The following is a 57671-nucleotide window of genomic DNA, read 5'->3' on the forward strand; positions in this document are numbered from 1 at the left end:
GAGCAAGCTCCCAAAGATCCGCTCGACTTGCATGTATTAGGCACGCCGCCAGCGTTCGTCCTGAGCCAGGATCAAACTCTCATAAAAGTAGTTTGTTAGCTCATTTGCTGGTCTTACTAAATTACTTGTTGACGTTTCGTTTCGTTCAGTTTTCAAAGATCAAACTTGTTCGCTTTTTAACGGCGACTTTTAAATAATACCATACTCAACATTAGATGTCAATAGTTATTTCGTTTTTTTCTTTATGCTCGGAAGCACATCTATTAATATACCAACTCTCTTTATAGATTGCAAGAGTTATTTTAGAAAAATATTATTTTATTTTATGAACTAAAAATTACGTCACTAATATACGTATGTCTATTTTTTTCTAGATCAATGATTTCTTCAGTATTCTTAATTTTAATCAAGGGTCTCGTAAGCGCTTCTGACTTCACAAAGACGATTTCTCCTATCCGATCATCAGAAAGCTTTACCACAGTTCCAACCGATAGCGAAGTAATAGCTGAGGCCAGTACCTTAATGTTTGACATATGAAACTGACCAAATAGATCTTCTTCCATAATCTGTAGTGTTCTAAACGGAGAAAGGGGATGTTGTTTATAATGCCGTTCCGTTGTCATTGCGTGATAGATATCTGCAATTGCCACTATTTGTGAGTGCATATGAACTCGGTTGCCGCTAACGCCGATAGGATAGCCTGTCCCATCTAATCGTTCATGATGCTGTAAAATAGCTAATTTGGTTTCAGGTTTTAATAGTGAATTATTTTTGATCATTTGATAGCTGTTTATAGGATGTTTCTTTATTTCCTTCCATTCATAACCAGTAAGTGGATCTTCTTTGAATAGTGTCTTAGCTGACATTTTTGCCATTCCACAATCAGCAAGACAACCGGCTAAAGCTACTTGTGTGTATTGACCTTTGTCATAGCCTAATCCTTTGGCAATATAGCCAGCGATTAAGCTTACGGAAATAGCATGATGAAAAGGATAGTCATCCTTGTTCGAGTATAGATGAATGATTCGAATCCATTCTCTATCTTCTTCAGATTTCTCAAGTAGAGGAATGATTATTGACCTAATAATCGAAATATCAACATTGAGACCCGCTTGCCATGATTGATATTCCTTCTTATAAAGCTTCACTGCTTGTTGATAGTAGTCTAAAAAGGAGGATGGGGCTGATTCAGGCATAATTATTCCTGAATCTTCATTTCCTGCTACTTTAAAGTGTTCACCATTCTCCAGCTTATTTCTTATTTCAACTTCCTTGACCAAAAAAGCTAGTAAAACTTCTATATGTTCCTTTGTCAAAATAGTTTTTGCTGGAATGAGAGGATGGCTAGTCTTTCCCATCACATCTTTTTGTAAAACACAACCAGTCTGCAAGTCTTTGACTTTTACCTTCAATCTTGCCGCCCCCAAGAAGAAATCTAATTTTTCTATATATTATTTATTATACCAAAAAAGACGCCAAAAATGGCGCCTTTTTCGGAATTCATCAATCTTTATTCAATTTCTTCGGTTGGAGCGGGACTGCTCTGTTCCATTTCTTGTATTTCTTCTATTTCTTCTTCTATTTCTTCTTCTATCTCTTCTTCTTTTTCAACTTTAGCCACAGTGGCAACAGATGCCTCATCGCCAAGTGTCATTAATTTTACCCCTTGTGTATTTCTACCGATCACTGAAATATCTTGTACATCCATCCGGATTAATATTCCACCAGCCGTGATAAGCATGACATCTTCATCACCTTGTACAGTTTCAACGGCAACAACATTATCTCTTTCGCCATTTTTCTCGGTGATTTTACATGTAATGATTCCTTTACCTCCGCGTGTTTGAGTGCGATATTCAGCAGCCGGAGTTCTCTTACCTAATCCATTCTTTGTCACTACAAGAACATCGTGATCCTCTTCAAGAATTTCCATCCCTACTGCTTCATCGTCATTGGATAAGGTAATGCCTTTCACCCCGGTTGCAGTCCTTCCCATCGACCTGACATCCGTTTCAATAAAGCGAATAAGCAAGCCATTTTTCGTTCCAATGATAATATTTTTCTTGCCATCGGTCAGTTTTACCGATATTAATTCATCATTTTCACGCAGTCCTATTGCAATCAAGCCATTATTTCTAATGTTGGCAAATCCTGAAAGAGGTGTTCGTTTGACAACCCCTTGCTTTGTAGCAAAAAACAGATACCAGTTATCCAGAAATTCATCAACACAAATGATGGTATTGATCCATTCATCTTTCTCAATGCCAAGTAAATTTATGATCGGCAATCCTTTAGCGGTTCTGCTATACTCAGGAATTTCATAACCTTTGGCTCTGTACACTTTTCCTTTGTTAGTAAAGAATAAAATCGTGTCGTGCGTAGAGGTGGTTATTAAATGCTTAACAAAATCATCGTCATTTGTCCCCATACCTTGCACGCCGCGCCCTCCGCGTCTTTGACTGCGGTAAGTGGAAATCGGCAAACGTTTAATATAACCATTATGTGTCAAGGTTACGATGATATTTTCTCTTGGTATTAAGTCCTCATCTTCAATTTGTTCGATGCCGCCAGCGACAATTTCAGTCCTGCGTCCATCGTCAAATCTTTCTTTTATTTCAAGCAATTCTTCCCTGATGATTTCAAGTATTTTCTCTTCATCAGCTAAAATGGCCTTTAATTCAGCAATCAATTTTACGAGATCCTGATATTCTTCTTCAATTTTTTCCCGTTCTAAACCGGTCAAGCGCTGAAGTCGCATATCGAGAATGGCTTGTGCTTGCTTCTCGCTTAAATTGAACTGCTCGATCAATCCATTTCTTGCGATTTCGGTTGTATTCGAACCTCTAATCAAGCTGATGATCGCGTCGATATGATCAAGCGCTATTCTCAGGCCTTCCAAAATATGAGCTCTTGCTTCCGCTTTCCTTAGCTCAAATTCTGTCCGTCGTCTAATGATTACTTTTTGATGTTCCAGATAATAATAAAGACATTGCTTTAAATTCAATACTTTTGGTTGTCCATCTACAAGTGCAAGCATGTTGATACCAAAGCTTGTTTGCAGAGCTGTCATCTTGTACAAATTATTTAAAATCACATTGGCATTCGCATCTCTTCGAACTTCCATAACAATTCTCATGCCTGTTCGATCGGATTCGTCTCGTAGATCGGTGATTCCTTCAAGCTTCTTGTCGCGAACAAGCTCCGCGATTCGTTCGATTAATTTTGCCTTATTTACCTGGAATGGAAGTTCATGTACAAGAATGGTTTCTCTTCCATTTGCCTTTGTTTCAACTTCCACACGCGCCCTTAAAATAATCGAGCCGCGACCAGTTTCATAAGCTCTTCTAATTCCGCTTCTTCCGACAATTAAACCTGCCGTTGGAAAATCAGGGCCTTGTATATGCTCCATCAATTCCTGAATCGTAATATCCGGGTCCTTGCTCAGTGTCAATAACGCATCAATCACTTCTCCAAGCTGATGGGGAGGGATATTTGTAGCCATCCCAACAGCAATACCGGAAGAACCGTTGACAAGAAGGTTTGGGAACCGGGCTGGCAAGACTTCCGGTTCTCTTTCGGAGCCGTCATAGTTATCTTTATAATCGATTGTATCTTTATTTAAATCCCGAACTAATTCCATCGAGATCTTTGACATTCTCGCTTCCGTGTAACGCATCGCAGCTGCTGAATCCCCGTCCACGGATCCAAAGTTTCCATGTCCATCGACTAGCATATTTCGGTAACTAAAATCTTGCGCCATCCGCACCATGGTCTCATATACTGCAGAGTCACCATGTGGGTGATATTTCCCGATAACTTCTCCGACAATCCGGGCTGATTTTTTATAAGCCTTATCGGCTGTCATACCAAGATCGTTCATCGCATATAAAATACGGCGATGGACCGGCTTCAATCCGTCCCTGACATCAGGCAAAGCACGTGCCACAATAACACTCATCGCGTAATCTAGGAACGAGGAACGCATCTCATGGCTTAAATTGATTTCTTTTACATTTGAATTAGGTAAATCTGCCATACCAACTAGGGACCTCCCTTATTAGAAAAGCATAAGCGCCTTGTTTAGCCTCGACAAGCAAATGTTCTGATTAAAAAAAGTCCGGTTTTGACTTTTATTGAATCAGGTTATTTGACCTCAGGGGCTAGGCGCTGAAGCTAGACATGATTGAAAAGCGCCTGCTCGCATGCTTTTCTTCTTTCAGTCAAACAATTAAATATCCAAATTCTTTACATATAGTGCATTTTCTTCGATAAAGATTCTGCGTGGTTCCACTTTTTCACCCATGAGCATATCAAATGTTTGGTCTGCCTCTATCGCATCCTCAAGACTCACTTGTAAAAGTGTTCGGCTTTCTGGATTCATTGTTGTTTCCCACAGCTGTTCCGGGTTCATTTCCCCCAAACCTTTATAGCGCTGAATGCCTGGCTTTGGCGCTTGTGGTATTTCAGCCAAAAAGTCTTCCAATTCTTTATCTGAATAGACATAATTATCTTTTTTGCCTTGGCTAATTTTATAAAGTGGCGGCTGGGCAATATAGACAAAACCTGCTTCTAATAGAGGTCTCATATAACGGTAAAAGAATGTTAAAAGTAATGTCCGGATATGCGCACCGTCTACGTCAGCATCCGTCATGATGACCATTTTATGATAGCGTGCTTTAGCTATATCGAATTCCTCGCCAATGCCTGTTCCAAGCGCTGTGATAATCGTCCGAATCTCATTATTGGAAAGGATTTTATCAAGACGGGCTTTTTCAACGTTAATAATTTTTCCTCTTAGCGGTAAAATAGCTTGGAAATGTCTATCTCTTCCTTGTTTCGCAGAACCGCCCGCGGAGTCACCTTCAACGACAAACAATTCGCTGATATGCGGATCACGGGATGAACAGTCTGCCAATTTCCCAGGCAGATTTGAGATTTCCAGAGCACTTTTCCGGCGTGTTAATTCACGTGCTTTCTTTGCTGCAAGACGTGCTCTTGCTGCCATAAGCCCTTTGTCGACAACTTTTCGGGCAAGTACTGGATCTTCCATAAGAATTTTATCAAAATGCTCGGAGAATAATGAGTCCGTAATTGTACGTGCTTCAGAGTTCCCAAGTTTAGTCTTCGTCTGTCCCTCAAATTGTGGATCAGGATGTTTGATGGACACAATAGCAGTCATGCCTTCACGGACATCTTCACCGGATAAATTGCTATCACTATCTTTGAAAATATGATTTCTGCGTGCATAATCATTGATGACCCTTGTTAATGCGGTCTTGAAACCCGACTCATGTGTACCACCTTCATATGTGTTGATATTATTGGCAAATGAGTAGAGATTACTTGCAAAACCATCGTTATATTGAATAGCCACTTCAACGGAAATACCGTCCCGTTCACCTTCAATATAGATCGGTTCTTCGTGAAGCACTTCCTTTGATCGATTCAAATGTTCAACGTAAGACTTAATACCGCCTTCATATAAAAATTCACTTCTTTTTTGTTCACCGCGTTTATCTTCGATGACAAGCTTGAGTCCTCTATTTAGAAAAGCAAGCTCTCTCGTACGGGTTGCAAGCGTGTCAAATTCATATTCTGTTGTTTCCGTGAAAATTTCAGAATCCGGTTTAAATTTGATGGTTGTTCCTGTTTCATCCGTTTCACCGATGACTTTTAAATCAAAACAAGGAACACCGCGTTCATATTTTTGGTAGTGAATCTGACCATTTAAATGGACAAATACTTCTAATTCGGAGGAGAGCGCGTTAACAACGGACGCACCAACGCCATGGAGGCCGCCTGATACCTTATATCCTCCGCCGCCAAATTTTCCTCCTGCATGCAACACCGTTAAAATAACTTCTACTGCCGGTCTGCCCATTTTTTCCTGAATACCTACTGGGATTCCGCGTCCATTGTCTTTAACCGTGATGCTATTATCCTCTTCAATTGTTAAAATAATTTCGTCACAATGCCCTGCGAGGGCTTCATCTATACTATTATCAACAATTTCCCACACGAGGTGGTGAAGTCCTTTAGAGCTTGTAGACCCGATATACATGCCAGGTCGTTTCCGAACAGCTTCCAAGCCTTCAAGAACCTGTATCTGATTTTCATCATATGACTGTTCTTGCAATTCTTTTTGATCCATAGTCAAAAACCTCACCTGCACTTTCCAATCTATTTGGCGCTCTGCCGTCTAAGAACGCCCGCTCTGGCAACGGCAGTTCTAGTTGAATCAGACTTTATACTTATATAATCAGCTCATGGCCTATTGAATTCATTAAACGTTTTTTTAATGTTCCTGGGGCTATCGGAGAAAGATAAATATGAGGCTCTGTGATGATCAGCGATTTAAAGGCACCATTGGCCAGATTTATAACGAGATCGTTTTTTTTATCTAAAAAAGTTTGAATCTCTTGCGAATCCTTTGCAGTCTCTTTTTCAAGGATGGCAATAATTTCGCTTGAACGAATCATCACATCTTCACCTGCATGCACGTACATGCTTTCACCTCATTTCACTCTTCCCATCACTCCATTACGAACAGTAAATGTTGTCGCTTCTCTCAATGTCTGGTGATCTATTCCATCAACGGTTGTTGTCGTCACAAACGTCTGAACTTTCCCTTTAATCGTATTTAATAAATGGGATTGCCGGTAATCATCAAGTTCAGATAGAACGTCATCGAGAAGCAAAATGGGATATTCGCCGATTTCCGAATGGATTAACTCTATTTCAGCAAGCTTAACCGATAATGCAGTTGTCCGCTGTTGTCCTTGCGAGCCAAATGTTTGTACGTCCCGTCCATTCACAAAAAATACAATCTCATCTCGGTGAGGTCCGAGTAACGTGACACCGCGGTCAATTTCCCTTTGGCGAAGCTGATGAAGCTTATCTTCAAACACTCCTACCATCTTTAACCAATCTGTACTTTCCGATACCTCAATCGATGGCTTATAGTGGATTTCCAACGTTTCAAGCCCACGGGAAATACCCGAATGAATTGGTTTTGCCCAATCTTCTAGCATTCGGATAAATTCAAAACGCTTTTTGATTACTTTGATTGCCACATCAATATATTGCTCGGTCAACACTTGAAGAAAGGTATGATCGGTCTGTTTTTTTATTTGCAGCTGTTTCAAATAATGATTTCGTTGCTGTAACACTTTTTGAAACTGACTCATATCATGCAAATAGACTGGAGAAACTTGCCCAATTTCCATATCAATAAAACGACGCCTTATTTGAGGGCTCCCTTTTACTAGATGGAGATCTTCAGGCGCAAACATGACGACATTCATATTTCCTACATACCGGCTTAGTTTTTGTTGTTCGATATGGTTAAATTTAGCCTTTTTACCTTTTTTTGAGATCAATAGCTCCAATGGGACAGATCCCCGTGCTTTTTGAAGCCTTCCCTTTATTTTAGCATATTCTGAATCCCAGCGTATTAAATCTTTATCATTGGAGGTCCGATGTGACTTTGCCATCCCTAATACATAAATAGATTCCATCACATTTGTTTTCCCTTGGGCATTCTCTCCCAAGATGACATTTACATTATTTTCAAAGGAGATCGCAAGCTCCTCATAATTCCGATAATTCACAAGCTCCAATTCTTCAATGTACATGAAGTCAACATCCTTTTAACGGGCAATAACGAACGAGCCGATTCCTGGTATTTTAATTTTATCATTAATGGCAAGCTTTCGGCCTCTTCTTTGGTCTTGTTCTCCGTTTATAAAAACATCGTGTTCACTTAAAAACCATTTAGCCATTCCTCCAGATTGGATGACATCCGCAAGCTTTAGAAATTGGCCAAGCGTTATCGTATCAGTTTCGATCCTGATTTCAGTATCCACGTTCTCACTCTTTTCATGTTTAGTCATTTACTTTATTTTACTAAAGATTGCTCCTCATTACAAAAAAATACGGAAACTATAAGAAAAGCGTAAACGCCTTTGTCAGTCCTTCGAGGTCAAAAGAAAAATCCCACCGCATTGGGCAGGATTTCTCACAGGGTGCTTACGCTTTTCTTTTTCTAGCTTCAGCGCCCAGCGACTAGCAAACTTCAGGATTCTTCCTACGATAAGTCAACATCAATTCGCCTGCGGCTCATTGTGTTTCCTTTATCTCGTCAGAATCCCTAAAAGTTCGTACGTCGCTAAACGGGCGCTTACGCTTTTCTGTATTAAAAAGTTCTTACTGGAAGTATTAGCTGCAAGATGGAATCATCATTAACCGAACGAATGATAAATGGTCTCATTGCACCGGTAAAACTAATAATAATTTCGGTTCCTTCTAGTGCCTTTAATGCATCCATCATGTATTTTGCACTAAAAGATATTTTTAACTCTTCTCCCTCAATCGATTGACTTTGAATATGTTCGACAACATTTCCAATTTCAGGGGTCGTTGAGGATATTTCAATTAATTTTCCTTCTAGCGTTGCCAGTTTAACAACATTATTTCTTTCTCCGCGAGCTAATAGCGAAGCGCGGTCAATGGCGTCAAGAAAATCTTTCGCATGAAGTACTAGTTCTGTTTTGCTGTCTGTCGGAATAAGTCTGGAAGTATCCGGATAATTTCCTTCCAACCTTCTGGAGAAAAATAAAAGATTCTTTGATTTAAACAAAATCTGGTTATCGGTAATTACAATTTCCACAGGATTACTTGAATCGTCCAAGATCTTACTTAACTCAATTAAACTTTTTCCTGGGATAACGGCATTACACACTTCCGCTTGCTCAAAATTAATTGGAGCAGATCGCATTGCAAGTCTATGACTATCTGTCGCTATACATGTAAGTACTCCCTCTTCAATCTGCCAGTTTACACCTGTCAAGATGGGGCGTGTTTCTGAGGTGGACACTGCAAATACAGTTTGTCTGATTAGAGTCTTTAGCAAATCCGTCGGGATAGAAAAGACATTTTCCTCAGAGATTTGTGGAAGATGCGGATATTCATCAGGATCTAAACCATTTAGATTAAATTCAGCTTTTCCAGATTTAATGATTGTTTGATGTTGGCCCAAGACTTCAATTTCAACAGAATCCATCGGAAGTTTACGAACAATTTCTCCAAAGAATCGAGCATTCAATACGACTCCGCCGGTTTGTTTTATTTCAACTAATTCATCTCCATCTTCCTCAGTTGGGATAAATGACTCAATTGAAATATCCGAATCACTGCCTGTAAATGTTAGCCCTTCTTCAGATGCGATAATTTTGATACCCGTTAATATCGGAATGGTTGTTCTTGAAGATACAGCCTTCATCACATCTTGAACACTATCAATCAAGCGATTGCGCTGAATGATGAACTTCATGCTTATTTTCCCCCGTAACTTTTAAATTTGGCTACAAACCAGTATATATTATTATTTTTAAAATAAAAAACAGTAGTAATAGTAGTAGGGCCTGTGAATATGTGGATAACTCTGTGTATGGATTGGAAACACAAACTATCCACATGTGGACATCCTGTGCACGGGACTGTCACAGTTATTCACAGAATCCCCATTATTGAATTTTTAGAGAATCACGAATTTCTTCTACTTTACTTTGAAACTCTGGATCAGTTTGTAAAAGCTTTGAAATTTTTTCGTGGGCATGGATCACCGTCGTATGGTCGCGGCCCCCAAATTCTTCCCCGATTTTTGGCAATGAAAAATCAGTCAGTTCGCGTGATAAAAACATCGCGATTTGCCTCGGAAAAGCAACTGACTTTGTTCTTTTTTTAGCTTTAAAATCTTCCAATTTCACGTTATACTCCGCACCAACAGTCTTTTGAATATCCAAGATCGTTACCACTTTTGGTTTGGAGCTTGGAATGATGTCTTTTAATGCCTCGGCAGCCAAATCTGCATTGATATCTTTATTAATAAGAGATGAATAAGCGACAACTCGGATGAGGGCGCCTTCTAGTTCTCTAATATTGGAATCAATTTGATTGGCTATGTACAGCATGACTTCATTAGGAATATCAAGTCCATCTGCTTTCGCCTTTTTACGCAAAATGGCAATCCGCGTTTCTAAGTCTGGAGGCGTGATGTCAGTAATTAATCCCCATTCAAACCTTGATCTTAATCTGTCTTCAAGAGTGGGAATTTCTTTTGGAGGACGGTCGCTCGAGATAATAATTTGCTTACTTTCTTCGTGCAACGTATTAAATGTATGGAAAAATTCTTCCTGTGTTTGTTCTTTACCTGCTAGAAATTGAATATCATCGATAAGAAGAACGTCCACATTGCGGTATTTATTTCTAAAATCAACGGCTTTATTATCACGAATGGAGTTAATAAATTCATTTGTGAATTTTTCCGATGATAAATAGACAACTTTTGCAGAGGGATTATGCTCCAATACATAATGTCCAATGGCATGCATTAAGTGGGTTTTACCCATCCCAACTCCTCCATAAATAAATAGAGGATTGTATGCATTTGCCGGTGCTTCTGCTACTGCAAGCGATGCTGCGTGAGCAAAGCGGTTTCCAGATCCAATGACAAATGTATCAAAGGTATACTTTGGATTAAGCATATTTTGGTATAAATCGACATGTTCTTCTTTTGCTTTTTTCTTAACAGCCGGGATTGCCTTGCTTTCTTCGCCTTGTTCCGGCGGAATAATAAATTTCACATCTAGTTCTTCGCCGATTATTTCATATAAAAGTCCCGAAATTAATTGGGAATAACGGCCTTCGAGCCAATCCCTTGCAAACTCATTAGGAGCAGTGACAATCATCGTGTCTCCCTTAAGGACATGTGCTTTCGTGAATTTCAGCCACGTATCAAAACTTGGCTTACTGACCTTTTTTTCAATGTTTATCAGGACCTGGTCCCAAAGATCAGCTATATTTTCCAAACTCATACCTCCCTTGCTGTTATATAACTGTTTCCTCTCTTAAAGGATGAAAACTAATAAATATGCACATCTATGAATGTGGAAAACTATATAATAAGGTAAGAAAACGGAATTCGACACAATCCACTGTATGTGGACAAGTTTATCCAGAAGTATTGGATATCTTATCCACAAGATATCCACAAACTGTGGATAAGGGAATTATCCACAAAAAGTATCCAGAGTGAAAACAACATAATCATACCAAATAAAACTAAGCTTAGCAATGCGTATTGAAAATTATCCACAAGACATTTATCCTGGGGAAAAAGATTGTCCACAGGCACTTAATTTGTGCAAAACCTGTCGATAGGTGCTGTGGATAATAAAAACCCTGTCGAAAACTATCCACAACATAGAAAAGCGGAGGACGCCGTTCAGCTCCGACAAGTAAATGTTCTGAGCCGAGAAAAGTCCGATCTTAATTTTTATTGGCTCAGGTTGTTTGACCTCGAGGGGCTGGACAAATAAAAAAGCAGAGGACGCCGATCAGCCCCGAGAGGTAAATGAGGTAATAAAGTATTCGACAAAAAGCGGGGAGTGACAGGCACCTCCCGAAAAGGGTTGACAAGGTTTGGCTGTCTCTTTATAATTATTGAGTATGTCTGTGATTGAAATTTTGTTTTACCCTCGAGGAGGTGTCATACATGAAAAGAACGTTTCAACCAAATAAACGTAAACGAAGCAAAGTACACGGTTTCCGTGAGCGGATGAGCACAAAAAATGGCCGTAAAATTTTAGCAGCACGCCGCCGCAAAGGAAGAAAAGTGTTATCAGCGTAGACCACTGAAACGTCTCAGTGGTCTTTTTTTCTAGTAAATCGACTAAGAAAAGCGTTAATGCTGTGCTGGATATGCTAAATTAGACAAAATGCCGCAAAAAAGAATGAAAAAGAATCCATAATGCAGGTGACAGTATGAAAAAAGCGTTTAGGATCAAAAAAAATGACGATTTTCAAGCAGTGTTTAAAAAGGGAAGATCGGTAGCAAACAGGCAGTTTGTTATATATATATTGAAAAAAGATAAACAAGAAAACTTTAGGATTGGTTTATCTGTAAGTAAAAAAATTGGGAACGCAGTGAAGCGAAACCAAATCAAACGTTATATACGCCAGGCTTTTCATGAGTTGGAAGACCAAGTGAAAAATGGCAATGATTACGTGATTATCGCCAGAAAACCGGCGGCCGAAATGGATTACCATACTGTGAAGAAAAGCTTGGAACATGTTCTCAAGTTGGGAAAAATTTTAAAAAGAGTAAATGGCTAAAAATGTTTTGTGGTTTAATGCAAGTTAACTTTAAAAAATGTTAAAATATCCGAAAGACCGAATAAATTACACGTGATTTTGAGAAAGCAGGGAGGATAACTGGCTTGAAGAAAAGAATAATATTGTTATCAGCGATGCTCGTGCTTGTGCTGATAACTGCAGGCTGTGCAACGATAGACAATCCTAATTATATTACTGCTGAAAGTACCGGGTTTTGGAGTAAATACATCGTTTATCCATTGTCTTGGCTTATTACTACCGTGGCCGAGATGTTAGGCCATAATTATGGATTATCGATTATCATCGTAACCTTATTAATTCGCTTAGCGATTTTGCCGCTGATGATCAAGCAAACAAGAAATTCAAAAGCGATGCAGGCCATCCAGCCTGAAATTCAGAAATTAAAAGAAAAGTACAGTTCAAAAGATGCAAAAACCCAGCAGCAGCTTCAACAGGAAACAATGCAGCTTTTTCAAAAACACAATGTTAACCCACTTGCAGGTTGTTTTCCGTTAATCGTACAAATGCCGATCTTAATCGGGTTTTACCAGGCAATTATTAGAACAGAGGGTATATCGAAAGCCGGAGAATTTCTTTGGTTTGACCTTGGCGCGCCGGATCCAATATATCTGTTGCCAATCATAGCGGGTCTTACAACTTTCCTACAGCAAAAAATTATGATGTCAGGAATGGGAAATACTAATCCGCAAATGCAAATGATGCTTTACATTATGCCAGCAATGATTTTAATTTTTGCTATCAATTTCCCAGCGGCACTTGCACTATATTGGGTAGTAGGAAATATTTTTATGATTGTTCAAACGTATTATATAAAAGGACCTACAATAGAAAATGTGAAAGTAAAAGATGGAGGAGCGGGGGGAGCTAAGAAGTGAGAGAAATCACTGCTACAGGACAAACCGTCGAAGAAGCAGTAGAATCCGCACTGGCTCAACTTAATACAACGAGAGATCGCGCAGACATCAGTATTGTGGATGAGGGGAAAAGGGGACTTTTAGGAATATTCGGTTCCCGGCCGGCCGTGGTGAAGGTTACGGTTCAGCCTGATGCAATCGAAACTGCAATGGAATTTTTACAGACCGTTCTGTCAAATATGGAAATTAAAGCAAAAATTGAACCGGTAAAGGAAGATGAAAGAAATGTCATCTTTAATATTACTGGTGAAAAGATGGGGCTCTTGATTGGAAAAAGAGGACAAACCATCAATTCACTGCAATATTTAACGCAGCTTACTGCAAATCGCCATTCCAAACATTATATTACGGTCATATTGAATCCAGAAGATTATCGTGAACGCCGAAAAGAAACATTAATTCAGTTGGCAGAGCGCCTTGCATCTAAAGCTTATCATACAAAAAAGCCTATTTCGCTAGAGCCAATGCCGAATTATGAACGGAAAATCATTCATACCGCTTTATCAGAAAATCGTAAAGTTCAAACGATTTCTGAAGGTGTAGAACCAAACCGCTACGTGGTCATACAGCCACAGGCGAGGAATATCAGCTAACTAGAGCGCCCGCAAAGCGGCCTAACATAAAGAACTTCTCAAAACGAGAGGTTCTTTTTTTATTGTGAAAAGAATGAAAAAAATGTAAACTTATGGATAACTTTATAGCACTCTTGCTTATTTGAGGGATTGTAGACTATTTTGCAAATAATGACGATAAAATATAGGCTTTTTCTTAAAATTATAGTGGTAAAATGATAGTAAATAAAATAACGGAAGTGGCGGAAATGAAAAAAATGCTTGTTACTGTTAATGGAGAGAATCAAAATCATGATGTAACCATTTATATGGCTACCGTTTTTTTTCTATGGTTGAAAATGTGCGCTCTCTATATTTGGGTGTTCCATATTAATATTCAATCCATCGAGGAAAGCATCATTTTAGCCGCTACATCTCTTGGATCAGCCGCTTTACTCGTTGGTTTTGGTTTTCTTTTTCGAAAGTCTGCTAGAATAAAGGCCTTTTTAACCATTCATTTTCTATTAACCGCATTATTGTTTGGAAATGTGCTATATTATCGTTTTTATATTGATTTTATTACCCTACCAGTATTGCTTCAATTTCAAAACGTCGGCGGTCTAAGTCAAAGTACGGTAGAACTCATAAAGTATTATGACTTGCTTTTGTTCATAGATTCAGTTGTATTAATCATATTATTAAAGAAAAAGCTCATTCCGGCGATTTCTTTGCCAGCAAGGAAAAACATTGGAACGAAGATTATTTTAATGTTAATAACGGTTCCTTTGCTTGCAAGTGTTATTGTCAATCCGGGATTTTGGAATAAATCATATGACAAAGAAATGATTGTTAAATCACTGGGACTGTATCATTATCATTTATTTGATATTTATTTATACTCGAAAGCCTCAGTTAAAGGCGTTTTGGCAGATGGAGAAGAAATAACAGAAATCAGTAACTATGTTGAAAAAAAACAGAATAAGATTGTTCGATCTGATCTCCACGGAGTTGCACAAGGAAAAAATGTCATTGTCGTCTTTCTTGAGTCTACCCAAGCTTTTGTCCTCGATAAACATATTAATCAAGAGGAAGTAACGCCATTTTTAAATAAATTAAAAGCAGACAGCTTATATTTTCCAAATTTTTACCATCAAACAGCACAAGGAAAGACATCTGATGCTGAATTCATCCTCGATAATAGCTTATATCCGCTAGCGGGAGGTTCGGTATTTGTTAGAAAACCGAAGAATGAATACGATTCACTTCCGAAAATATTAAAGCGTTCCGGTTACTATTCCGCCTCTTTTCACGGAAATAATGCTCAGTTTTGGAATCGCTCTGTCATGTATGAGGCACTCGGGTATGACCGGTTTTTTTCGGAAAGTGATTACAATGTTACTGAAGAAAACTCGATTAATTACGGATTAAAGGATCTTCCGTTTTTTGAACAGTCGCTTCCATATTTAAGTTCGTTGCCTCAGCCTTTTTACGCAAAGTTTTTGACATTGACGAATCATTTTCCATTTTTGCTTGATCCTGAAGATCAATTAATATCTGAAATGGATGCGGAACAGGGATTGGTGAATAGGTATTTCACTACTGTGAGATATGAAGATGAAGCGATTAAATCCTTTTTTGATCAAATAAAGGATACCGAACTATACAAGAATTCAATTTTTGTTCTCTTTGGAGATCATTATGGGATTTCAAAAAGTTATAATGATGAACTAGGTGAAGTGCTTGGAAAGGAAATTACAGTTAAAGATCAAGTAGAATTGCAAAAAGTACCGTTAATTATTCATATTCCCGGATTAGAAGGTCGAGTAATTGATTCAGTTGGCGGACAAATAGATTTAAGGGCCACCATCTTTGATTTATTAGGCATGGAGGAGAAAGAAAACTCACTTTCATTCGGAACAAGTTTACTCTCAGACAATCATAATCGCTTAGTAGTGTTCAGAGATGGCACGTTTACAACGGATCAATACATCTTTACTGAAGGAACTTGTTATAGTAAAAAAACGAGTAAAAAAGTTAAGCGTAATAAATGTTCGCCTTATTTTAACCAAGTTCAAACGGAACTAAATTATTCTGATCAAATAATATATGGGGATTTAATCCGGTTTTTTAAAAATTAAGGCTTTCGTTGATTTCCGCTCCAGGCACTTCGCTTTCCGCGGGGCGAGTGGCAAGCCTCCTCGGGCTTCGCCCTGTGGGGTCTTGCCTATCTCGCATCTCCCGCAGGAGTCTTCGTGCCTTCCGCTCCAATCAACGGAATTTGCTAAAAATCAAAATTCAAGCTTAATAGAGCCTGAAGTACACATATAAAATAGATGAATCCATGAAAATAAGTTCTCTATCAATAACATAACGGATGTTTTTGAAAATGATATCGATTATTACCAGAAATACCAGAAACTTATTGACGTTAAAAAAGGAAGACACCCTTATCCAGTTTCATAAAGTAAAGGAACAGTAGAACCTTCTAAAAGAAACAGTTGCTGATGATTTATTGGTTTGGAGAAGCGTCCGCTCGCCCTGCGGAAAGCGAGCGGTAAGCTTCGGAAAACCTGCTCTATCCTATATATATAATAAAAAAACTGTAGACAACTCGTTTATTAGAGTTTGTCTACAGTCTGAGGCTTGGCTCATGCCAGGTCTTTTTTGTGTTCATAAAACTTATCAACAACTACAAAAAGTAGGGGTATTTTTGATGACCGGTTTTGCAATATTGTTATTCACATGTGGATAAGCTAAAATGAAGAGTAGGCAAAAACTGTTTGTGGATAATTTTAAGCAGTGGAAAAATGTTCTTTTGTAGAGGCTGAAATTTTGTTATTCTATTATTTTGGGGATAAATCCTAAAATCTAAATTTTTCGCGCAAAAATAGCGCTGATATATAAAACTGGAAAAGGGGAGAGGTGATAAAGGTGGAATTTGATACAATTGCAGCCATTTCGACTCCAATGGGAGAAGGAGCGATTGCGATCGTGCGCTTGAGTGGAGATGAAGCAATCGGTATTGCAGATCATATTTTTCGTAGTGCTGGCGGCATGCAGCTTGAAGAGGTGCAATCACATACGATTCACTACGGGCGCATTATCGACCCAAGATCGGAAGAAACTGCAGAGGAAGTAATGGTAAGCGTCATGAAAGCGCCGCGAACTTTTACGAGGGAAGATGTAGTAGAAATAAATTGTCATGGAGGCCTAGTCTCTGTGAATCGTGTTCTCCAGCTTGCATTGAATGCTGGTGCACGCCTTGCCGAGCCGGGTGAATTTACAAAGCGGGCGTTCTTGAACGGGCGCATTGATTTATCACAGGCGGAAGCGGTTATGGACTTGATTAGGGCAAAAACAGACCGAGCGATGAACGTGGCGCTGGGCCAAATGGAAGGGCGCTTGTCTAAATTAATTGCCGGATTGCGTCAAGAAATTCTTGAAACGGTGGCGCATGTGGAAGTAAACATAGATTATCCGGAATATGATGATGTTGAAGAAATGACGCATCGCATGCTTGTGGAGAAAGCAACCTATATAAGAGCTGAGCTCGAGAAACTGCTGCAAACGTCTCACCAAGGAAAGATTTTACGTGAAGGATTATCAACGGTTATTATTGGGCGTCCGAACGTAGGAAAATCATCATTGCTAAACAGTCTTGTTCAGGAAAATAAAGCAATTGTCACAGATATTCCTGGTACTACGAGAGATGTTATTGAAGAATATGTAAATGTTCGCGGTGTTCCACTTCGCCTTGTCGATACAGCCGGAATTCGGGAAACGGAAGATATTGTTGAAAGAATCGGAGTCGAACGTTCACGTGAAGTTTTGAAAAAAGCCGATTTAATTTTACTCGTACTCAATTCAGCGGATGATTTTACAAAAGAAGATGAACAATTATTTACTGCTGTCGAAGGAATGGACGTTATTGTCATTGCGAACAAGACGGATTTACCACAAAAAATTGATATGGAACAAGTTCGGATCGCGGCGAAAGAGCATCAAATCATTACGACTTCACTGCTCGAAGAAAAAGGGATTGATGATCTTGAGCAAGCCATTGCTGATATGTTCTTTAAAGGCCAGATTGAGGCAGGCGACATGACCTATGTATCGAACAGCCGTCACATCGCGCTTTTGAATCAAGCGTTACAGGCAATTGAAGACGTGCTCTCAGGAATCGATTTTGGAACGCCAATCGATATCATTCAAATTGATTTAACTCGAACATGGGAACTGCTAGGTGAAATAATTGGAGATACTGTACAAGAAAGCTTAATAGATCAGCTTTTCTCACAGTTTTGTTTAGGAAAATAAAGAAAAGCGGAAGGCGGCCGTTCAGTGGCGACAAGCACAAGGCAGCTTGCGCTTTTCTTAGAAGGAGGAATAATCATGCAGCAATTTGAGGCAGGCCAATATGACATTATTGTAATTGGAGCGGGCCATGCCGGATGTGAAGCTGGTTTGGCTGCTGCAAGAATGGGTGTGAAAACCCTAATGATTACGCTAAATCTCGACATGGTTGCGTTTATGCCATGTAACCCATCAGTAGGCGGACCTGCAAAAGGGGTTGTTGTTCGAGAAATAGATGCACTTGGCGGAGAAATGGCCAAGAATCTGGATAAAACAGCGATTCAAATGAGAATGCTAAACACTGGTAAAGGTCCTGCAGTCCAAGCATTACGGGCACAGGCGGATAAATTCCAGTATCAGCATGAAATGAAAAACACTTTGGAAAATGAGCCGAATTTAACCCTTCATCAAGGAATGGTTGACGAACTGATTGTAGAAGATGGTGAATGTAAAGGCGTGGTTACGATGACAGGTGCCGTTTATCGCGCAAAGTCTGTCATCATTACAACAGGAACTTTCCTTCGTGGCGAAATCATCCTAGGAGAACTAAAATATTCAAGCGGTCCGAACAACCAACAACCTTCCATTAAACTCTCAGAGCATCTTGAAAAACTTGGATTTGAATTAGAAAGATTCAAAACAGGAACACCACCGCGTATCAACAGTAAAACCATTGACTATAGTAAAACAGAAATCCAACCTGGTGACGAAGAGCCGCGTGCATTCAGCTATGAAACAACAGATTTCATTACGGATCAGCTGCCATGCTGGTTAACATATACGAATATGCAGACACATCAGCTCATTGATGCAAACTTGCATCGTTCACCGATGTTTTCCGGTGCCATCAAAGGAACGGGCGCACGCTACTGTCCTTCTATCGAAGATAAGGTCGTTCGTTTTAATGATAAACCGCGTCATCAAGTTTTCCTTGAGCCTGAAGGAAGAAATACTAATGAGGTGTACGTACAAGGATTATCCACAAGTATGCCTGAAGAAGTTCAGCAAGAACTGATTAAAACTGTACCGGGGTTGGAAAATGCCCGGATGATGCGCCCAGGCTATGCGATTGAGTATGATGCCATTGTTCCAACACAGCTATGGCCGACGCTCGAAACAAAAAAGGTGAAAAATCTTTATACGGCTGGGCAAATTAATGGAACTTCTGGTTATGAAGAAGCGGCCGCTCAAGGGATCATGGCCGGAATCAACGCTGCAAGAAATGTACTTGGTAAAGAGGAAGTCATTTTAAGCCGCTCTGATGGCTATATCGGTGTATTAATTGATGATCTTGTCACAAAAGGAACGAATGAGCCTTATCGTTTGTTGACGTCGCGTGCGGAATACCGACTATTACTGCGTCATGATAATGCAGATTTGCGCCTTACAGAACTTGGCCATGAAATTGGCCTAATCTCAGAAGAAAGATATGAAAAATATTTAAATAAAAAAGCAGCCATCGAGGCTGAACTGAAACGGCTACGTTCCATTGTGATTAAGCCAAATGAAAAAACACAGAAATTAATTCGCGAAGCAGGCGGTACTGAACTAAAAGATGGTATACGTGCAGCTAACCTTTTGAAACGGACAGAGATGTCCTATAAGCATATTCACGAATTGGTCCCTGCGGAAATTGATTTGACTGCCGATGTCGTTGAGCAAGTCGAAATCCAATTAAAATATGAAGGCTATATTGAAAAATCCCTTCAACAAGTGGAAAAACTTAAAAAACTGGAAGACAAAAAGATCCCTGAAAACATTGATTACGATGCAATCAATGGGATTGCAACTGAAGCACGTCAAAAGCTGAATCATGTGCGCCCATTGTCAATCGCCCAGGCTTCCCGAATTGCAGGGGTAAATCCTGCTGATATTTCCATTTTGTTAGTGTATATTGAGCATGGAAAAATAGCACGGGTATCCGGAGAATAAGGAATGAATCAAAGATGAATGTTGAGCAATTTACAAACATGCTGGAAGAGAAGGGAATCACGTTAGATTCCAGGCAACTCAGCCAGTTTGAACGGTATTTTGAACTGCTTGTCGAATGGAATGAAAAAATGAATTTGACCGCAATCACTGAGAAGGAAGAAGTGTATTTAAAGCACTTTTTCGACTCAGTGAGTGCCGCTTTTTTCATTAATTTCAATCAACCAATCAAACTATGCGATGTGGGTGCAGGAGCGGGCTTTCCAAGCATACCTTTAAAAATTTGTTTTCCTGAGTTAAATATCACCATCGTTGATTCTTTGCAAAAGCGGATTACCTTTTTAGATCATTTGGCAAAGGAACTCGGACTAAAAGATACTCATTTTCACCACGACCGCGCGGAAACATTTGCGAAAAAAGCAGAGTTCCGTGAACAATTTGATGTCGTTACAGCACGTGCTGTGGCAAGGATGTCAGTGTTAAGTGAGCTTTGTTTACCGCTTGTTAAAGTTAATGGTACATTTGTTGCTATGAAGGCAGCCAGTGCAGAGGATGAGTTAAAAACGGCGGAATATGCTATCAAGCAGCTTGGAGGCAAGTTTTCAGCTGTTCATTCTTTTACATTACCGATAGAAGATAGCGAAAGAAATATCATCGTCGTTAAAAAAACGAAAAAAACGCCAAATAAATACCCTCGAAAGCCCGGGACACCTAATAAAATGCCGCTTGAGTAAAACTTGGCGAATTTTATATAGGAAATAGGGCATCTGTTCGGCAGGATATTGCAAAAAGAAATAGAATGATGTAATAAAGGGAGTGTACAAAAAGAGTTGAGGGGTACTTTTTGGACAGCTTCTATGGGAGTTTCTATTAAGGTGGTGTAGAAGGATGAAACATCCTTTCTCTCGATTATTTGGTTTGGGCGAAAAAGAATTGCCAATAGAAAAAGAGATGGCAGAGGACCGGGATGAAGTAAAAAAAATCCCGGTAACTAAAATTGTTCCAAATCGATTCCAGCCAAGAACTATTTTTAATGAAGAGAAAATTGAAGAATTGGCTAGGACGATTCATACACATGGCATTATCCAACCGATCGTGGTACGCGAATCGGAGGACGGTCAATTCGAAATTATTGCCGGTGAACGCCGATTTAGGGCAGTTCAAATGCTTGGTTGGTTAGAAGTTCCCGCCATCATCAAGAATTTAAGCGATACAGAAACCGCTTCGGTAGCCTTGATTGAGAATCTTCAACGCGAAGAATTGACGCCGATTGAAGAAGCGATGGCATATGGAAAACTCTTAGAAATTCATAATTTAACGCAAGAAGCATTGGCCCAACGGCTCGGGAAAGGGCAGTCTACTGTTGCCAACAAGCTTCGCCTTTTAAAGCTGCCGGAAGAAGTTCAAACCGGATTATTACAAAAAAGTATAACCGAACGGCATGCCCGTGCATTAATTCCATTAAAAGATCCTGAAAAACAAATTCAAATCATGCAGCTTATTATTGAAAAGAATTTGAATGTCAAACAAACAGAAGAACAAGTGGTTAAACTGCTCACAAAAGAAGAGCAAAAACCAAAAACAAAACGTCGTGCAATCAGCAAAGATATGAGGATTGCCTTCAATACCATCCGCCAGTCGCTTTCAATGGTCGCTGACAGCGGAATTAAATTGGACTCAAAGGAAGAAGAGTTCGACGAATTTTATCAAATTACGATAAAAATCCCTAAGAAAAAATAAAAACAGCAAAATACTAGATAAAAGTGAGAAGCTTGTCAAACAAGTTTCTCACTTTTTGTATATAATTGATTCAGAGAAAAGTTTTTTCTATTAAAAAGAGTGATAAAGTCAAATATTTGTTAAAATAGAATACGTGATTGTTATTTTGAAGGAAGTAAAGGGGTAGGTGAGATCGTTGGGGAAGATTATTTCCATAGCCAACCAAAAAGGAGGCGTCGGGAAAACGACCACCTCTGTTAATCTGGGGGCCTGCTTAGCACATATCGGAAAAAAAGTATTACTCATTGATACAGATCCCCAGGGAAATGCTACGAGCGGGGCAGGGATTGATAAAGGAGATGTCCACCAGTGTATTTATGATATCCTTGTAGATGATGTAGATATGAAGGACGTCATTAAGGGAACATCGGTGGAAAATTTATATGTTGTCCCTGCAACGATACAACTAGCAGGTGCAGAAATAGAACTCGTACCGACCATTTCAAGAGAAGTGCGTTTAAAACGTGCAGTAGATCAAGTGAAAGATGAATTTGATTATATATTAATTGACTGTCCTCCGTCGCTCGGACTGCTGACACTTAATGCCTTAACCGCTTCCAACTCTGTGATCATACCTGTTCAATGTGAATATTATGCCTTGGAAGGTCTTAGCCAACTATTAAATACTGTTCGTCTCGTACAAAAGCATCTGAATCATGATTTAATGATTGAGGGTGTGCTGCTTACGATGTTAGATGCACGAACAAACCTTGGTATACAAGTCATTCAAGAAGTAAAGAAATACTTTCAAAATAAAGTATACCGAACAATTATACCGCGTAATATTCGACTCAGTGAGGCTCCAAGTCATGGTGAACCGATTATTGTTTATGATTCAAAGTCTCGAGGTGCAGAAGTATATTTAGATCTTGCAAAGGAAGTGGCTGAAGATGGCTAAAGGTCTCGGAAAAGGGATTAATGCTTTATTTGCAAATATGGATGTAAGTACAGATGAAACGGTGCGAGATATTGATTTGAGAGAAATCCAACCAAATCCGTATCAACCTCGAAAAGTGTTCACTGAAGAGGCGATTAATGAATTAAAAGAATCGATATTACAGCATGGTGTTTTACAGCCGATTATCGTCAGGAAAAATATTAAAGGCTATGAGATTGTCGTAGGCGAGCGGCGCTTTAGGGCTTCAAAAGCGGCTAAGCTTACCAAGATTCCTGCAGTGATTCGTGAATTGAATGATCAGCAAATGATGGAACTTGCAGTTCTTGAAAATCTTCAACGAGAAGATTTAACGCCAATAGAAGAAGCGGCTGCTTATCAAACGCTCATGGACAGGCTCCATATTACCCAAGAAGAATTGGCGAAAAGATTAGGGAAGAGCCGCCCTCATATTGCCAACCATGTCCGGCTTTTATCTCTTCCCAAACACATTCAGCAATATATTACTGATGGAAAGTTAACAATGGGACATGGGCGAACGCTGTTAGGATTAAAGCGTAAAGAGAAAATTGAGACAATTGCCGAACAGACTCTAAAAGAAGGGTTAAATGTCCGGCAGCTTGAAAAACTCGTTCAGCAAATAAACGAAAATGTTCCACGTGAAACACAAAAACCTGCCCCTAAAAAAGACGTTTTTATTAGGGAAAGGGAAAATAGTTTACGGGAAAGGTTTGGAACGACCGTAACAATTAAGCAGACTAAGAAAAAAGGCAAAATTGAAATTGAGTTTTTATCTAATGATGATCTTGAAAGGATTTTGGAAATTCTAGATCAATCTAAATGAAGCTGACCAGGCTCCTTCTATCGAAGTTAGAGAAGGGGCCTGATTTTTATAGGATACTTTAAAATAAACAGGTGAGTATATGGTGCTTCTAGGAACAATAGTCAACGGAATTTGTATCGTCATCGGAACGATGATTGGTAAGTTTCTTAATCGAATCCCGGAAAGAATGAAAACTACGGCAATGCATGGAATCGGTCTTGTAGTAATGGTTCTCGGATTGCAAATGGGCTTTAAAAGTGGAAATTTCTTAATCGTCATTCTGAGCATTGTGATCGGAGCAGTGCTTGGAGAATGGTGGGGACTTGAAGATAAGCTCAATTCTTTAGGATTATGGCTTGAAAAAAGAATTGGCACCTCTGGAAATGGGAGTATTGCCCAAGGATTTGTTACAGCGACTTTAATTTTTGTTATTGGGGCGATGGCGATCATTGGAGCACTGGATAGTGGAATTAGAGGAGACCATCAAGTGCTTTATACAAAGGCAATTATTGACGGATTCACCGCCTTAATCTTAACAACTACCCTCGGGATCGGAGTTGTTTTTTCTGCTATTCCAGTCATTCTTTATCAAGGGGTGATTGCCCTGTTTGCAACACAAATCGACAAATTTCTTCCTGCTGAATTGATGGATATGTTTATAAAGGAAATGACAGCGACGGGTGGCATCATGATTTTTGCGATTGGTTTGAATTTAACGGGAATCACGAAAATAAGAGTGGCAAATTTATTGCCAGGTATTTTAGTTGTGGCCATCATTGTTTGTATTATTTATTTTTATCAACAATCGATCGTATAGGAACTTAAAAAGAAACAGTTCAATGAGGGACTGTTTCTTTTTTTCTGTTTATTCAACGTTTCTTTCCTGGTTCATATCCCATTCTAGCTGTCTGAACATATGCTTTCTTGCATACATTTTGTCTGCTTCACTAATCCCCGCAGCAATTTGCTTTGCCATTTTCATGACAAGGTTAAGACGGGTGTTTTGCAGCACGAAAAATTCCATATAACCGCTCACATTGACTACACCGGTAATATGCATATGACCAACTTCCGGCAACTCTTTTTTTACCCCAGCTCCAGGTTTAAGGGGACCAGAGTCAATTTTAACTACGCCGATATTTTTAAATTTACCAAGACATGCATCAATTCCAATCACATAAGGATCGGTGTGATTCTTGTATATGACATCTAACTTTTCATTTAAATTAACGGCATGAACGGGATCTTCCAATGTCCCATATAAATGAAAACACTCTAATCCTGTTTCTTGAAGAAAAGTTCCTATAAGTGGACCGAGAGAATCTCCCGTTGATCGATCGGTTCCAATGCAAACGACAATAATGGGCCGATGACTCCCGAGGGGGAGAAAATCGATCATACCGTTGGAAATTTTTTTAGTTGCAGCTAAATCATCATAATTCACTTTTACTTCCTCGTGTTCCTTCGGTGGCATCATTATTGTCGCTCCTCTCCATATTCCTTACCATTATACGGAGAAATTTTTCTTTCTATACGTAGGAAAAACACTTGAGTATAGGGAAAATAGAGCTTTTCCTATCAAAATAAGCTTAAAATTGATAAAATAGAAAAATATAATGCCATCTTGAGCAAGGGAAGTAGGTGGAAATCTTTGAATCAACAACTAGAAGAACTTGAAGGAAAAACAATCGTTATTAAAGACAAACTGTTTAATCAAGAAATGTGGATGGGTTTTGGTTTTATAGCAATTAAAATTATTTTAATTCTTATAGTGGCTGCTTTAGTTATTCGTATTGGACGAGCAGCAATCGGAAATATGCTAAAGATTAAAACAAGGACACCATTGAGAATTTCTGAAAGACGAGAAGCCACACTCGTAAAACTTTTACAAAATATATTAACCTATGTGGTTTATTTCATTAGTTTCATTACGATCCTTTCGGCATTGACTATTGACATAACCGGTCTTATTGCCGGTGCGGGAATTTTAGGGGTTGCGATTGGGTTTGGAGCACAAAATCTTGTCAAAGATGTAATAGCGGGTTTTTTCATCATCTTTGAGGATCAGTTTTCAGTTGGTGATGAAGTAAGGATTAATAGCTTTGAAGGGAATGTGCAGGAAATTGGCCTGAGGACAACCAAGGTCCTAAATTGGACGGGGGAATTATATATTGTTCCAAATGGCAGTATTACGGAAGTGACTAATTTTTCTATATATAATAGCACCGCTGTCGTAGATTTTAATATTAGCTACGAAGGTGATTTGAACGAAGTTGTGAGTATGATAGAACGGCTTTTAGCAAGAATGCCCGACAAGTATAGTGAAATTGTTGGAATTCCGAAGTTGCTTGGAATAGAACAGTTCGAAGGGACCGAGATTGTATTACGGGTGACGGCAGAAACCATTCCATCTAAAAATTGGTATATTGCCCGCAAGCTTCGAAAAGAATTGAAATTAGCCATTGATGCATTTCAACTGGAAATGAAAAACGGACAAGATTATCAGGAGGGATGAGAATGGAGCAAAAAGAATTCCATCTTCATGATGTGGTTGAGATGAAAAAACCCCATCCGTGTGGGACAAATCGCTGGAAAATCATTCGTATGGGTATGGATATCCGGATTAAATGCGAAGGCTGCAACCACAGTGTTATGTTGCCGCGTCGAGAATTTTCAAGGAAAATTAAAAAAATTCTACATAAACACGAGGAATAGACTCACCACTTACACTGGCGTTGCACGTATCGTGTCAACGCCGGTGTTCTGTTTACTGTTGTAATTTTCATACATACTAACTATAATTGTGAAAGGATTATCAGGTGGCAATTAGATCATGAATGCTCGATGATAACCACAGAAGAGGAGTGACCAAGATGGCTCTTACAGCAGGAATCGTTGGATTGCCAAACGTAGGTAAATCAACATTATTTAATGCAATTACCAAAGCGGGGGCAGAAGCTGCCAACTATCCGTTTTGTACAATAGATCCAAACGTAGGAATCGTAGAGGTTCCAGATCACCGGCTGCATAAATTAACAGAACTCGTTAAGCCGAAAAAAACAGTACCGACTGCATTTGAATTTACGGATATAGCGGGAATTGTTAAGGGAGCGAGTAAAGGAGAAGGACTAGGGAATAAATTCCTTTCTCACATTCGCCAAGTTGATGCGATTTGTCATGTTGTGCGCTGCTTTGCCGATGATGATATCACGCATGTATCAGGGAAAGTAAATCCGATCGATGATATCGAAACAATCAATCTTGAGCTCATACTTGCAGACCTTGAATCAATTGAGAGACGGATTGAACGAATAGGGAAAATGGCGAGACAAAAAGATAAAGAATCTATGTACGAATTCGAAGTACTGTCAAAGCTGAAAGAAGCATTTGAAGCAGACAAGCCAGCGCGGACAGTGGAATTCACTGAAGAACAGGAAAAACTAGTAAAAGGTCTTCACCTGTTAACAAGTAAGCCTGTTTTATATGTAGCAAACGTCGGTGAAGATGATATTGCTGATCCATCTGAAAATGAATACGTTCAACAAGTGCGCGAATTTGCAGCGAATGAAGAGGCTGAGGTCATTGTTGTATGCGCTAAAATTGAGGAAGAAATTGCTGAACTTGATGACGATGAAAAGGCAATGTTCCTTGATGAACTTGGGATAGAGGAATCAGGACTGGATCAGTTGATCCGTGCAGCATATAATCTTCTCGGCCTTGCAACGTATTTTACAGCCGGCGTTCAAGAAGTTCGTGCATGGACATTCAAACAAGGAATGAAGGCACCGCAATGCGCTGGAATTATCCATACAGACTTCGAAAAAGGATTTATCCGGGCAGAGACGGTTTCCTATGATGACTTGCTCGCAGGCGGCTCAATGAGTGCTGCACGCGAAGCAGGAAGAGTCAGACTCGAAGGAAAAGAATACTTGGTAAAAGACGGAGACGTCATTCATTTTCGCTTTAACGTATAAATATTATAAAAAAAATTCGGTCACCAATTACTTTTATGGTGACCGTTTTTTTATTTTGGGAAAAAATCCTAAACCATGGTGCGTTTAAGAGGACAGAGTTTAGTGCGATTGTACGAACCGAGTCCCCTTGGAGTGTTTAAGAGGACAGATTTTAATGAAAATGGCCCACCCCAGTCCCCTTGGAGCGTTTAAGAGGACAAAGTTTAGTGAAAATAGCCCACCCCAGTCTCCTTGGAGCGTTTAAGGGGACAGCGCTCAGTGAGATTGTCCGAACCGAGTCCCCTTGGAGCGTTTAAGGGGACAGAGTTTAATGAAAATGGCCCACCCGAGTCTCCTTGGAGTGTTTAAGCGGACAGATTTTAGTGAAATTGTCCGAACGAGTCTCCTTGGAGCGTTTAAGGGGACAGAGTTTAGTGAAAAAGCTCTATCCCAGTCCCCATGAACCACCTCCGATCCGCAAATAGAACAATAGCAAACACTGTTTACGAACCAATTTCTTAGAATCCCATAAGAAGGAAAAAAGAACTGCAAGCTAGAAACATATATGTAATAAGAATGAGAAAGGAGATAAACATGCGAGATGTTGTCATCATTGAAGCGGTGAGAACGCCAATTGGCAGAAGAAATGGGGCTTTAAGCAATTTTCGGCCAGATGAGCTGCTTGCTTTAGTTTTGAAGGAAGTTGTCAAAAGAGCGGGTGTGGATCCTGCCATGATTGAAGATGTCATTGCTGGCTGTGTCACGCAAGTAAGTGAACAGGCAGGGGATATCGCTAGAATTGCTTCACTAATTGCTGGATTTCCAATGGAAGTGCCTGGTGTCACCCTCGACAGACAGTGTGGATCAAGTCAACAGGCAGTGCATTTCGCCTCTCAAGCCATCCTAAGTGGTGACATGGATGCGGTCATTGCTTGCGGGGTGGAAAGCATGTCACGTGTACCGATGTTTTCTAACGTACAAGGAGTTAAGCATAGTCCTTTATTAACTGACCAATATGAAATCATTAATCAAGGATTATCAGCGGAAAGAATTGCAGACAAGTGGGGATTTACAAGGGAAGAGCTTGACCAATTTTCTCTAAGGAGCCATGAAAAGGCCATTGCTGCCATGAAAGCAGGTCGATTTGAAAAAGAAATTATGCCATTTGTCGTTGGAAATTCCACCATAGAAAGAGATGAGGGTCCAAGAGAAAATACATCTATGGAAAAACTCGCTGGGTTAGAACCGCCTTTTTTAAAAAATGGCAAAGTCACTGCGGGGAATGCGAGTCAAATCAGTGATGGAGCTTCAGCCATTTTACTTATGTCGAGAGAGAAAGCGGAAGAACTTGGTTTAAAGCCGCGATTTCGGGTTGTAGCTAGATCTGTTGTCGGATCCGATCCTACTTTCATGCTGACAGGGCCAGTTCCTGCTACAGAAAAGGTCCTGAAAAAAGCTGGTATGGAGCTATCTGATATTGATTTATTCGAGGTGAATGAAGCATTTGCTTCCGTACCGCTTTACTGGTTAAAAGAAACAAGGGTCGACCCCGAAAAATTGAATGTGAATGGTGGAGCGATTGCACTTGGACATCCACTTGGGGCGAGCGGGGCTCGAGTCATGACGACACTTCTCTATGAATTGGAACGCTCCGGCAAGCGATTTGGGCTACAAGCTATTTGTGAAGGATTCGGGATGGCCAATGCCACAATTATAGAACGACTGGACTAATGGCTGGGTGAATGCAGGCCATATAAATTAGAGGGGGATTGTCATGGGTCCATCATTAAGAGATGTTTTTGAACAGACTGTAGCTAAATTTCCGCATAAAGAAGGATTGGTTGACCGACGGCTTGGGAAAAGCTGGTCGTATGGCCAATGGGATGCTGAAGTTAATAAGCTGGCCAATGCATTTTTGCTTGCGGGAGTTCAAAAGGGAGATCGGATTTCCACCGTTCTTTTCAATACAGCCGAGTTTGCTACGGCACTTTTTGCATGCATGAAAATAGGTGCTGTTTTTAATCCGATTAATTTTCGATTGATGGGTAAGGAAATTGAGTTTATTTTACAAGACGCGGCACCGAAAATCGTATTGATCGAAAATGCAACATGTGGAGCGGTCGCAAAGGCAGCCGCCAGTCTTTCAGAAGTGGAATTTTGGTGTATTGATGAATGCAGCGAACCATTTGCGCAAGATTATTATGAGCAGCTTTCAGGAATTTCCGAAGAACGGCCTGAATGCGAACTCCATGAAAATGATCTCTATGCTGTGATGTACACATCAGGAACGACGGGTGTACCTAAAGGTGTTCTTCATACTCACCGAGATATGGTGGATCAAAGTTTGATTATGGCAGCGGCCATGCGTGTCACAAAGCAAGAACGAGGTTTGAGTGTGGGTCCAATGTTCCACTGTGCTGAGCTTCATTGTGCCTTTTTGCCACGTCTTCATATGGGAGGCACAAATGTTATCATGCATCACTTTGACGCTAAGGAACTGATTGCGACCATTCAAGAAGAAAAAATCACCACATTCTTTGCTGCACCGACAATGTGGAATATGATGCTGCGAGAAGATTTAGAGAATGTTGATTTATCTACGCTTCGCCACGGGTTATACGGTGGTGCTCCGATGGCACCGGCTCTTGTAAAGGAGCTGCACGAAACGCTGAAGATTGAATTATTCCAAGCATACGGGATGACTGAAATGGGACCGGCAATTGCTGTGTTATTTGAAGATGAACAGCTTTCCAAAGCGGGGTCGGCGGGGAAGGCCTTGATTAATCATGATATCCGCGTTGTTAGAACGAAAGAGGATCTGCCTTCAGAGCCAGATGAGATTTGTGGACCTGGAGAACTTGGAGAAATTATTGTCCGAGGCCCCAGCATGATGAAAGGCTATTTCAACAGACCTGAAGCTTCGGATGAGGCTTTATATAAAGGTTGGTATCACTCCGGGGATATTGGCTATATGGACGAAGAAGGCTATCTATGGGTAAGTGATCGGGTGAAAGATATGATTATTTCCGGAGGGGAAAATATATACTCTCGTGAAGTAGAGGATGTTTTATTTGACCATCCGGGTGTGTTAGATGTCGCAGTTGTCGGTCAACCCGACCCGGTATGGGGTGAAACCGTGATTGCTTTTATTGTAAAAAAAGATCAGACAGTGACGGCAGAGGAACTTGATTCTTTCTGTAAAGACAATGATCGGCTTGCCCGTTACAAGCGGCCCCGTCGCTATGAATTTGTCAGCGAATTACCAAGAAATGCGAGCGGGAAATTGCAGAAGTTTTTACTGCGAGAGGAAATAAAAAGCGAGTGAATTGCAGGTAAATCGAGGAGAATATTAACTCTTATTAAAATTGGTATTTTTTACATGTCATAAACATCGTCTTTCTTCAAAAAATAAACTTGTTTCATGAACTATGAAGAAAGAGGTGTACTACTTGAAAACATTGCGACGAATTGCGTTAGCCTTAATTATTATTGGTGCAATTAACTGGGGGTTAGTCGGATTATTTCGATACGATTTAGTCGGATCAATCTTCGGGGGGACAGATTCCGGATTTGCTAGGTTTATTTTTACATTAGTAGGCATTAGCGGAATCATTTGCCTCGGGTTATTGTTTAATCCTGAAACGGCAGATGTGCCTGAGAGGAAGAAAAGCAGAGGAGTAGCGAACACAAGTTACGCTACAGAATTTGCGGAAGAGCCCGACCTTGACAGGTTATATAATCCTTCTAGGGAAGCATTTGAAGAACAGGATGAAGAAGATCCAAATTCATCGAAATAAACAAAATCCGACGAGAATGAAAATTCTTCGTCGGATTTTTTTGTTCATTCAAGAGTTATGGTCATTGCATTGCATAAAGGAGACTCTTGTGTTATACTTACTCATTGTGAGTAATGAAAATTGCTCCTTGCCCTTTTTCACCAAAAAAGGGCCGCATAGTCCATAAGGAGGTGACCATACGATGAGAAAGTACGAAATTATGTACATTATCCGCCCGAACATTGAAGAGGAAGCGAAACAAGCAGTTACTGAGCGTTTCGATAACATCCTTACTTCTGAAGGTGCTGAGATCATCGAATCAAAAGATTGGGGTAAGCGTCGTCTTGCATACGAGATTTCGGATTTCCGTGACGGTTTCTACCGTTTAATCCAAACGAATGCAAAACCTGAAGCTGTTCAGGAATTCGACCGTCTTGCGAAGATCAGTGATGATATCATTCGTCATATTGTTGTTAAAAACGAAAAATAAACTTTAATGTTTCATGTGGAACATTTTATAAAGAAGTAAATCGGGAAGAGGTTGATTCTGATGATGAACCGAGTTGTATTAGTAGGCCGATTAACAAAAGACCCAGATTTGCGCTATACTCCAAATGGAGTAGCAGTGGCAACTTTTACGTTGGCTGTTAACCGCACTTTTACGAACCAACAGGGGGAGCGGGAAGCTGACTTCATTAACTGTGTAATTTGGCGCAAGCCAGCAGAGAACGTTGCTAACTACTTGAAAAAGGGAAGTTTAGCAGGTGTTGATGGCCGCATCCAGACACGCAACTTTGAAGGCCAAGATGGCAAACGTGTTTATATAACAGAAGTGGTTGCTGATAGTGTTCAATTCCTTGAACCTAGAAGTGCTGGATCACAAAATCGCGGTGGTGACTTTGGAGGAAACCAATTTGGTGACAACCAAAGAAACCAATCTAACTCCTTTGGACAAAATCAGAATCAGCAGCGCGGTAACCAAAACTTTACCCGTACAGATGAAGATCCCTTCTCAAATGATGGACAACCCATCGATATTTCAGACGACGATCTTCCATTCTAAAACCAAAAGTGGAAGCGCCTTGTTTAGGGGCTGAAACTGGACGATATAATCTTAACAAAAAAGGAGGTTATTCTCATGGCAGGTGGACGCAGAGGCGGACGCAAACGTCGTAAAGTGTGTTTCTTTACATCGAACGGAATTACACACATCGACTACAAAGACATTGAATTACTAAAAAAATTCATCTCTGAGCGTGGAAAAATTCTTCCACGTCGTGTAACTGGAACAAGCGCGAAGTACCAACGTAAACTGACAGCAGCAATTAAACGTGCTCGTCAAATGGCACTTCTTCCATTCGTTTCAGGCGAATAATAATTAAATGAAAAAAAGAGCAGTGAGGATTTTCCTTTCTGCTCTTTTTTTTGTATCTAAAAACTTTTAATCTTTCTTATCCCTAAACTTTAAGCGAAATATGTCGAAATAATGAATGTGTTTTAAATAGGAGAAGAGCAGGTGTGGAAAGTGTTCAAATCAATCAAAACAAAAATCATCGGTACCGTCATACTTTTAATTATGCTGTCCGTTGCTGTAATTATCGCGATCAGCAGCACACAAGTTAAGTCTAAAACAGAGGAAAATCTCGTTGAACAAAGTAAAGGGATGGTAACGGAGCTAGGAAACTCCATTCAATATTTTTTGGGACAATATGAAAGAAGTTTGTATCAGCTTTCAAATACAGAGACCGTCATCCAATATGCTAAAGACGGTCATGATAAGAATGGAAATCATAAAAAGGCTTTAGAACAGGCATTTAAAGGATATATTGACATATATGGTGAATCGTCCTCAGTTTTTGTTTCTATGCCGAATAAACATACAAATATTATTCCCTATGTAGACCTGGGTAATTTTGATCCAACTTCTAGGTCATGGTATCAACTATCGATGGAGAAAACTTCGATGGTCATCTGGACCAATCCATATGTCGATGAAGCGACAGGGGAATATGTCATTACAGCCTCCAAAGCAGTTATTGATGGCGGATCAGTTGTCGGAGTTGTAGGGGTAGATATAAACCTCGGTGCATTGACAGAAAAAATCTCCGCGAGCAAGCTAGGTTTTAATGGATATCCTTTTATTCTTGACGCGGAAGGAACAGCGATTGTCCATCCGACAGACCGTGGAGAAAATTTAACTAAGCATACATTTATTGCTGATATGTATAAAGATGATCGAAAAGATGGCGTTATTAACTACACACTAGGTGGAGAAAAACGGTTGAATATATACACAACCATTCCCGAAGTGGATTGGAAGCTAGGTGTCGTTTATAACGAAAAAGAAATTGGTAAAGTTGCAGCAGAAGCTAATAAATCAGTCATGTTAGTGGCGTTGGCAACAGTTTTCATAACTGTGATCGTTTTGGTTATATTAGTAAGTCGAATGATTAAGCCACTCTTTACATTAAAACAAACGATGGAAAAAGTAGCAGAAGGAGATTTAACGGTTCGCGCTGACGTTCATTCAAAAGATGAGATCGGCCAACTGGCTAATGATTTTAATGCGATGATCGACAGTATGAATAGCGTCATTTCCGTTGTGAATGGATCTGTCGAAAATGTTCGTCTATCCGCTGAAAGTTTAAGTGCTGCATCAGAGGAAACAAATGCTGCAAGTGAAGAAATGGCTATTGCAGTCAATGAAATCGCACAAGGAGCTTCTCAATCTGCGGAAGATGCAGAGGAAGTAAACGATCGTTCCAATTTGCTTGGTAATCAAATTAATGAGATTAGTGAAAAAGCCCATAAAATGACTGCCATCGCTGACCGTGCAAATGTAATGAATACAACCGGACAGGAACAAATGCACCATCTAAAAAGTTCTTTTAATGATTGGAAAAGTAATTTACAAACAATGGCAGACGTGGTTGGCCAATTGGACCATAAAGTAAAAGCAATTGGTACAGTGATGGAGACGATTACGCAAATCTCGACACAGACTAATTTACTTGCATTGAATGCAAGCATTGAAGCAGCAAGAGCAGGAGAGCATGGGAAAGGGTTCGCGGTCGTAGCGGATGAAGTTCGCAAGCTTGCTGAGCAATCAGCTCAATCGACAGAAGAAGTTAAAATTACCGTCCAAGAACTCCTATCGGGAGCGCAGCAGGTAGCCATGCAGATGTTAGAAACGAGAGACACCTTTGTAGAGCAGGAAACCGTTGTCCAAGATACAGAAACAACATTTGCAGAGGTGTCAAAACTAATGAATGATATGCAGACATCCATCGATTCAGTCTATCATGAAATTCAACAAGTGGCGGATCATAAAGAAGAAGTGGTAAGGACGATCCAAACGATGGCTGCGACTTCAGAAGAAACGGCTGCTGCATGTGAACAAGTGAGTGCATCCACGGATGAACAGCTGCGTGCCATACAATCAGTGGCAGAATCTGCAGAACAGCTTACAGAGCTCAGTCATGAACTTTTTGATGCAGTGAATCATTTCAAAGTATAAGAAAGACAATGGGAAGAGGTGCCTAGCTCCAGCACCTAGCCAAATCAAGGAATAACGTCTTCAAATGTAAGAAAATCAAAAATGGAGACATCCAAATGGGGAATGACGTCTTCAAATGTAAGAAAAATAAAACTGGAGACGTCCAAATGAGGAATGACGTCTTCAAATGTAAGAAAAACAAAACTGGAGACGTCCAAGCGAGGAATGACGTCTTCAAATGTAAGAAAATCAAAAATGGAGACATCCAAATGGGGAATGACGTCCTCAAATGTAAGAAAAACAAAACTGGAGACGTCCAAGCGAGGAATGACGTCCTCAAACGTAAGAAAAACAAAACTGGAGACGTCCAAGCCGGGAATGACGTCTTCAAATGTAAGAAAATCAAAACTGGAGACGTCCAAGCCGGGAATGACGTCTTCAAATGTAAGAAAATCAAAATTGAAGACGTCCAAGCCAGAATACTGTCATGTAATTTGTGAAAACAAATAAAACGATTTTCGGAGGTGCCGTAATTTTATGGAACCTCTTTTTCGTACTGTAAAGTTGAAGGTTCGCGTAATCATCGTTAAAATAGATAAGGTATACGTTTGCTAGATGAGGTGAAAGAGTGAAGAAAAACCAAAAGCTGATCGAAGGAGCTTCAATGCTGGCTATTTTTATTTTGATGCTGCTTCTTTCACTATTTATTCCATTGGTAAGTATAGTAGTGCAATTCTTTCTCATATTGCCATTCCTACTATATAGTGCAAAATATCCTGTAAAATATGCTGCAATGCTTGTAGTGGCAGCTGTGTTTGTTTCTTTTGTTTTAGGCTCTTATTATGCTGTACCGCTTGCGTTGCTTTTCGGGACAACTGGCCTGATGATGGGCTATTGTATTAGATCCAGAAAAAACAAACTCGTTGTTTATTTAGCATCGAGCATGGTGTTTTTAGCAAATATATTATTGTTTTTTGCGATTGCAGCCAAGTTTTTTGGCATGAACTTTTTAGAGGAAATCTCTGACCTATTTAAATCTTCGGTAACTCAATACACCGATGCCTTAAGCATAATCGGTCAGTCACCGCCACCAGAGCTTCAAGACCAGCTAGGTGAAATGATCAGAATGATGAATTCGATGGCGCCAACCCTACTTCTCATTACAGCTTTTATCACAGTCCTGATCCTGATGGCTGTGAATTTTCCGATCATAAAGAGATTGGGAATAGCGGTTCCAAAGTTCGAGCCATTTCGGTTAATGAAGTTTCCTAAAAGCATCTTATGGTATTACTTAATTGCACTCGTATTGTCCATGCTTATGAAGTTAGAGGTAGGTTCTTATTGGTATATGGCTTTAGTCAATGCAGCTTTTATTCTGCAAACACTGCTGGTGATCCAAGGTTTATCATTTATTTTTTATTATAACCATATAAAAAAATGGCCGAAATTTATTCCCATTTTGGCGGTTATCTTAACGTTAGTCCTACCTTTCACTCTTTCAATTGTGAGGGTGTTAGGTATAATTGATATAGGCTTTAATTTAAGGCAGCGGCTAAATAATAAATGAAAAAAGTAATAAAGGAGCTGAAGGGATGCCTTCATATTTTAAGAAGCACAAAATGAGATATCCATTATACGGTATAATGGTTGTATCAGCTGTACTTCTTGTCTTCATCGGCATTCAAAGTACGTGGATAGCCCTGATCGGCACTTTATTGCTATTGGCATTGTTTTATGCGGCTCTCCATGTAGAGAAGGAAGCAGCAAAAGCAACGGAAGAGTATATTACTACTCTTTCTTACCGCGTAAAAAAAGTCGGTGAGGAAGCTTTAATGGATATGCCGATTGGGATCATGCTCATTAATGATGATTACCAAATTGAATGGACAAATCCATTTATGGCATCATGTTTTAATGAAAATACTCTTGCAGGGCGATCCTTATATGATGTGGGTGAACAAATTATCCCCCTCATTAAACAAGATATCGATACAGAAATTGTCACGATAAACGAAAGAAAATATAATGTAATTCTCAAATTGGAAGAGAAATTACTTTATTTTTTTGATGTAACAGATCAAATAGAAACAGTAAGGCGCTATGAAGCTGAAAGAAATGTCATTGCCTTCATTTTTCTTGATAATTATGATGATGCAACACAAGGAATGGATGATCAAGCAAGGAGCGGGCTAAATAGTACCGTTACCTCTCTATTGAATGAATGGGCGCTTGAACATGGGATTTTTCTAAAGAGAACATCTTCGGACCGCTTTGTCACATTACTGAATGAAAAGATATTACGTGAATTGGAAATGGAAAAATTCTCGATCTTGGATACTGTGAGAGAAACAACGGCAAAACAAAATGTGCCACTGACTTTAAGTATCGGGGTTGGAATAGGTGAATTAACACTGCCGGAGCTTGGTGTTTTAGCACAATCCAGTTTAGATTTAGCCTTAGGACGGGGAGGAGACCAGGTGGCGCTCAAGCTCCCTAATGGTAAGTTGAAATTTTATGGGGGCAAAACAAATCCCATGGAAAAACGGACTAGGGTAAGGGCTCGCGTTATTTCCCACGCGTTGAAGGAATTAATTGTGGAAAGCGATCAAGTCATCGTCATGGGTCATAAATATCCAGATATGGACGCGATCGGAGCTTCAATCGGTATTCGTAAAGCAGCAGAAATGAATCACCGTGAAGGTTATATTGTTGTTAATTTTTCTGAAATTGATACGGGAGTTCAACGTCTCATAGAAGAGATGAAGGCATATCCGGATCTTTATTCAAGGCTCATTACTCCCGAGGAAGCGTTGGAACTCGCAACAGAAAATACCCTTCTCGTTGTTGTGGATACGCATAAACCATCACTCGTTATTGAAGAAAAGTTGCTGAATAAAACAGATCGCGTCGTAGTCATTGATCATCATCGTCGTAGTGAAGATTTTATTAAAAAACCTTTGCTCGTGTATATGGAGCCATACGCATCATCAACAGCAGAGCTTGTAACGGAACTATTAGAGTATCAGCCGAAAAACGGAAAAATAAATTCACTGGAAGCCACCGCTTTATTGTCCGGGATTATCGTTGATACGAAAAGCTTTACGCTTCGAACAGGTTCACGTACTTTTGATGCAGCTTCCTATCTACGCTCACAAGGCGCCGATACGGTTTTAGTGCAAAAGTTTTTAAAAGAAGATGTTGATACTTATATAAAACGATCAAAACTGATCGAAACAGTGGAATTTTATCGTGATGGAATTGCGATTGCGAGTGGCAAAGAGGATGAGATTTATGACCCTGTCTTGATTGCCCAAGCAGCAGATACATTGCTAACGATGGATAATGTTTCCGCATCATTCGTCATTTCGAAACGGGCGGAAGATATTGTCGGAATCAGTGCCCGTTCCTTGGGCGAAATCAATGTGCAAATTCTCATGGAGGCACTTGGTGGGGGCGGACATTTGTCGAATGCCGCTGTTCAGCTGCCAGGAGAAAAAATCGTTGAAGTTGAGTTAGTATTAAAGCAAGCAATAGATGATTATTTGGAAGGGAGTCAAGAATCGTGAAAGTTATTTTTCTGAAGGACGTTAAAGGTAGAGGTAAAAAAGGGGAAGTAAAAAATGTTGCGGACGGCTATGCGCATAACTTTTTAATTAAACAAGGGCTGGCAATTGAAGCAACACCAGGAAATATTAAATCTCTTGATAATCAGAAAAAGAAAGAACAGCAAGTTGCGAACGAAGAGTTGGAAGAAGCGGTAAAATTAAAAGAAACGATTGAAGCATTAACAGTAGAATTGAAAGCGAAGTCCGGTGAAGGTGGAAGACTATTTGGTTCGATTACAAATAAACAAATCGCGGACGAATTGAAAAAAACGCATAATATTAAAATTGATCGACGTAAAATTGGGTTGGATGATGCAATCCGCTCACTAGGTGTAACAAAGGTTCCGGTTAAACTTCACCAGGAAGTCACGGCTACAGTTGACGTACATGTGAAGGAAGAAAACTAAATTTACCACAACTTTAAACACTGATTTCATGATAGAATAGAGCTAGCAAAAAAATGTGATGCGGTTTCGGCCGGTCACATTTTTTATATGAAAGAAATTAAAGTTTTTATATATAAATTAGGAAGTCATTGATGATAAACAAGGCGCTTGCGCATTTCTAAAGGGGTGGAATAGCTAGAATGAGTGATTTATTGGATCGAACGCCGCCGCAAAATATAGAAGCTGAACAGGCTGTCATTGGTGCTATATTTTTGGAACCATCCGCATTGATACTTGCATCGGAAATCCTCATTCCTGAGGATTTTTATCGGAGTTCTCATCAAAAGATCTTTGATTGTATGTTGAAATTAAGCGAGACTGGTAAAGCGGTTGACTTGATTACCGTCACAGAAGAGCTCGCTGCTGCCAAGCTGCTTGAGGATGTTGGGGGCGTTTCCTACTTAAGTGAGATTGCAGTTTCCGTTCCAACAGCAGCGAATATTGGTTATTATGCCCGGATTGTGGAAGAAAAATCGCTTCTTCGCCGTTTAATTAGAACCGCTACAAATATTGCGACAGATGGCTATTCTCGCGAAGATGAAGTGGATGCTCTTCTAAGTGAAGCGGAAAAACAAATAATGGAAGTGGCCCAGCGTAAAAATGCAGGCGCTTTTCATAATATTAAAGACGTGCTCGTTCGAACATACGATAATATTGAACTACTTCATCATCAAAAAGGCGATGTCACAGGCATTCCAACGGGATTTACAGAGCTTGATAAAATGACGGCCGGTTTCCAGCGGAATGATTTAATCATCGTTGCTGCCCGTCCTTCCGTTGGTAAAACGGCATTTGCGCTGAATATTGCACAAAATGTTGGTACAAAGACTGGAGAAAATATCGCGATATTCAGTCTTGAGATGGGTGCAGAGCAGCTCGTCATGCGGATGCTTTGTGCAGAAGGTAATATTAATGCCCAAAACTTGAGAACAGGTGCATTAACAGATGAAGATTGGCGTAAGCTGACGATGGCAATGGGAAGCTTATCTAATTCAGGCATCTATATTGATGACACTCCTGGCGTTCGGATTGGAGAAATCCGTTCTAAATGTCGCCGTCTGAAGCAGGAGCATGGCCTTGGCATGATTTTGATCGACTATTTGCAGCTTATTCAAGGGAATGGACGTTCAGGAGAAAACCGCCAGCAGGAAGTTTCGGAGATTTCTCGTTCCTTGAAGGCCTTGGCGCGTGAACTTGAAGTTCCAGTCATTGCCCTGTCACAGCTTTCCCGTGGTGTGGAGCAGCGGCAGGATAAGCGTCCAATGATGTCTGATATTCGTGAATCAGGAAGTATTGAGCAAGATGCCGATATCGTAGCCTTCCTATATCGGGACGATTATTACGATCAGGAGTCGGAAAACAAGAATATCATCGAAATCATCATTGCGAAGCAGCGTAACGGTCCAGTTGGTACAGTCTCACTTGCTTTTGTAAAAGAATATAATAAATTCGTCAATCTTGAACATAGATATGATGATTCCGCCGTTCCTTCGGGAGCGTAAGGATTAGGGGCACCTCCATTGTGGGGTGTTTTTTTTGTGGTGAATCTACCAATGATCCCCCTTGCATTCTCGATGAATATTAGATACACTTAGATGCATAATTATTCTAATATACTTTTAAAAATACAACGAGAATAACAGAAGGGGTATTAAAGATGAGTACACAAAGCAGTAAAGAGTATAGTAATCAGCCAGTAGATTTCAAACAAACGAAAGAGCCTAAAATAAAAAATATTAACGCCTTCGTCCTTATCTTTTTTGTCATCGTGACGGCTGCCATCTTAACGTATATCGTGCCTGCCGGTGAATATGAAAGGGTGGAAGTGGATGGCCGTAGCATTGTAAATCCAGATTCCTTCCAGTTTACAGATCCATCTCCGGTCGGCTTCTTTAAAATTTTTACAAGTGTTCACACCGGTATGATTAATGGTGCTGGAATTATCTTTTTTGTCCTGATTGTTGGCGGGGCATTTGGTATATTAAAAGCAACGGGTGCAATGGATGCACTGATAATGACGATCTCTAGAAAACTTGCTAACAAAGAAATGCTGCTTATCCCTGTCTTAATGCTGTTTTTTGCGGCGGGTGGAACATTGATGGGGATGTCTGAGGAAACAATCATCTATGTGGCCATTATCACACCACTTGCAATCGCACTTGGCTTTGATGCCATTGTCGGGTTTGCGATCGTTTCACTCGGCGCTAATATTGGATTTATGAGTGCAGTGCTAAATCCTTTTAATGTAGGCGTTGCTCAAAGTATTGCCGAGCTGCCGACATTCTCAGGCATTGGCATGAGACTCGCCTTACTCACCACTTTTTATATAGCTGGAGTCATCTACGTATATCGTTATGCTAGAAAAATAAAAGCAAATCCGCAACTTCGCTATTTGGGTAATTTTCAGAAGAAAAAAGAACATCTTCAACAAGCGGAAATAAAGATGGAAACACGCCATAAATGGGTATTGAGTGTCTTTTTACTTAATTTTATTGTGCTTATTATCGGTGTACTGAAATATGACTGGTATATTACTGAGATTGCAGGTTTATTCCTTTTGTCTGGCATTATGATTGGTCTCATTGGAAAATTATCCGCAAGTAATATTGCCGATGGTTTTATGGATGGTGCAAAAGAGGTGATCGGCGGGGCATTAATCATTGGATTTGCTCAAGCTATATTAGTAGTCTTTCAAGACGGAAAGTTAATGGACTCGCTTTTATATTATGCTTCATCTCTCTTAACTCAATTGTCGCCAGCTTTTAATGCTGTAGGAATGTTTTTTGTGCAACTATTCTTAAACTTCCTTGTACCGTCTGGAAGCGGCCAAGCTGCATTGACAATGCCGATTATGGCACCACTTTCCGATCTAGTTGGTGTTACGAGACAAACTGCGGTATTGGCATTCCAACTTGGAGATGGAATTACAAATTCAATTTTTCCAACAGCGGGGGTCCTAATTGCCGGACTTGCAATTGCGGGTATTCCATATACACGATGGGTGAAATGGGTGTTGCCGTTTATTTTGATCGAAGTGGCGATCGGCGTAGTTTTCCTAATCATTGCCCAAGCGATCCAATATGGACCATTTTAAAAGCAAGCTAAATAAAAAACTATGGAGGATTCATCATGTTGCAAACAATAAATGTTGATTCAGCATTAAAAGACTGGGCGATTGAACAACGCCGGCACTTTCATCAATATCCTGAACTATCAGGACAGGAATTTAATACGGGGTCCTATGTACGAAAGGCGCTGGAGGAATTCGGTATTTCAATAGTAGAAGGATTCTCCGAGCCAAATGTCATTGGTTATTTACAAGGGACAGAAGGTAAGAAAACAATTGCATTACGTGCGGATATGGACGCACTCCCGATGGTTGAAGAAGGGGAGAAACCTTTCAAGTCAACTGTACCTGGGGTATTTCATGGGTGTGGTCATGACGGTCATACGGCAATTCTACTCGCGGTTGCGAAATGGATGAGCAGTAACAGGCATGAAGTGAAGAATAATATTAAGTTTATTTTTCAAAGCTCAGAGGAAGCATCTCCTAGTGGCGCACAGCAGCTTGTGAAAGAAGGCGTATTAGAGGATGTGGATGCAATTTATGGCATTCATCTCATGCAAAATCTTCCGCTTGGAAAAATTGGCTTCGCGACAGGGCCCGCTATGCATCGAGCGATGACTTTAATATCACGATTGAAGGAATCGGAGGGCATGGAGGCCAGCCGCAGGCAACGGTGGATCCAATCTATATTTCTACTCATCTGATTCAGGCATTCCAATCGATTGTGAGTAGAAGTTTACATCCGTTGCAAGCTGGTGTGATTTCATTTGGCGGTGTTCAAGCAGGTAATTCCTATAATGTCATCCCTTCTGAAGCGAAACTGCAAGGGACGATCAGGGCGATGACCTTCGAAGCGGCAGAATTAATGAAAGAAAGAACGGCGCAGCTGACCGAATCAATTTGTGCGAGCTTCGGAGCGAAAGGGCATTATGAATATATTGAAGGGACTCCACCATTATTTAATCATCCAGAGGCGTGTGAATATGCAAAAGACGTGATCGAAAATACATTTGGAGCTGATGTATTTGAGCCAATGGATCCTTCATTAGGTGCTGAAGATTATTCCTATTACTTAAAAGAAATAACAGGGGCATTTATCAACGTAGGGATGCAAAGCAAAAAAAGCCAATATCCTCACCATCATCCAAAATTTGATATTGATGAAGATGCAATGCCAGCTGCGATTGAGCTTATGATTCAATTGGCTCTAAATGCATAATGAACAAGAATGGCTGAACAGAATAATCTGTTCAGCCATTGATATTTAAAGAAAATCATGTTATGATTAAATTTGTTTTCGTTTTATAGTCACACTTATATATTTACCCAACTATAATTATATCAGAAAGATTTTCGGATGTCAAACATTATATTCTTTTACAAGGAGTGTGGGCGGCGATTGAATAAGGAGTGGCAAGAAGAACAGGCGCGAGTGAAAGATATTCAAACTGTAATCGATCAAAAATTCATTCAGCTTCAAGAAAATATGGGTGGGGTCAAGGAAGGGGTTATTGAACTTAGGAAGACCTTCTGGGAGGATGTCACGGTTAATCTTGATGAGCCTGATGATGTGATAGAAACATTTACAAGCATTAAGCAGCAAGCTGAGTTGCTTGCTGAACGGGAAAGAACACACGGACAGTCTTATAAACAGCTTCGCCAGTTAGATCGCCTAAAAAACTCTCCTTATTTTGGCCGGATTGATTTTCATGAGGATGGCGAGATAGCGGCAGATCAAATCTATATTGGAATAGCATCCTTGATGGATGAGGACGACGAGCAGTTTGTGATTTACGACTGGCGCGCACCGATTTCAAGCCTATACTACGATTATTCACCGGGGCGAGCTTCCTATCAAACTCCTTCAGGGATGATTGAAGGAATGATGGAATTAAAGCGGCAGTTCATCATTAAAAATGGCCAGCTAAAAGGTATGTTTGATACTGGTGTTACAATTGGTGACAGCTTGTTGCAGGAGGTGCTTGGCGGTAATGCAAGCACCCAAATGAAAAGTATTGTCGCGACGATTCAAAGTGAACAAAATCAGATTATCAGAAATGATCGAAGCAAGTACTTGATCGTCCAAGGGGTTGCTGGAAGCGGAAAAACATCAGCCGCTCTTCAGCGCGTTGCCTATTTGCTATATCGTTATCGCAATACGTTATCGTCAAATAATATTATGCTCTTTTCTCCGAATCCTTTGTTTAACAGTTATGTCGCAACCGTGCTCCCTGAACTTGGAGAAGACAATATGGAACAGACGACGTATCAGCAATATTTAATAACCAGACTCGGTAAAGAATTTAATGTAGAGGACCCTTTTTCCCAAATGGAATATACATTGACGGCGATGGATGAGCAAGGATATGAGACGAGGATGAAGGCCATCCGTTATAAAGCTAGCTTGGAATTCAAAGAACAAATTGACCAATACGTCACTTATCTTTCGGAGCAGGGACTTATTTTTAAAAATATATTATTTCGTGGCCATAAAATTTTTTCAGCTGAAGATATTGCGAAGATTTTTTATTCGCTGGATCGATCCATTTCTATTCCGAATCGTATGAAGATAACTTCTGAACAATTATTGAAGATGATGGCCAAACAAGAAAGGCAAGAACGAACGAAGGATTGGGTTTTAGAAGAAGCTGAGCTCTTGGATAAAGATGATTATTTAGAAGTGTACAGACGTGTTCAAAAAGAGCAAGAGCAGTCGGAAGAAACGTTTGATGATGCAGAACGGGAACAGCGGATTTTGGCGAAAATGATCGTGAACAAACACTTTAAGCCAATTAGGCAAGCGGTAAAGCGGTTTAAATTTTTAAATATGAAAGCAGTGTATCGCCAGTTATTTCAGCTGAAGGAATCTTTCTTATGGCCTGAAGGCTGGGGCGAGATTTGCACTGCTACGATTGGTCAATTACAGGCAAATGCGCTCTTTTATGAAGATGCTACCCCGTATTTATATTTACAGGATCAATTGGAAGGGCGGAAATCCAATACGCTCATTCGTCATTTATTTATTGACGAAGCCCAGGATTATTCACCATTTCAATTTGAATTTTTGAAACAGCTTTTTCCGCATTGTAAAATGACGATTCTGGGCGATGTGAATCAGGCAATATACGCCCATACAATCAATGCGCCAACGATTCTGGGAACTGACCTGGAAGGAACGGAAAAGATTGTATTAACGAGAAGCTACCGTTCAACGAAGCAGATTGTTGATTTTACGAAGGGAATAATTAGTGGCGGAGAGATGATTGAACCGTTCAATCGTGAAGGGGAAAAACCAGTTCTGAAAGAAGTGGCTGATATTCATTCCCTACATGCGAACATCGAGGCCTGCATTGGTCGGATGAAAGCTAAAGGTCACGAGACAATTGCGGTCATTTGCAAAACAATGGCGGAAAGCCAGGAAGCGTATGACAGTTTGAATAAAAAGCTGAATATCCGTCTCATGGATAAAAACACAAACTCATATGAAAAAGGGATCGTCATACTCCCTGCTTACTTAGCAAAAGGAATCGAATTTGACGCCGTGATTATTTATAATGCATCAAAGCAGCAATACGGGCGGGAATACGAACGCAAACTATTCTATACAGCCTGCACAAGAGCCATGCACGAACTCCACCTCTTCTCCATCGGCGAAAAAACAACATTTATCGAGGAGTGACAGGCACGCCCCGGTTTTTGTCGAAATATGTGTTGCCAAGTTTCGATGGTGTATGTTAATATAGGTTTCATTACAGCAAACCACTTCCTAAAAAGCATTGCGACGACTTTGACTCTCGCAGTGCTTTTTCTCTTTGTATCGTTCCAATCTTATTTGCCCTCTCTTCATGACTTTGTAATACCTCTGTAACAAAACTCGACAAAAGCCAGTATGCATTTTAAAGGATTCCTATATGAAACCCTTCATTTCAAGCGTTTTACATATAAATGTGCGAAAAGTCAATCAATATACATTTATATTACATTCTGTTTAAACGTCCATAATTAAGGTTTAGTTATGATAGATTAATGGAGTGTAAATTTTAGGAAGTGCCTTTTGGCCTATTTATATGTGTAGGTAAGGTAGAAATCTAGGGGGATTTAGAACATGATAGGGAAGTCTTATCAACAAGGAAGTGTTAGGTCAAGCGGTCTATTAAAGATATTTTTCATCATTGGCCTGCTGTTAACATCCTTTATCCTTGTTGCACCAAATGCATTTGCCACACTAAAACTTGAGACAATTTATCACGTGTATATGGATGATGTTTATATCGGTGCAGTGACGGAAGAGGAAGTTGTCGAACAAGCTGCGGATAGAGCGATTGCAAAAGTCAATGAGAAGTATAAGGACTATGATCTTCAAATAGAAAATGAGATTACATATATTTCGGAACAAGTTTTTCGTTCAAATGCGGATAATGACGCTGTCAGCAAACAGATTGAAGAAATGGCAACGGTAAAAGCAGTTGCTACAGCGATAACGGTTGACGAAAAGCCAATTACTTATGTAAAAGATCAATCTGAAGCTGAGTCTGTTTTGAAAATGATAAAACTAAACTATGTTACGGAAAAAGAGCTAAAAGCGATTGAATCAAAGAAAAAAACTGAAGAAAAAGACGAAAACCGCGTTGTAGATGTCCGAATGAAGGAAGACATTCATTTTAAAGAGGAATCTGTACAACCGAAACAAGTTCTTACAGTCGATAAAGCGGTGAAATTACTGCAAAAGGGTACGCTTGAAGATAAAAAGCACAAAGTTAAAGAAGGCGAAGCAATTGAAAGAATTGCAGCTTCATATGATTTAACAACGAAAGAAATATTAAAGCTGAATGAAGGCTTAACAGCTGATGGAATCCTCCAAATTGGTCAGGAAATCAACACGGTTGTAACGGAGCCGCTCGTCCATGTTGTTGTAGAACGGGAAATGTATGAAGAAGAAGCCGTCCCATTTGAAAGAGAGGTCATTGAAGACAGCTCAATGCCTAAAGGAGACACTAAAGAAAAGCAGACAGGCAAAAATGGAACGAGTGGATTTACGTACAAAGTGATCGAGCAAAATGGAGAGCAAACAAGCAAGAAAACGATCAAAGAAGAAACGATTGAAAAACCAGTGAAACAAATTGTCGTGAAAGGAACGAAAGTCATTCCTTCACGAGGTACTGGCAAATTCACATGGCCGGCCAATGGCGGTTATGTTTCTAGTAAAATGGGTATGCGCTGGGGTAAGCTCCATAAAGGAATCGATATTGCCGGACCAAGCAATTATACGATTAAAGCGGCCGATCATGGCATCGTTGTTTCAGCAGGATGGAATAACGGCGGCTACGGAAATAAGATAGTGATCGACCATCAAAACGGTTACCAGACAATTTATGCCCATTTAAAATCAATTAGCGTTTCTGCGGGTCAAAAAGTAGAAAAAGGATCGGCGATTGGCATTATGGGATCTACAGGTGATTCAACTGGTATTCACCTTCATTTCGAAGTTTATAAAAATGGAAGTATGCAAAATCCATTAAATTACTTTTAATATGTCTAGCTTCAGCGCCCAGCGCCTAGCAAACTTCAGGATTCTTCCTACGATAAGTCAACATCGGTTCGCCTTTCAGGCTCACCGTGTTTCCTTTATCTCGATAAAAAGGATCGTCGACTAAAATCGCCACGTCCTGTGGCAACGTCGACACACCCACATCCTGTGGGCGAAGTTTGTACGTCGCTAAACGGGCGCTTCCGCTTTTCTTTACAAAGACAGCTCCCAGAGAGTTTAGGCTCTCTTGGACCTGTCTCTTTTCTTGTGATAAAATATATAGATTAAGAGATAAAACATCATTCACTCGTTCACATATATTGATTAATTTTAAAGGAGATACTAGCCATGGATAAAAAGATTCTTGTAGTAGATGACGAGAGGCCAATTGCGGATATTCTCCAATTTAACCTCAAAAAAGAAGGATTCACCGTACAATGCGCCTATGACGGCGATGAGGCATTGCGTTTAGTCGAGGAAATGAAGCCAGATATGATATTACTCGATATTATGCTGCCAATCCGCGACGGCATGGAAGTGTGCCGGGAAATACGTAAAAAATACGATATGCCGATTATTATGCTTACAGCAAAAGATTCGGAAATAGACAAGGTATTGGGCTTAGAGCTCGGTGCAGATGATTACGTGACAAAACCATTCAGTACAAGAGAACTGATTGCCCGCGTGAAAGCAAATATGCGACGCCACGCCCAAATTGCTCAACAAATGGAAGAAGATGAGAATAGTGATATTACCGTTGGTTCACTTACCATTCATCCGAACGCATATGTAGTTTCAAAGAATGGCGAGACGATTGAGCTGACACATCGCGAGTTTGAACTTCTCCATTACCTGGCTAAACATATTGGTCAAGTGATGACGAGAGAACACTTGCTACAAACTGTTTGGGGCTATGACTATTTTGGAGATGTTCGCACAGTAGATGTGACAGTAAGACGTTTACGTGAAAAAATCGAAGATAATCCAAGCCATCCGACATGGATCGTAACAAGAAGAGGAGTAGGCTATTATTTACGCACACCTGAACAGGAGTAATTCATATGCAAAAAGTAAGCTTTTTCCGCTCCATCCACATGAAATTTGTGCTGATCTATGTCTTATTAATTATGATTGCCATGCAAATTATCGGTGTATATTTTGTCGGTAAACTAGAGGATCAGCTCGTAAGAAACTTTCAAAAAGCGATTGAAGGGCGACTTCCTCTTCTCGAATATAATATTGCTGAAGAAGTGAAAAAGGATCGATCCGCAGATGATATGCCAGCCCTTGAAGATGATATTAATAAGTTGCTCAATGACTTTTTAGCAACTGATATTGAGGAAGTTCGGATTGTGAATAGCCGAAGCTTAATCATTGGAACATCAGAATCGAACAATCAAGGAATCATCGGTCAGAAAACAACCGATGTGATGGTTAAAAGGACACTGGCAGTTGGTGAGAGAGAAGAAAAAATCCAGATTGACAGAAAATCAGGTGGGAGAATTTGGGTGCTTACCTCGCCGATTAAATCAAGCGGTGAAATCGTAGGGGCCATTTATCTCGTAGCTAAAATTGAAACTGTTTATAAACAAATGGAAGAAATCAATAGCATTTTCATTACAGGCACTGCGATTGCCATGTTCATTACTGCCGTGCTTGGAATCGTACTTGCGAGAATGATCACTAGGCCGATAGCAGATATGAAACGTCAGGCGACAGCGATGGCAAAAGGGAATTTTTCTCGTAAAGTGCGTGTGTATGGCGAGGATGAGATTGGACAGCTTGCTTATACGTTTAATAATTTGACGAAGAAACTGCAGGAAGCACAAGCAATGACCGAAGGGGAGAGGCGCAAGCTTTCTTCTGTTCTTGCTTTCATGACAGATGGTGTGGTTGCGACCGACCGTAAAGGAAGGGTTATTTTAATTAATGAACGGGCTGCGGAGATGTTGGACGTTTCACGTGAAACAGTACTGGCTCAACCCATTATTGAATTGCTTGATATTGGTGAAGAATTTACGTTTGAAGATTTACTTGAACAGCAGGATTCTATCATTCTTGATTACAGCACACATGAAAAAAAATATTATTTACGTGCAAATATGTCCATTATTCAAAGAGAAACTGGATTTGTAAATGGTTTGATTGCGGTGCTCCACGATATTACTGAACAGGAAAAACTCGATGAAGAACGAAGAGAATTTGTTTCCAATGTCTCACATGAATTAAGAACCCCACTTACAACGATGCGCAGTTATCTTGAAGCATTATCAGAAGGAGCAATCGATGACAAGGAACTGGGACCGCGGTTTTTAGGTGTCACACGCAATGAGACGGAGCGGATGATCCGGCTGGTGAATGACTTGCTGGATCTTTCTAAAATGGATAGCAGAAACTATGAAATCAATCCTGTTTGGGTGGATTTTGTGAAGTTTTTTAATCATATTATTGATCGATTTGAGATGACAAAAGAACGTCAAGTTACTTTTAGACGACTGCTTCCAAATCATACGATTTATGTGGAAATTGACGAAGATAAGCTAACCCAAGTCATTGACAATATTATTTCCAACGCAATGAAATACTCACCAGAAGGTGGACAGGTAACATTCCGTATTCAAGAGTTTCATGGCGAAATTGAAGTAAGTATCAGCGACCAAGGGATTGGCATTCCGAAGGATAATATTGAAAAAGTCTTTGAGCGCTTTTACAGAGTAGACCGTGCACGGACAAGGCAGTTAGGTGGAACGGGCCTTGGGCTTGCAATTGCTAAGGAAATGATTGGCGCACATGGCGGGAAGATTTGGGCAAGAAGCCTAGAAGGGAAAGGAACGACGATTCTCTTTACCCTGCCTTACGACCCTTTACAAGAGGATGATTGGCTGTGAATTATGAAGCGTTGAAGTCAATAATGCTACTCCTGCTTGTAGCTGCAAGTGGTATTCTTACGTGGAGCTTGTGGACGTACCAGCCGAAGTATGAATATGACGATAAAAAATATGTTCACGAAATATCCATCGCTGACCAAGTGGATGCGGTAAGTGTAATCAAGCCTACAAGAGTTCTTGTTCATATGGATGATTCTCACTTTGGAACAGTAAATGAAAAAAATATCGACAAGCTAATAAATAGTATTAGTTCATGGAATTTCTATGATATTGGCCATGCGAGAAAGTATACTAACCAACAAATTCATCAGCTCTCCCATTCCAAAAATCGCATTGAAATTACGTATCCGGATTTAGTGCCTTTTGATTTATACAAGGGCGTCATCCATTTAGAAACAGATAATTTTCCAAATGCAGCATTCAATCGGATTGTTATTAATTTGGACAATGACACAACGGAAGGGTCGATTTATTTTATTTCTACTAAAGACGAGATCGTTTATGAGAGTCATGTGAATCCCGACCGTATCACTGCCTTAGTAGCGGAAATAAAGCGAAATAAAGATAAGTATGACCCATACTTACCATATAAATTGCCAAAAAGTGAGCGCATCATGTTTTTGCCTTCTGAAAGCAAGGAACTGGTGAGATATAAATATTATCCATTTTATATTGACCCGGAGAAGTTTAAAAATGCGCTATTCAGCGATCCGAGCAAAGTAAGAAGAGTTATTAAGGCCAACGGAGAAAAGTTCACGGACGATTTGAGTCTCATGGATGTTGATTATATGACGAATATGATTTTTTACATTAACCCCGGCCAAAAATCAGGTACCGTTCTCAAAAATACGGACAACCATGTTCTAAAAAGAAGCATTAATTTTATCAATGAACATGGTGGCTGGACTGATCATTATCGCTATTTTAATATCGGAGATTTTGATCAAAAGACGACATTTCAATTATTCATGAATGGCTATCCTGTTTTTAATGAAAATGGAATTACAGAAATTCGTCTTTCTTGGGGTAATGAAGAAATTTATCAATATAAGCGGCCATATTTCTCTCTCGATATTCCGCTTCCAGGACAAACAAAGGTACGGGTCCCTTCAGGTGAAATAGCGCTAAACACTTTGCTTGAAGACGCAGAATTAAATCCTGAACTGCTCCAAGAGCTGATGATTGGTTATAAGCTTGGAAAGGATTCGACTAATCCAAAGGTACTCGTACTCGAGCCATCATGGTATTATCTCTATGCTGGATCTTGGCTACCGTTAGATGTGGATGATGAGAGGAGGAAATTCAGTGGATTGGAGTAGGATAAAGACCATTTTTATTATCGCATTCCTCATCCTCGATCTATTCCTCTTATCGCAGTTATTAACAAAGCATCGGTCCTATCAATTTGAAGTGAAAAGTGACACCTCATTTGAAGAAAATTTGAAAACAGACGGAATTGAATATAAAGAGCTGCCAAAAGATTTTGCAAGCGACCATTATTTAAGTGCAAATACAAAAACTTTTTCTGAAGAAGAAATAAAAGAGGTAAATGGCCTGAAAAACCAGCGTCTTTTTTCTGAAGACGGAACAATCCTTCATGCAGAATTGACAAAGCCAATCAGCATGAAGGATAAAGAAGATTTTTCCGACATCGATGAGTTTGTGAAAACAAATGTTTTATACGGAGAAAAATATGGATTCTGGAATTTTGATAAAGAAGAAGGTACGATTACTTATTATCAAAACTACCATGATCAGCCTTTGTTTATGAACAGGAGTGCACACCTCGTCTTTTTTTTGAACGACGCAAATGAAATACAATCATACGAACAGACGATGCTTGATACAGTCGAGCCAATCAGTGATAAAGAAGAAGTCTATCCAGCTATTCGTGCACTTGAAGCATTGTATCGAAAAGGCGTCTTGAAGCCGAATAGCAAAGTTATCAAATCAGAGCTCGGCTATTATACGCTCGTCAATATGGAAGCAACACAAGTGCTTACACCGACATGGCGTTTCCTTGTCGAGTATGAAGGTCAGCAAGAGAATTTGCTGGTAAATGCCTTTGAGGGACAGATTATCCAGGCGAATCAGGGCAATGAGAAAAATATAATGGAGTGAAATACATGTCAATGCAATTCAGTGTACTGGCGAGTGGAAGTTCCGGGAATGCCGTTTTTGTTGAAACCGAAAGCCATTCATTCCTTGTTGATGCGGGCCTGAGCTGTAAGCAAATGGACAAGCAGTTTCAGCAAATTGGACGTGATCCCGCTAAATTAGACGGAATTTTCGTCACACACGAGCATAGTGACCATATTAAAGGAATAGGCGTGATGGCTCGGAAATATAAACTTCCCATCTATGCAAATGAACGTACATGGCAGGCGATGGACGGACTTGTCGGTGAAATTGCTGTAGAGCAAAAATTTGTATTCGGAATGGAAACAGTGAAAACATTTGGTGGACTTGATATTGAATCATTTGGCGTTTCCCACGATGCCGCAGAGCCAATGTTTTATATTTTCCGTGCAGGCGGCAAAAAGCTTGTGCTCATCACCGATACAGGATACGTCAGCGACCGAATGAAAGGCTTGATTTCGAATGCTGACATGTACGTATTTGAAAGCAATCACGATATTCAAATGTTGCAAATGGGCAGATATCCTTGGAGTGTCAAACGCAGAATTTTGAGCGATGTCGGACATGTGTCCAACGAAGATGCGGCATTGGCGATGAGCGAAGTCATCGGTGACAATACGAAACGTATTTACCTCGCTCACTTGAGCCGCGATAATAATATGAAAGACCTCGCTCGAATGAGTGTACAACAAACACTAGAGGCAAAAGGCATGCCAGTTGGATCCCAGTTCGATCTTTTCGATACGGATCCGTCTATACCGACCAATCTAACAGCTGTTTAAATGTTTAGCGGCAGGATTGCGAAGGGAAAAGAGAATGAAGACAATCGGGGGCGGACCCGAGTGTTTTCATTCTCTTTTTATTATTGAAAGAGAAGTTGTTTGGGATTTTCAACTCTTCGGATTATAATATTGGCATGTAAAGGCAAACTAAAAGATGGAGCTAAAGAAAGGAATGGTGCATAGTGGGTTTTTACGATGATCACAGCCCAAACCGCCATCGAGGCAATAGAGGTGGAAGATCCGGATTTCTTACTGGGCTAATTGGAGGAATCATTGGGGCTTTACTAGTCGCCCTCATTTACCCAGGGATTTTTGGCGGCTGGGGCAATGAAGCAGGACGCAATAATACTTCTATTGAAACAAATAAAGGAAATAATACGACACAAAGCGTTTCCCTTGACGTAACGACAGATGTGACAAAAGCTGTTGATAAAGCAGGCAATAGCGTTGTCGGGATCACCAATATCCAAACGTCCAGCTTCTGGTCAACCGGACAGTCACAAGAAGCGGGTGTAGGATCCGGTGTTATTTATAAGAAAGCGGGAGATACGGTCTACATCGTTACAAACCATCATGTAGTGGAAGACGCCAACCAGTTGGAAGTGACTTTGCCGGATGGGACGAAAGTGGCTGCGAAACTCCGCGGAAGTGATGTTTGGACGGATTTAGCAGTAGTTGAAATCAGTTCACAAGGAATTGGTAATGACCAAATTTCTGAATTCGGAGATTCTGATGCATTGAAAATTGGCGAGCCTGTCCTTGCGATTGGAAATCCGCTCGGACTCCAATTTTCGGGGTCGGTCACCCAAGGTATCATCTCTGGGGTGAATAGAACGGTACCGGTCGATATTAATAAAGATGGGATTCCTGATTGGAATGCAGAGGTTATCCAAACAGACGCAGCGATCAACCCAGGAAATAGTGGCGGCGCACTCGTTAATATTGCAGGCCAGATAGTCGGAATTAACTCAATGAAAATTGCCCAGAGTGCAGTAGAAGGAATTGGATTTTCCATTCCAATCAATTTTGTAGTGCCAATTATTGAAGATCTTGAGAAATATGGAGAAGTGAAACGTCCAGCAATGGGTGTTACATTAAGAAATGTTTCGGAAATAGCCGCTTATCACCAGCAGCAAACATTGAAGCTGCCACATGGCGTAACAGACGGCATTATGATTGAGCAAGTTGTACCTAATTCACCTGCCGAAAAAGCGGGCTTACAAGAACTCGATGTCATGTTCGAATTGGATGGAGAAAAAGTAAGCGATGTACTCGAGCTGAGAAAATATTTGTACAATCATAAAAAAGTCGGCGACTCAATGACTGTAAGATATTACAGAGGCGGTAAAAAACATGAAACAACGGTCAAACTGACAGACGAAACACGGATGTGAATGTGGATAAATGAAAGTGGGGAAGCTATCAACAGCTTTCCCACTTTTTTAATTAGTGGTAAAATGGGCTGTGGATAAGTGAATAAAATAGCGAGCGTATTTTTGAGGAAAAGGAACCTAAGAATTCGCAAATCTTTGATTAATTTATGGGTTGAATGAAATAACGCCAAAAGCCAATAGGAGAGAGGGTTTAACATGATTTATTGTTGTAAAGAACATGTAGAATTAGCACTTGATATCATCGTCGATGAATACGAAACTTCACCTGTTTTAGAAGAGGTAAAAGAAGGTGGCGACTTATCCACAGCCTGTGAATACTGTGATAAGCCTGCTGCATATATTGTGGCGAACTAACATTCGCGCACAAAATGTGGATGATTTTTGTGGATATGTGGATAACTATTGTGCATAAGTTGTTTGTAAACTGTGTGTAACATGTTTGTAATAGAAGAGGTGGAACATTGTGAATATTTCAATCATCACGGTCGGTAAGCTGAAAGAAAAATACTTAAAACAAGGCATCGATGAATACCTCAAGCGTCTTTCAGCCTACGCCAAAGTTGACATCATCGAACTCCCCGACGAAAAAGCCCCCGAAGTATTGAGCGAAAACGAAATGCAGCAAGTCAAAGCAAAAGAAGGCGATCGCATCCTCGCCAAAATCCAGGCCGATGCGCACGTCATTGCCCTTGCTATCGAGGGGAAAATGAAAACTTCTGAGGAGCTGGCTGAGAGGCTGGATCATCTTGCTACATACGGGAAAAGTAAGGTGGTTTTTGTGATTGGTGGATCATTGGGATTGAGTGAGGATGTAATGAAGCGGGCTGATGAGAGTTTGTCTTTTTCGAAAATGACATTTCCGCATCAGTTGATGAGGTTGATATTGGTGGAGCAGGTTTATAGGGCATTTAGGATTAATAGGGGGGAACCGTACCATAAATGAATGAGGTTTCTATGGTAAAATGCGAATGGAGCCTATGAAAAGGTAATTTACCTTGCATAGGCTTAAATATTTTTAGGGTCAATTTTGGAGTGACTTACTTTCATAAAGACAAAAATCTTCATTTATCTTTATTATAATTGTAATCAACAATTTTAAAATTAATAAGTAATTTTTATAGTTTATATCTTCATTGCTATTTGCAGCATTGCCTAATCTACCGTGTGCATATTTATTTCTTAATTGAGGACCATTTTGAAATTTACTGTTGTTCAAGTAGTAATCAAACATATCTTGTTCAGACTTTGAAAAAAGAGATGATTCGAATACTACTAAATTTTCTTGATGCATTAACTTTACTTCCGCTTGTAACATATCAGATAATCTATACATACTAATTACATTATAATGATAAAGTTCATATAATATTTTTATTCTGGCGGGATTTTTCCACATTAAAAATCCATCATTAATAGATATATAATCACTATCTATAAGATATTGAAGCTCTGTTCTTTGATAATCTTTAAATTCATCTATATGCACTTTATGCTTTACTAACAAATCATAAAATGTTGCACTATCTTTCCCTGGATTTTCTAAATATCCAAGAAGTGTTTGGTCTGAAAAAAGATGATAAAAAATTGGATTTAATATATCTTTCTTATAAATATATTTATTTTTTATTAAGCTAGGAACTTGGTTGAGTGGTAGTCCGCTAGATGATAATGCTAACATTTCGTGATTAATCTCACCATAATCAACATAGCATTTAAACTGTTGTAAAACATATTCGATTTCCGGTAAAATATCTCTACATTTTTCCCTATAGGATGAGCCCTTAGAAGGAGCTGTAAAAACATAGTCTGACACAGTAAAATCTTCTTTAAGATAAACTTTAAAAAACCATTCAAGAACATCTTCTAATCTAACATTTTTTTTTTTTAAGAATGAATAATATAATGCCATTGAAGCATCTGATAAAGTTTCACTAATTTTGAAAGCTTCATTAACAGGATAGTCTCTCTTGGCTTTTAGTTGAATAACATCTAGAATTGATGTTCTAGTAGATATATTATTTACAAAATTAATTCTTCCATTACTATCGATAAACTCAAATATCCAAATAAAATTATTTAAAATAGTTTCAAACTCTAATTCCTGTTCTAAATAAGTTTGATCATATACTATCTCAAGCACTTTGCCGTCTAATTTATGCTGCACTAACTCAGGTGCATCTTTTTGAAACACAAATTTATACTCAAAAGATACACCTAAGCTATTGGAAAATAATTCCCTCTCAATGCTTTCTTTTCTTTTTTTAGCCTTCCATCTATGTTCATCTGTTACAGAAAATTCCTTTGTATTATGATTATTAATAATTAATTGTAAATAGCTAGTGTTCGCTTCTGTAGAATCAATATAATTAGTAATCAATGCATTCATCTCATCTTTTGATAGCGATTTAGGGAAATGTAACTGCTTTTTATTCGTTCTAGAATCTACGATATATTTATCGAATAATAATTCTGCATTAGATGGCCTTTCTAACAAAGAATGTTTTACCACTATTTCGTAATACTCCACAAGTTGTGGCTGTTGACATACTTGAGTGATTGAAAAAATATTTTTCGTCAGTATATTAGCAAAAATCTTCTCATCTATTCTCTCTCTCAAATGATATTGCACAAAGAGTTTTAAAAGGTCATCTTTATATTGCCAATGTAACGTTTCGACTAATAACTCAATATTCATTTCATTAATACTCGAAAAATAACGTGCAATGAAGCCTTTTATTATTTTGCAACGTGCTTTTAATTTTTCTTTATGTTCATCTGACCACTGACTAAAAAATACTTTATTATCAATGTAAAGTGTACAATTATACAATTCTAAAATATCATTAATTGAAGGCTCTATGTTTTCGTTAAAGTTTAATATTATTTTTTCCACCCTATTTAAATAACCACCAACAGCTAAGTCAGTTGTGCTAAAAAATTTTACCCGTTTCATACGTACATCTCCTTTAAAATCATAATTAAATCGTTAGTATATAATCCTAATTATAATGAATATAGATTTAAATAAGTGGTTTTTTGAATTCATAACAAGTTAAGTATAGCAACAAAAATGGTTAAAATTCCCAATAACGGTGTATGTAAAGTCTTAATTAAGGGTTCAATTAAACAAACTATAAAAATGAGACTTAAATGCCGTTT

50 protein-coding genes, 1 rRNA gene and 1 pseudogene (1 of these 52 running past the window's edge) are annotated in these 57671 nt (G+C 39.6%); 39 read left to right on the top strand and 13 right to left on the bottom strand.

The annotated features are described in order from the left end of the window. From KHA88_RS09325 to dnaA, 9 genes are all read right to left on the bottom strand, one after another. Nucleotides 1–87 (bottom strand): 16S ribosomal RNA (locus tag KHA88_RS09325); the annotation flags it as partial. A 236-nt stretch (nucleotides 88–323) separates the two neighbouring features. Then, nucleotides 324–1412 carry an HD-GYP domain-containing protein gene (locus KHA88_RS09330; protein WP_213121758.1) on the bottom strand — a complete coding sequence of 363 codons (1089 nt, stop codon included), beginning with the start codon at nucleotides 1410–1412 and terminating at the stop codon, nucleotides 324–326. Between the two features lie 98 nt (nucleotides 1413–1510). Then, nucleotides 1511–4036, bottom strand: a complete 2526-nt coding sequence (gyrA, locus tag KHA88_RS09335; protein WP_213107470.1) for a DNA gyrase subunit A — start codon at nucleotides 4034–4036, stop codon at nucleotides 1511–1513. A 192-nt stretch (nucleotides 4037–4228) separates the two neighbouring features. Next, entirely contained in the window at nucleotides 4229–6151 is a 1923-nt protein-coding gene (gyrB, locus tag KHA88_RS09340) for a DNA topoisomerase (ATP-hydrolyzing) subunit B (RefSeq protein ID WP_213098872.1), read from the bottom strand. A 100-nt stretch (nucleotides 6152–6251) separates the two neighbouring features. Next, nucleotides 6252–6506 carry an extracellular matrix regulator RemB gene (gene remB, locus KHA88_RS09345; protein WP_213107471.1) on the bottom strand — a complete coding sequence of 85 codons (255 nt, stop codon included), beginning with the start codon at nucleotides 6504–6506 and terminating at the stop codon, nucleotides 6252–6254. Nucleotides 6507–6515: 9 nt separating this feature from the next. Next, nucleotides 6516–7634, bottom strand: coding sequence for a DNA replication/repair protein RecF (gene recF / locus KHA88_RS09350; protein WP_213098870.1), 1119 nt, complete (start codon nucleotides 7632–7634; stop codon nucleotides 6516–6518). A gap of 15 nt (nucleotides 7635–7649) precedes the next feature. Then, nucleotides 7650–7892 carry a S4 domain-containing protein YaaA gene (gene yaaA / locus KHA88_RS09355; RefSeq protein WP_249305984.1) on the bottom strand — a complete coding sequence of 81 codons (243 nt, stop codon included), beginning with the start codon at nucleotides 7890–7892 and terminating at the stop codon, nucleotides 7650–7652. A 302-nt stretch (nucleotides 7893–8194) separates the two neighbouring features. Next, nucleotides 8195–9331, bottom strand: coding sequence for a DNA polymerase III subunit beta (gene dnaN, locus KHA88_RS09360; protein WP_213098869.1), 1137 nt, complete (start codon nucleotides 9329–9331; stop codon nucleotides 8195–8197). 193 nt (nucleotides 9332–9524) lie between these two features. Beyond that, nucleotides 9525–10868 (bottom strand): chromosomal replication initiator protein DnaA, encoded by a 1344-nt coding sequence (dnaA, locus tag KHA88_RS09365; protein ID WP_213098868.1) that lies wholly within the window; start codon nucleotides 10866–10868, stop codon nucleotides 9525–9527. Nucleotides 10869–11554: 686 nt separating this feature from the next. Here dnaA and rpmH point away from each other — a divergent pair. The 12 genes from rpmH (at nucleotide 11555) to KHA88_RS09425 (ending at nucleotide 24256) form a co-directional block, all read left to right on the top strand. Then, the gene (gene rpmH, locus KHA88_RS09370) at nucleotides 11555–11689 is read left to right on the top strand and encodes a 50S ribosomal protein L34 (protein WP_213098867.1); all 135 of its coding nucleotides are present in this window, start codon (nucleotides 11555–11557) and stop codon (nucleotides 11687–11689) included. A gap of 134 nt (nucleotides 11690–11823) precedes the next feature. Further along, nucleotides 11824–12174: a ribonuclease P protein component gene (gene rnpA, locus KHA88_RS09375; RefSeq protein ID WP_213098866.1), complete on the top strand. Its 351-nt coding sequence runs from the start codon at nucleotides 11824–11826 to the stop codon at nucleotides 12172–12174. Between the two features lie 104 nt (nucleotides 12175–12278). Then, entirely contained in the window at nucleotides 12279–13070 is a 792-nt protein-coding gene (gene spoIIIJ / locus KHA88_RS09380) for a YidC family membrane integrase SpoIIIJ (protein ID WP_213107473.1), read from the top strand. Further along, a complete protein-coding gene (jag, locus tag KHA88_RS09385; RefSeq protein WP_213098864.1) occupies nucleotides 13067–13702 on the top strand; it encodes an RNA-binding cell elongation regulator Jag/EloR in 636 nt (211 codons plus the stop codon). The genes spoIIIJ and jag overlap by 4 nt, the downstream gene beginning before the upstream one ends. Before the next feature lie 227 nt (nucleotides 13703–13929). Then, nucleotides 13930–15798 (top strand): LTA synthase family protein, encoded by a 1869-nt coding sequence (locus KHA88_RS09390; RefSeq protein ID WP_213121759.1) that lies wholly within the window; start codon nucleotides 13930–13932, stop codon nucleotides 15796–15798. Between the two features lie 793 nt (nucleotides 15799–16591). Next, on the top strand, nucleotides 16592–17977 hold the full coding sequence (mnmE, locus tag KHA88_RS09395; RefSeq protein ID WP_213098862.1) for a tRNA uridine-5-carboxymethylaminomethyl(34) synthesis GTPase MnmE: 1386 nt from the start codon (nucleotides 16592–16594) through the stop codon (nucleotides 17975–17977). Between the two features lie 75 nt (nucleotides 17978–18052). Then, nucleotides 18053–19945 carry a tRNA uridine-5-carboxymethylaminomethyl(34) synthesis enzyme MnmG gene (mnmG, locus tag KHA88_RS09400; RefSeq protein WP_213107475.1) on the top strand — a complete coding sequence of 631 codons (1893 nt, stop codon included), beginning with the start codon at nucleotides 18053–18055 and terminating at the stop codon, nucleotides 19943–19945. A 14-nt stretch (nucleotides 19946–19959) separates the two neighbouring features. Further along, nucleotides 19960–20676, top strand: coding sequence for a 16S rRNA (guanine(527)-N(7))-methyltransferase RsmG (rsmG, locus tag KHA88_RS09405; protein WP_213107476.1), 717 nt, complete (start codon nucleotides 19960–19962; stop codon nucleotides 20674–20676). Nucleotides 20677–20830: 154 nt separating this feature from the next. Beyond that, nucleotides 20831–21682 carry a nucleoid occlusion protein gene (gene noc / locus KHA88_RS09410; RefSeq protein WP_213098859.1) on the top strand — a complete coding sequence of 284 codons (852 nt, stop codon included), beginning with the start codon at nucleotides 20831–20833 and terminating at the stop codon, nucleotides 21680–21682. A gap of 175 nt (nucleotides 21683–21857) precedes the next feature. Further along, complete coding sequence (locus KHA88_RS09415) at nucleotides 21858–22619, top strand: ParA family protein (protein WP_213098858.1); 762 nt, start codon at nucleotides 21858–21860, stop codon at nucleotides 22617–22619. Beyond that, nucleotides 22612–23460 carry a ParB/RepB/Spo0J family partition protein gene (locus KHA88_RS09420; protein ID WP_213098857.1) on the top strand — a complete coding sequence of 283 codons (849 nt, stop codon included), beginning with the start codon at nucleotides 22612–22614 and terminating at the stop codon, nucleotides 23458–23460. The genes KHA88_RS09415 and KHA88_RS09420 overlap by 8 nt, the downstream gene beginning before the upstream one ends. Before the next feature lie 79 nt (nucleotides 23461–23539). Continuing rightward, on the top strand, nucleotides 23540–24256 hold the full coding sequence (locus KHA88_RS09425; protein WP_213098856.1) for a DUF554 domain-containing protein: 717 nt from the start codon (nucleotides 23540–23542) through the stop codon (nucleotides 24254–24256). Between the two features lie 48 nt (nucleotides 24257–24304). Here KHA88_RS09425 and yyaC read toward each other — a convergent pair whose 3' ends face one another. Continuing rightward, complete coding sequence (gene yyaC / locus KHA88_RS09430) at nucleotides 24305–24916, bottom strand: spore protease YyaC (RefSeq protein ID WP_213121760.1); 612 nt, start codon at nucleotides 24914–24916, stop codon at nucleotides 24305–24307. Between the two features lie 174 nt (nucleotides 24917–25090). On the opposite strand from yyaC, the gene KHA88_RS09435 reads away from it, so the two are divergent. The 10 genes from KHA88_RS09435 to KHA88_RS09480 all read left to right on the top strand — a co-directional run bounded on the left by KHA88_RS09435 (nucleotide 25091) and on the right by KHA88_RS09480 (nucleotide 34685). Beyond that, nucleotides 25091–25954 carry a mechanosensitive ion channel family protein gene (locus KHA88_RS09435; protein ID WP_249313015.1) on the top strand — a complete coding sequence of 288 codons (864 nt, stop codon included), beginning with the start codon at nucleotides 25091–25093 and terminating at the stop codon, nucleotides 25952–25954. A 2-nt stretch (nucleotides 25955–25956) separates the two neighbouring features. Beyond that, nucleotides 25957–26154: a DUF951 domain-containing protein gene (locus KHA88_RS09440; protein WP_213098854.1), complete on the top strand. Its 198-nt coding sequence runs from the start codon at nucleotides 25957–25959 to the stop codon at nucleotides 26152–26154. Between the two features lie 158 nt (nucleotides 26155–26312). Next, nucleotides 26313–27413: a redox-regulated ATPase YchF gene (gene ychF / locus KHA88_RS09445; RefSeq protein ID WP_213121761.1), complete on the top strand. Its 1101-nt coding sequence runs from the start codon at nucleotides 26313–26315 to the stop codon at nucleotides 27411–27413. 573 nt (nucleotides 27414–27986) lie between these two features. Next, nucleotides 27987–29123 (top strand): thiolase family protein, encoded by a 1137-nt coding sequence (locus tag KHA88_RS09450; protein ID WP_213121762.1) that lies wholly within the window; start codon nucleotides 27987–27989, stop codon nucleotides 29121–29123. 43 nt (nucleotides 29124–29166) lie between these two features. Then, nucleotides 29167–30717 (top strand): fatty acid--CoA ligase, encoded by a 1551-nt coding sequence (locus KHA88_RS09455; RefSeq protein WP_213121763.1) that lies wholly within the window; start codon nucleotides 29167–29169, stop codon nucleotides 30715–30717. Between the two features lie 124 nt (nucleotides 30718–30841). Further along, nucleotides 30842–31189, top strand: coding sequence for a DUF378 domain-containing protein (locus tag KHA88_RS09460; protein ID WP_213107481.1), 348 nt, complete (start codon nucleotides 30842–30844; stop codon nucleotides 31187–31189). 181 nt (nucleotides 31190–31370) lie between these two features. After that, nucleotides 31371–31658 (top strand): 30S ribosomal protein S6, encoded by a 288-nt coding sequence (gene rpsF / locus KHA88_RS09465; protein ID WP_213098849.1) that lies wholly within the window; start codon nucleotides 31371–31373, stop codon nucleotides 31656–31658. A 60-nt stretch (nucleotides 31659–31718) separates the two neighbouring features. Beyond that, on the top strand, nucleotides 31719–32231 hold the full coding sequence (ssb, locus tag KHA88_RS09470; protein WP_213098848.1) for a single-stranded DNA-binding protein: 513 nt from the start codon (nucleotides 31719–31721) through the stop codon (nucleotides 32229–32231). A 75-nt stretch (nucleotides 32232–32306) separates the two neighbouring features. After that, nucleotides 32307–32543 (top strand): 30S ribosomal protein S18, encoded by a 237-nt coding sequence (gene rpsR, locus KHA88_RS09475; protein WP_213098847.1) that lies wholly within the window; start codon nucleotides 32307–32309, stop codon nucleotides 32541–32543. Between the two features lie 141 nt (nucleotides 32544–32684). Then, nucleotides 32685–34685 carry a methyl-accepting chemotaxis protein gene (locus KHA88_RS09480; protein ID WP_213098846.1) on the top strand — a complete coding sequence of 667 codons (2001 nt, stop codon included), beginning with the start codon at nucleotides 32685–32687 and terminating at the stop codon, nucleotides 34683–34685. 44 nt (nucleotides 34686–34729) lie between these two features. Here KHA88_RS09480 and KHA88_RS09485 read toward each other — a convergent pair whose 3' ends face one another. After that, a complete protein-coding gene (locus tag KHA88_RS09485; protein ID WP_213121764.1) occupies nucleotides 34730–35137 on the bottom strand; it encodes a hypothetical protein in 408 nt (135 codons plus the stop codon). Between the two features lie 155 nt (nucleotides 35138–35292). Between KHA88_RS09485 and KHA88_RS09490 the strand changes: the two genes are divergently transcribed. From KHA88_RS09490 to KHA88_RS09525, 8 genes and pseudogenes are all read left to right on the top strand, one after another. Further along, entirely contained in the window at nucleotides 35293–36231 is a 939-nt protein-coding gene (locus tag KHA88_RS09490; protein WP_213121765.1) for a YybS family protein, read from the top strand. Between the two features lie 25 nt (nucleotides 36232–36256). Beyond that, nucleotides 36257–38230, top strand: coding sequence for a DHH family phosphoesterase (locus tag KHA88_RS09495; RefSeq protein WP_213098844.1), 1974 nt, complete (start codon nucleotides 36257–36259; stop codon nucleotides 38228–38230). After that, a complete protein-coding gene (gene rplI / locus KHA88_RS09500; RefSeq protein ID WP_213098843.1) occupies nucleotides 38227–38676 on the top strand; it encodes a 50S ribosomal protein L9 in 450 nt (149 codons plus the stop codon). Before KHA88_RS09495 ends, rplI begins: the two co-directional genes overlap by 4 nt. Before the next feature lie 179 nt (nucleotides 38677–38855). Next, on the top strand, nucleotides 38856–40217 hold the full coding sequence (gene dnaB / locus KHA88_RS09505) for a replicative DNA helicase (protein WP_213098842.1): 1362 nt from the start codon (nucleotides 38856–38858) through the stop codon (nucleotides 40215–40217). Between the two features lie 155 nt (nucleotides 40218–40372). Then, complete coding sequence (locus KHA88_RS09510; RefSeq protein ID WP_213121766.1) at nucleotides 40373–41809, top strand: YfcC family protein; 1437 nt, start codon at nucleotides 40373–40375, stop codon at nucleotides 41807–41809. Between the two features lie 35 nt (nucleotides 41810–41844). Further along, nucleotides 41845–43001, top strand: a pseudogene (locus KHA88_RS09515) (M20 metallopeptidase family protein). Between the two features lie 138 nt (nucleotides 43002–43139). Then, nucleotides 43140–45461 carry an RNA polymerase recycling motor HelD gene (gene helD / locus KHA88_RS09520; RefSeq protein WP_213121767.1) on the top strand — a complete coding sequence of 774 codons (2322 nt, stop codon included), beginning with the start codon at nucleotides 43140–43142 and terminating at the stop codon, nucleotides 45459–45461. Between the two features lie 426 nt (nucleotides 45462–45887). Further along, a complete protein-coding gene (locus tag KHA88_RS09525; protein ID WP_213121768.1) occupies nucleotides 45888–47312 on the top strand; it encodes a peptidoglycan DD-metalloendopeptidase family protein in 1425 nt (474 codons plus the stop codon). A gap of 25 nt (nucleotides 47313–47337) precedes the next feature. On the opposite strand, the gene KHA88_RS21165 is transcribed toward KHA88_RS09525, so the two are convergent. Further along, complete coding sequence (locus KHA88_RS21165; RefSeq protein WP_283247426.1) at nucleotides 47338–47466, bottom strand: hypothetical protein; 129 nt, start codon at nucleotides 47464–47466, stop codon at nucleotides 47338–47340. 191 nt (nucleotides 47467–47657) lie between these two features. On the opposite strand from KHA88_RS21165, the gene yycF reads away from it, so the two are divergent. The 8 genes from yycF to rlmH all read left to right on the top strand — a co-directional run bounded on the left by yycF (nucleotide 47658) and on the right by rlmH (nucleotide 55455). After that, nucleotides 47658–48365 carry a response regulator YycF gene (gene yycF / locus KHA88_RS09530; protein WP_213098837.1) on the top strand — a complete coding sequence of 236 codons (708 nt, stop codon included), beginning with the start codon at nucleotides 47658–47660 and terminating at the stop codon, nucleotides 48363–48365. 5 nt (nucleotides 48366–48370) lie between these two features. Then, complete coding sequence (gene walK / locus KHA88_RS09535; RefSeq protein WP_213121769.1) at nucleotides 48371–50197, top strand: cell wall metabolism sensor histidine kinase WalK; 1827 nt, start codon at nucleotides 48371–48373, stop codon at nucleotides 50195–50197. After that, on the top strand, nucleotides 50194–51516 hold the full coding sequence (locus tag KHA88_RS09540; RefSeq protein ID WP_213121770.1) for a YycH family regulatory protein: 1323 nt from the start codon (nucleotides 50194–50196) through the stop codon (nucleotides 51514–51516). Before walK ends, KHA88_RS09540 begins: the two co-directional genes overlap by 4 nt. Continuing rightward, the gene (locus tag KHA88_RS09545; protein WP_213121771.1) at nucleotides 51503–52318 is read left to right on the top strand and encodes a two-component system regulatory protein YycI; all 816 of its coding nucleotides are present in this window, start codon (nucleotides 51503–51505) and stop codon (nucleotides 52316–52318) included. Before KHA88_RS09540 ends, KHA88_RS09545 begins: the two co-directional genes overlap by 14 nt. 5 nt (nucleotides 52319–52323) lie before the next feature. Further along, nucleotides 52324–53118, top strand: coding sequence for an MBL fold metallo-hydrolase (locus KHA88_RS09550; RefSeq protein ID WP_213098833.1), 795 nt, complete (start codon nucleotides 52324–52326; stop codon nucleotides 53116–53118). A gap of 182 nt (nucleotides 53119–53300) precedes the next feature. After that, nucleotides 53301–54512: a S1C family serine protease gene (locus KHA88_RS09555; protein WP_213121772.1), complete on the top strand. Its 1212-nt coding sequence runs from the start codon at nucleotides 53301–53303 to the stop codon at nucleotides 54510–54512. A 195-nt stretch (nucleotides 54513–54707) separates the two neighbouring features. After that, nucleotides 54708–54866, top strand: a complete 159-nt coding sequence (locus KHA88_RS09560; RefSeq protein WP_213107492.1) for a CxxH/CxxC protein — start codon at nucleotides 54708–54710, stop codon at nucleotides 54864–54866. Between the two features lie 109 nt (nucleotides 54867–54975). Beyond that, entirely contained in the window at nucleotides 54976–55455 is a 480-nt protein-coding gene (rlmH, locus tag KHA88_RS09565) for a 23S rRNA (pseudouridine(1915)-N(3))-methyltransferase RlmH (RefSeq protein WP_213121773.1), read from the top strand. 78 nt (nucleotides 55456–55533) lie between these two features. Here the strand turns inward: rlmH and KHA88_RS09570 are convergent, their stop codons facing one another. After that, entirely contained in the window at nucleotides 55534–57465 is a 1932-nt protein-coding gene (locus KHA88_RS09570) for a hypothetical protein (protein ID WP_213121774.1), read from the bottom strand. Nucleotides 57466–57662: 197 nt separating this feature from the next. Here KHA88_RS09570 and KHA88_RS09575 point away from each other — a divergent pair, with 197 nt between their 5' ends. Then, nucleotides 57663–57671, top strand: partial view of a hypothetical protein gene (locus tag KHA88_RS09575; RefSeq protein WP_213121775.1) — the start only. The gene runs 651 nt beyond the window's last position; only the first 9 of its 660 coding nucleotides appear in the window; the start codon lies at nucleotides 57663–57665; its stop codon lies beyond the right edge, outside the window.

The sequence above is a fragment of the Lederbergia citrea genome (assembly GCF_018343525.1).
Classification (GTDB): domain Bacteria; phylum Bacillota; class Bacilli; order Bacillales; family Bacillaceae_C; genus Lederbergia; species Lederbergia citrea.

Bases quoted from the DNA above. Each gene is read 5' to 3' on its own strand.
- gyrA (WP_213107470.1), bottom strand. From the start codon at position 4,036: ATGGCAGATTTACCTAATTCAAATGTAAAAGAAATCAATTTAAGCCAT.
- gyrB (WP_213098872.1), bottom strand. From the start codon at position 6,151: ATGGATCAAAAAGAATTGCAAGAACAGTCATATGATGAAAATCAGATA.
- remB (WP_213107471.1), bottom strand. From the start codon at position 6,506: ATGTACGTGCATGCAGGTGAAGATGTGATGATTCGTTCAAGCGAAATT.
- recF (WP_213098870.1), bottom strand. From the start codon at position 7,634: ATGTACATTGAAGAATTGGAGCTTGTGAATTATCGGAATTATGAGGAG.
- yaaA (WP_249305984.1), bottom strand. From the start codon at position 7,892: ATGACTAAACATGAAAAGAGTGAGAACGTGGATACTGAAATCAGGATC.
- dnaN (WP_213098869.1), bottom strand. From the start codon at position 9,331: ATGAAGTTCATCATTCAGCGCAATCGCTTGATTGATAGTGTTCAAGAT.
- rpmH (WP_213098867.1), top strand. From the start codon at position 11,555: ATGAAAAGAACGTTTCAACCAAATAAACGTAAACGAAGCAAAGTACAC.
- rnpA (WP_213098866.1), top strand. From the start codon at position 11,824: ATGAAAAAAGCGTTTAGGATCAAAAAAAATGACGATTTTCAAGCAGTG.
- KHA88_RS09390 (WP_213121759.1), top strand. From the start codon at position 13,930: ATGAAAAAAATGCTTGTTACTGTTAATGGAGAGAATCAAAATCATGAT.
- mnmG (WP_213107475.1), top strand. From the start codon at position 18,053: ATGCAGCAATTTGAGGCAGGCCAATATGACATTATTGTAATTGGAGCG.
- rsmG (WP_213107476.1), top strand. From the start codon at position 19,960: ATGAATGTTGAGCAATTTACAAACATGCTGGAAGAGAAGGGAATCACG.
- noc (WP_213098859.1), top strand. From the start codon at position 20,831: ATGAAACATCCTTTCTCTCGATTATTTGGTTTGGGCGAAAAAGAATTG.
- KHA88_RS09420 (WP_213098857.1), top strand. From the start codon at position 22,612: ATGGCTAAAGGTCTCGGAAAAGGGATTAATGCTTTATTTGCAAATATG.
- KHA88_RS09425 (WP_213098856.1), top strand. From the start codon at position 23,540: ATGGTGCTTCTAGGAACAATAGTCAACGGAATTTGTATCGTCATCGGA.
- yyaC (WP_213121760.1), bottom strand. From the start codon at position 24,916: ATGATGCCACCGAAGGAACACGAGGAAGTAAAAGTGAATTATGATGAT.
- KHA88_RS09440 (WP_213098854.1), top strand. From the start codon at position 25,957: ATGGAGCAAAAAGAATTCCATCTTCATGATGTGGTTGAGATGAAAAAA.
- ychF (WP_213121761.1), top strand. From the start codon at position 26,313: ATGGCTCTTACAGCAGGAATCGTTGGATTGCCAAACGTAGGTAAATCA.
- KHA88_RS09450 (WP_213121762.1), top strand. From the start codon at position 27,987: ATGCGAGATGTTGTCATCATTGAAGCGGTGAGAACGCCAATTGGCAGA.
- KHA88_RS09455 (WP_213121763.1), top strand. From the start codon at position 29,167: ATGGGTCCATCATTAAGAGATGTTTTTGAACAGACTGTAGCTAAATTT.
- rpsF (WP_213098849.1), top strand. From the start codon at position 31,371: ATGAGAAAGTACGAAATTATGTACATTATCCGCCCGAACATTGAAGAG.
- ssb (WP_213098848.1), top strand. From the start codon at position 31,719: ATGATGAACCGAGTTGTATTAGTAGGCCGATTAACAAAAGACCCAGAT.
- rpsR (WP_213098847.1), top strand. From the start codon at position 32,307: ATGGCAGGTGGACGCAGAGGCGGACGCAAACGTCGTAAAGTGTGTTTC.
- KHA88_RS09495 (WP_213098844.1), top strand. From the start codon at position 36,257: ATGCCTTCATATTTTAAGAAGCACAAAATGAGATATCCATTATACGGT.
- dnaB (WP_213098842.1), top strand. From the start codon at position 38,856: ATGAGTGATTTATTGGATCGAACGCCGCCGCAAAATATAGAAGCTGAA.
- KHA88_RS09510 (WP_213121766.1), top strand. From the start codon at position 40,373: ATGAGTACACAAAGCAGTAAAGAGTATAGTAATCAGCCAGTAGATTTC.
- helD (WP_213121767.1), top strand. From the start codon at position 43,140: ATGTCAAACATTATATTCTTTTACAAGGAGTGTGGGCGGCGATTGAAT.
- KHA88_RS09525 (WP_213121768.1), top strand. From the start codon at position 45,888: ATGATAGGGAAGTCTTATCAACAAGGAAGTGTTAGGTCAAGCGGTCTA.
- yycF (WP_213098837.1), top strand. From the start codon at position 47,658: ATGGATAAAAAGATTCTTGTAGTAGATGACGAGAGGCCAATTGCGGAT.
- walK (WP_213121769.1), top strand. From the start codon at position 48,371: ATGCAAAAAGTAAGCTTTTTCCGCTCCATCCACATGAAATTTGTGCTG.
- KHA88_RS09550 (WP_213098833.1), top strand. From the start codon at position 52,324: ATGTCAATGCAATTCAGTGTACTGGCGAGTGGAAGTTCCGGGAATGCC.
- KHA88_RS09560 (WP_213107492.1), top strand. From the start codon at position 54,708: ATGATTTATTGTTGTAAAGAACATGTAGAATTAGCACTTGATATCATC.
- KHA88_RS09570 (WP_213121774.1), bottom strand. From the start codon at position 57,465: ATGAAACGGGTAAAATTTTTTAGCACAACTGACTTAGCTGTTGGTGGT.